This window comes from Candidatus Symbiopectobacterium endolongispinus, from assembly GCF_018777385.1.
Classification (GTDB): Bacteria; Pseudomonadota; Gammaproteobacteria; order Enterobacterales; family Enterobacteriaceae; genus Symbiopectobacterium; species Symbiopectobacterium endolongispinus.
Genome location: NZ_JAFJYB010000007.1, coordinates 115,343 through 156,620 on the forward strand (window position 1 = coordinate 115,343; position 41,278 = coordinate 156,620).

General features: G+C 53.0%; 21 protein-coding genes and 17 pseudogenes (1 of these 38 only partly in view). 16 read left to right on the plus strand and 22 right to left on the minus strand.

What is annotated here, in order from left to right:
- The 3 genes and pseudogenes from JZM30_RS21650 to bglB all read right to left on the minus strand — a co-directional run.
- Positions 1-262: the 5' portion of a hypothetical protein gene (locus JZM30_RS21650; RefSeq protein WP_252321279.1), read on the minus strand. It extends 920 nt beyond the left edge of the window; the window shows 262 of its 1,182 coding nt (coding positions 1-262); it begins with the start codon at positions 260-262; its stop codon lies beyond the left edge, outside the window.
- A gap of 101 nt (positions 263-363) precedes the next feature.
- Positions 364-828: a hypothetical protein gene (locus JZM30_RS21655; RefSeq protein ID WP_252321280.1), complete on the minus strand. Its 465-nt coding sequence runs from the start codon at positions 826-828 to the stop codon at positions 364-366.
- A gap of 180 nt (positions 829-1,008) precedes the next feature.
- Positions 1,009-2,120: pseudogene (gene bglB / locus JZM30_RS21665) on the minus strand (beta-galactosidase BglB).
- 159 nt (positions 2,121-2,279) lie between these two features.
- On the opposite strand from bglB, the gene JZM30_RS21670 reads away from it, so the two are divergent.
- Entirely contained in the window at positions 2,280-3,176 is an 897-nt protein-coding gene (locus tag JZM30_RS21670; protein ID WP_252321310.1) for a LysR family transcriptional regulator, read from the plus strand.
- A gap of 7 nt (positions 3,177-3,183) precedes the next feature.
- Here JZM30_RS21670 and JZM30_RS21675 read toward each other — a convergent pair.
- Positions 3,184-3,755 (minus strand): annotated as a pseudogene (locus tag JZM30_RS21675) (NAD(P)H-dependent oxidoreductase).
- Positions 3,756-3,993: 238 nt separating this feature from the next.
- Positions 3,994-6,379: pseudogene (locus tag JZM30_RS24900) on the minus strand (TonB-dependent receptor domain-containing protein).
- Between the two features lie 337 nt (positions 6,380-6,716).
- Between JZM30_RS24900 and parC the strand changes: the two are divergent.
- From parC to ftsP, 3 genes and pseudogenes are all read left to right on the plus strand, one after another.
- Entirely contained in the window at positions 6,717-8,975 is a 2,259-nt protein-coding gene (gene parC / locus JZM30_RS21695) for a DNA topoisomerase IV subunit A (RefSeq protein ID WP_252321284.1), read from the plus strand.
- Positions 8,976-9,123: 148 nt separating this feature from the next.
- Positions 9,124-9,861 carry a 1-acylglycerol-3-phosphate O-acyltransferase gene (locus JZM30_RS21700; protein ID WP_252321285.1) on the plus strand — a complete coding sequence of 246 codons (738 nt, stop codon included), beginning with the start codon at positions 9,124-9,126 and terminating at the stop codon, positions 9,859-9,861.
- Positions 9,862-9,924: 63 nt separating this feature from the next.
- Positions 9,925-11,331, plus strand: a pseudogene (ftsP, locus tag JZM30_RS21705) (cell division protein FtsP).
- Positions 11,332-11,536: 205 nt separating this feature from the next.
- On the opposite strand, the pseudogene JZM30_RS21710 reads toward ftsP, so the two are convergent.
- Together JZM30_RS21710 and JZM30_RS21715 are read right to left on the minus strand one after the other, a co-directional pair.
- Positions 11,537-12,334: pseudogene (locus tag JZM30_RS21710) on the minus strand (alpha/beta hydrolase fold domain-containing protein); the annotation flags it as partial.
- On the minus strand, positions 12,253-12,819 hold the full coding sequence (locus tag JZM30_RS21715; protein WP_252321286.1) for a phenolic acid decarboxylase: 567 nt from the start codon (positions 12,817-12,819) through the stop codon (positions 12,253-12,255). The pseudogene JZM30_RS21710 and the gene JZM30_RS21715, both read right to left, overlap by 82 nt.
- Before the next feature lie 101 nt (positions 12,820-12,920).
- Here JZM30_RS21715 and JZM30_RS21720 point away from each other — a divergent pair.
- Positions 12,921-13,803: pseudogene (locus JZM30_RS21720) on the plus strand (LysR family transcriptional regulator).
- A gap of 13 nt (positions 13,804-13,816) precedes the next feature.
- On the opposite strand, the pseudogene JZM30_RS24905 reads toward JZM30_RS21720, so the two are convergent.
- Positions 13,817-14,759, minus strand: a pseudogene (locus JZM30_RS24905) (PfkB family carbohydrate kinase).
- Entirely contained in the window at positions 14,759-16,159 is a 1,401-nt protein-coding gene (locus JZM30_RS21730) for a purine-cytosine permease family protein (protein ID WP_252321287.1), read from the minus strand. The pseudogene JZM30_RS24905 and the gene JZM30_RS21730 overlap by 1 nt, the downstream one beginning before the upstream one ends.
- Positions 16,160-16,984: 825 nt before the next feature.
- Between JZM30_RS21730 and JZM30_RS21735 the strand changes: the two genes are divergently transcribed.
- Positions 16,985-17,722 (plus strand): GntR family transcriptional regulator, encoded by a 738-nt coding sequence (locus JZM30_RS21735; protein WP_252321288.1) that lies wholly within the window; start codon positions 16,985-16,987, stop codon positions 17,720-17,722.
- A gap of 410 nt (positions 17,723-18,132) precedes the next feature.
- Here the strand turns inward: JZM30_RS21735 and JZM30_RS21740 are convergent.
- The 6 genes and pseudogenes from JZM30_RS21740 to JZM30_RS21765 all read right to left on the minus strand — a co-directional run bounded on the left by JZM30_RS21740 (position 18,133) and on the right by JZM30_RS21765 (position 24,318).
- Positions 18,133-18,829 (minus strand): annotated as a pseudogene (locus tag JZM30_RS21740) (aldo/keto reductase).
- A 254-nt stretch (positions 18,830-19,083) separates the two neighbouring features.
- Complete coding sequence (locus JZM30_RS21745) at positions 19,084-19,728, minus strand: DedA family protein (protein WP_252321289.1); 645 nt, start codon at positions 19,726-19,728, stop codon at positions 19,084-19,086.
- 241 nt (positions 19,729-19,969) lie between these two features.
- The gene (gene metC, locus JZM30_RS21750) at positions 19,970-21,163 is read right to left on the minus strand and encodes a cystathionine beta-lyase (RefSeq protein ID WP_252321290.1); all 1,194 of its coding nucleotides are present in this window, start codon (positions 21,161-21,163) and stop codon (positions 19,970-19,972) included.
- Positions 21,164-21,355: 192 nt separating this feature from the next.
- Positions 21,356-22,640: pseudogene (locus JZM30_RS21755) on the minus strand (TRAP transporter large permease).
- 15 nt (positions 22,641-22,655) lie between these two features.
- Positions 22,656-23,162, minus strand: coding sequence for a TRAP transporter small permease (locus JZM30_RS21760; protein ID WP_252321291.1), 507 nt, complete (start codon positions 23,160-23,162; stop codon positions 22,656-22,658).
- A gap of 178 nt (positions 23,163-23,340) precedes the next feature.
- A pseudogene (locus tag JZM30_RS21765) lies at positions 23,341-24,318 on the minus strand (TRAP transporter substrate-binding protein).
- Positions 24,319-25,198: 880 nt separating this feature from the next.
- Here JZM30_RS21765 and exbB point away from each other — a divergent pair.
- The 4 genes and pseudogenes from exbB to JZM30_RS21785 all read left to right on the plus strand — a co-directional run bounded on the left by exbB (position 25,199) and on the right by JZM30_RS21785 (position 27,948).
- Positions 25,199-25,925: pseudogene (gene exbB / locus JZM30_RS21770) on the plus strand (tol-pal system-associated acyl-CoA thioesterase).
- A gap of 3 nt (positions 25,926-25,928) precedes the next feature.
- A complete protein-coding gene (exbD, locus tag JZM30_RS21775) occupies positions 25,929-26,351 on the plus strand; it encodes a TonB system transport protein ExbD (RefSeq protein WP_252321292.1) in 423 nt (140 codons plus the stop codon).
- A gap of 465 nt (positions 26,352-26,816) precedes the next feature.
- Entirely contained in the window at positions 26,817-27,254 is a 438-nt protein-coding gene (locus tag JZM30_RS21780) for a YhbP family protein (protein WP_252321293.1), read from the plus strand.
- Between the two features lie 28 nt (positions 27,255-27,282).
- On the plus strand, positions 27,283-27,948 hold the full coding sequence (locus JZM30_RS21785) for an NAD(P)H-binding protein (RefSeq protein ID WP_252321294.1): 666 nt from the start codon (positions 27,283-27,285) through the stop codon (positions 27,946-27,948).
- Between the two features lie 11 nt (positions 27,949-27,959).
- Here the strand turns inward: JZM30_RS21785 and nrdG are convergent, their stop codons facing one another.
- The 5 genes and pseudogenes from nrdG to pyrB all read right to left on the minus strand — a co-directional run bounded on the left by nrdG (position 27,960) and on the right by pyrB (position 33,082).
- Entirely contained in the window at positions 27,960-28,424 is a 465-nt protein-coding gene (nrdG, locus tag JZM30_RS21790) for an anaerobic ribonucleoside-triphosphate reductase-activating protein (RefSeq protein WP_252321295.1), read from the minus strand.
- 134 nt (positions 28,425-28,558) lie between these two features.
- A pseudogene (gene nrdD, locus JZM30_RS21795) lies at positions 28,559-30,685 on the minus strand (anaerobic ribonucleoside-triphosphate reductase).
- A 450-nt stretch (positions 30,686-31,135) separates the two neighbouring features.
- On the minus strand, positions 31,136-31,522 hold the full coding sequence (gene ridA / locus JZM30_RS21800; protein WP_252321296.1) for a 2-iminobutanoate/2-iminopropanoate deaminase: 387 nt from the start codon (positions 31,520-31,522) through the stop codon (positions 31,136-31,138).
- Positions 31,523-31,665: 143 nt separating this feature from the next.
- Positions 31,666-32,132 (minus strand): annotated as a pseudogene (gene pyrI, locus JZM30_RS21805) (aspartate carbamoyltransferase regulatory subunit).
- Between the two features lie 14 nt (positions 32,133-32,146).
- The gene (pyrB, locus tag JZM30_RS21810; RefSeq protein WP_252321297.1) at positions 32,147-33,082 is read right to left on the minus strand and encodes an aspartate carbamoyltransferase; all 936 of its coding nucleotides are present in this window, start codon (positions 33,080-33,082) and stop codon (positions 32,147-32,149) included.
- A gap of 457 nt (positions 33,083-33,539) precedes the next feature.
- Here pyrB and JZM30_RS21815 point away from each other — a divergent pair.
- A pseudogene (locus JZM30_RS21815) lies at positions 33,540-34,008 on the plus strand (NanQ anomerase/TabA/YiaL family protein).
- 261 nt (positions 34,009-34,269) lie between these two features.
- Positions 34,270-35,258, plus strand: a pseudogene (locus JZM30_RS24910) (LacI family DNA-binding transcriptional regulator).
- A gap of 28 nt (positions 35,259-35,286) precedes the next feature.
- On the opposite strand, the gene argF reads toward JZM30_RS24910, so the two are convergent.
- Positions 35,287-36,294 carry an ornithine carbamoyltransferase gene (argF, locus tag JZM30_RS21825; protein WP_252321298.1) on the minus strand — a complete coding sequence of 336 codons (1,008 nt, stop codon included), beginning with the start codon at positions 36,292-36,294 and terminating at the stop codon, positions 35,287-35,289.
- A 163-nt stretch (positions 36,295-36,457) separates the two neighbouring features.
- On the opposite strand from argF, the gene rraB reads away from it, so the two are divergent.
- The gene (gene rraB / locus JZM30_RS21830; RefSeq protein WP_252321299.1) at positions 36,458-36,865 is read left to right on the plus strand and encodes a ribonuclease E inhibitor RraB; all 408 of its coding nucleotides are present in this window, start codon (positions 36,458-36,460) and stop codon (positions 36,863-36,865) included.
- Positions 36,866-36,913: 48 nt separating this feature from the next.
- Here rraB and JZM30_RS21835 read toward each other — a convergent pair.
- A pseudogene (locus JZM30_RS21835) lies at positions 36,914-37,416 on the minus strand (GNAT family N-acetyltransferase).
- 378 nt (positions 37,417-37,794) lie between these two features.
- Here JZM30_RS21835 and JZM30_RS21840 point away from each other — a divergent pair.
- The 3 genes and pseudogenes from JZM30_RS21840 to JZM30_RS21850 form a co-directional block, all read left to right on the plus strand.
- The gene (locus tag JZM30_RS21840; RefSeq protein ID WP_252321300.1) at positions 37,795-38,847 is read left to right on the plus strand and encodes an alpha/beta fold hydrolase; all 1,053 of its coding nucleotides are present in this window, start codon (positions 37,795-37,797) and stop codon (positions 38,845-38,847) included.
- Positions 38,848-38,982: 135 nt separating this feature from the next.
- Positions 38,983-40,553 (plus strand): annotated as a pseudogene (locus JZM30_RS21845) (methyl-accepting chemotaxis protein).
- 453 nt (positions 40,554-41,006) lie between these two features.
- Positions 41,007-41,278: DUF898 family protein (locus JZM30_RS21850; protein WP_252321301.1), on the plus strand; the 272-nt coding region annotated here is incomplete at its 3' end.

The window sequence follows — 41,278 nt, forward strand, 5'->3', positions numbered from 1 at the left end:
AATCCGCTGGGAGCTGCGCCGTATTGGCAATACGCACTATCTGTTGGCCCGGACGCAATTCGGTTTCCAACTCAATAGGGCTATCCAGCGAAATAAAATCGCCCAGTACGCGGCAGGCGATGGTTAGCGGCCGGGTCGCAGGCGCGGGGAAGCAGAGGTTGATATCCCCATGGTTGTAGGCGGAGTATTCGAAGGACACCCCTTCCAACAGCGCTTCCATTTCCGCCACGCACGATGCGCAAACCGGTGAGACCATCGTCATATTTACCGGTATGCCCGCCACGTAATCGAGTTGGAAGAAAAAGCGAATATCCCGCTCTGCCAGATCGTTAAATCAGATCCGAACATCGTTTAGCCCCGATGTTAAAGAAACGGAGACCTCAATGGTGTTTTCCAGATTGCGCAGGCGACATCTTCGCCATTCACCTGCACGATGCCGCCGCCGCAGGTGGTGAAACGCAGAGTCACCTCACCGTCGGTTTCGGTTTCCAACCAGGTTTGCGCCCAGGCACCGATGCGGGTGGGGCGGAACCAGAAACCAGAAAGGTCTACGTGGTCAGAACCAAACGGGAACCACCATCGCGTCAGTTCGAACGCGCCGAACGGCTGTGGTTTCTTCTCCAGATAGCGTTGCTGGAAGTCTACCCGGCAAGGGTAGGTATGCGGGATGAAGTTTTTCTTTTTACTCAGGAAGAAAAACGGGTCCATGTCACCCTGCATAGGGACATCGGGTACGTCATAACGCTGGCTGACAATATCGGAATAGTGCCAGTAACGAATCGCGTCACCCTGTTGCAAAGCGCGGCGATAAATAGTGTCAGTGTTCATTGATTATTCCCCGGATCACAATGCGTTGTATACCCGTCATACTTCAAGTTGCAGGTGTGTTGACTGCGTTCACTCACCCCAGTCACTTACCGGAGTAAGCTCCTGGGGATTCGTTCGCTTGCGCTGTTCAAAACGTTAACGTTTTGTCCTGCTACTCGAATTAGTTAGGGTGTAGATCATTTATTCCGCAATACGGATGCCTTCACTCAAACACAATATGGCAAGCGACTGCCCGTAGGCGGTGGGTTGCAGCGGAATCTCTTTATAAAAATCAAGCGTGCGCCCCATGCGAGTACCGTACGAGACATTCTGTACCGTGCCTTGCGCATCGATATTCTGGCGTACTGCCTGTAACGTTTTTTTCCCGCCGCCAGCCAGCGTTCATCACCCAAGCCCAGGCGTGCGCTTTTCAGTAAGCCGTAGCCGAAGTCGGCGGTAGCGGAAATCTCTTCGTAACTATCAGGGTGGTCCAACAGGGTATGCCAGGCACCGCTTTCGGCTTGCAGATCGGTCAGGGTGTTCACCTGTGCGTTGAGGCACCCCAACAGATAGAGACGCACACCGTTGTCGATAGGGGCAATCTCTAGTAGGTCGAGGATACCGACGGTGATCCACGCGTTGCCACGTGCCCAGCGGGCTTGCGCAAAACTCCAGCCGTGATACCACAGGCCGGTTTTCGGGTCGTTGAGGTAGCGTGCATGCAGCAAGAACTGACGTACCGCTTCGTAGACCAGTTCCTGGCGGCCTGACACCGTACCGTAATGCGCAAGGAACAGCACCACCATAAACAGCGTGTCGTCCCATATCTCCATCTGGTTCACGCCGTCAGACACCACATGCTGGAATCCTTGTTCCGGCGTGCGTGGCAGTTTGGTCATCACATCATTCGCCCAACTGTCCAGCACACGCGCGTAATCATCATTACGGGTATGTTGCCACAGCAGCGATAGCGGCAGCATTGGCGCGGTGGTATTAACGTTGAGCGGCGGTAAACCCTGTGCGATCTGCCTGTCAAACCAGGTGATAAGGGTGGCAAGCAGATCGTCTCGACGGGTGAATTCCCACAGGCAGAACAGCCCGTACAGGCTCACGCCCTGTGGCCATTCCCAACTGTTGAAAGAGATATAATCCCCCGGCGTACCATCCAGGTTGGGCTCATGAAAACGGCCTTCATCTTTCAGACCGAGAGTGCCTGTTATCAGGGCATCTAACTGTGCGTTCAGTGTGGTGTTGCTGCTCATTGCGTCGGTTTTCCCTTGGTAAAAGAGTGCGTCTTGCAAATGGTGTAGCATTTGCGCAAAACAATGCGCAATACGAAAATTTTTTGCGTTAATGTTTTGTGATTTTGATTAACTTTTTGGCTGGGGACGTGCCGACCAGGGTTTTTTTATTTATTAAAATAACCGGTTATGATGACGTTATCTGAGGCAGAGAAACGGCAGCGAGAAGCGATGAAAGTCACGCTGGAAGAGTTGCAAGCGTTTGTAGTAGTTATCGACAGCGGGTCGATTACGGCAGCGGCAGAGCAGTTGGGGCAGACCGCCTCCGGTATCAGCCGTGCGCTGCGTCGGCTGGAAACCAAGCTGGATACCACGCTGTTGCACCGCACCACACGCCGTATGGCATTATCACAGGAAGGCGAGCTGTTTTTGGCGCAGGCGCGTGAAGTGATCGCGTTGGTCGAACTGGCGGAAGAGTCGATGGCTATCGGGCGTGAGCAGCCTTGCGGCACGTTGCGTGTTAATGTGCGTTCCCGTTTATGCAACATGCTATTGTACCCCCCTATCCCTGAATTTCGCCGCATTTACCCGCATATTCAGCTACAACTGAATACCGATGACGTCTTTATTGATTTATTGGAGCAGCATACTGACATTGCGATCCGCATTGGCACCCTGCGGGATTCCAGTATCCATGCCCGTTTGCTGGGCAGCACGCGCGCGCGGATCTTGGCCAGCCCCGATTATTTGCAACTCCACGGCGTGCCGCAGACCGTAGAAGCGTTGGATAATCACGTATTATTCGGTTTCACCCATGTGGATGCGCTCAATGTCTGGCCGGTACGTAAAGCCAACGGTGAGTTGTACCGCATCAAACCGGCGCTGGTGGCCTCGAGCGGTGAAACGCTGCGCCAACTGGCGCTGCGCGGGGAGGGGATCGTCCGCTTGTCTGATTTTATGACACAGGACGATCAGAAAAGCGGACGATTAGTGCCGGTGTTGGCGCAACAGACGATTGAAACGCGCATGCCGGTGAACGCGGTTTACTACCGCAACACCAAGCTGACGGCGCGTATCAGCTGTTTTCTCTATTTTCTCAGCGAGAAGATGGCGCGCCAGTTACTTTAGGTGGTGTTCAGGCGAATACGCGGGTCAAATGTTCGCGGTATTCAGCCAGATAGCGATCCACCTCTGGTTGCTTGATCACATCATTGCAGATAAAAGTCGGCAGCGGCGACAGGCCAATAAACTGGTTGGCTTTGTGGAACGGCAGGTAAACGCCATCAACACCGACACCGTGAAAGAACTGGTCGGGATTGGTAAAGGCTTCCAACGGCGCGTTCCAGGTCAGGGACAGCATATAATTCCGCCCTTGCAGCAGACCGCCGGAGCCGTATTTTTGCTGGCGTCTGAGCGGGTGCGGCCATCGCTGGCATACAGCGAGCCGTGACCGTGAGTAAACACTTCATCGACGTATTTCTTCAGGATCCACGGCACGTCCATCCACCATCCCGGCATGACGGTTTCTGCCCACAAAAAGCGCTGTACCTCTTCGTCCAGATTGTAGCCCTGATCGACGTTGGCCACCTGTACGCTATGGCCCTGTTCGCTGAGCAAGGTGGCGGCAAAATCCGCGAACGTGTTGTTCAATTGGCCATTGGAGTGACCAAAGGATTTGCTGGCGTTGATCAGCAGAATGTTTTGCATGGTGACGATGATCCTGATTGCTTAATGAAAGTAAGGCAGTGTAGTGCGCAGGCTTAGGATGAAAAACGGGGGGTAATGGCACAACACTATTGACTGGTAGTCAATAAATCAGGGGTTTTATGCGCCGATGGTCGGGCAACCAATAAGTAAAAAAGGCAGGGAAACCAATGTATCGGCTTTCTTGCCCTGGCGAGGACGCGTTTTGCGTTTACTTCACTTCACGCAATAAATGCGCTGATTAGAAAGCGACACTCATGCCCAATTGGAAGGTGCGTCCCGGAGCAATGGACAACTGTTGATCGTAATAGTGTGCGTTATTGGGATCGGTATTGGTCGGTACCTCAATGTTGCGGCTGTTCTGGTAATCCCAATATTTACGGTCGGTCAGGTTGTAGATACCGCCGTTGACGCGCACGTTTTTGGTAATGCGATAGTATGCGGTCAAATCCACCAAACCATAGCCCGGCACGCGCATAAAGGTGACGTTGTCTGTGCCCAGTACGTTGCCGTCACCGATGCGTTTACGGCCAGCGGCGTAATCAGCGGTCTTCCCTTTGGTAAAGGTGGTGATCAGCGCACCGCCATAGGTGTTGCTCGGATCGTCATAAGCCAGTCCAACCACGGCTTTTTGTGGCGTGACGGTATCGAGATTGACGTAGCGGTCACCGGAGGCGCTGGATTTTGCGGCACCCCTGGGTATAGCCGTAAGCCAGACGGGCGCTAAACCCTTTGGCCTGTTCAAACCAGGTGCCCAGTTCGAAACGTGCACTCAGCTCGCCACCGTAGATATAGGCTTTATCGCGGTTTTCGGTGAGATAGAGGGTACTGATGGTGTTTGGCAGATTGGCAAACAGATCGGGGTTTGACCCGCGACGATAGTAACCGTTGGCGATAAAGTTTTTATAATCGTTATAGAACGCGGCAGCGCTGATCGTTACCCCGTCTACAATACGGCCCTTCAGCCCTAGCTCATAGTTATCGCTGGTTTCGGTTTTCAGATTAGGATCGCCGATGGTGGCATAAGGGCTGGAGCCGCCGAAGTAACCCAGTGCCCATGAACCATAAAGCTGCCCGGCATTGGGGAACTGCGCACCGCGTTTGTACTGTACATAGGCCAGCAGATCGGGTTTCAGATTGTACTGGAAGGCCAGTGCAGGCAGGATCTGTCCATCGGCGTTGGTGCCGTACATTTTGGCGGTGTCACTGGCCGTGACGTTACCGTTGGTGTTGGTAAACAGGTTATAGGTGTTTTCCGGCTTAGCGTGCTGCCAGGCGAAACGCACTGCAGGGATAATGGAAAAATCACGACCCGCCAAGTCCCAGGTCATCTTATCCTGCACAAAAGCACCAGCATTGATGATCTTGCTGTCGGCTTGATGGCGACCCAGGTTTACTGAGCCAGCCAGTATATTTTTGGCGACCAGTGGGTGTTCAGACTCTGATTGGCGCAGGTTAACCCCGTAACTGAAGCGGGGGTTGCGCCATTCTTTGGTCGCTTTGCTTTCGAGCCCAACGGTGTTGGTATCGTAGCCGCTCCATACCTGAGACGGTAGTGCGGCATTGCTGATGGTGTAATCGTGGGCTTCGGTTTTGCTAAAGAACAGTTTGCTGTTAAGGCTGTCAAACAGCAGACCGTCAGTTGGCGTATACAGATCGGCAACGCTCACGCCCCAACGGCGCGTTTTGCTGTCCTGGAATGAGGTGCTGCCATCGCGGGTGGAACTGCCAGAGGCACCCACATTCCAGGTGGGAAAGTTGCTGTGGTTAAACTTCTCTTAATAGTCCACGGTGCCGGTTAGCTGGCGCAGGTCAGTCGCCTGCCAGATGTTGGAGACCAGTACAGCGTTGGAGTGCCAGTTGGCCGGATTGCTGTCGATGGTGGCATCACGGTGGTTTTCGGTTTCATTACCGTCGCGGCGGCTGTAGACCACCACGCCGCGCAGGGTGTCGTCACCGCCAGCGGCGGTAATCCCGTTGTGGAAACTGCGATCGGCGGAGTCATATCCGGCCTGATAGCCAAAATAGCTGTGTTTATCGCCGCTAAGGAAGTTGTCCGGCGATTTAGGCATAAATGAAGCAGAGCCGCCTAACGCGTTATTGCTGTTATACACGTCGGTAGCACCGGAGGCGATATCTACTGAGCCGTACAGGTAGGGATCGAGGTAATCACCGCGGCCAATGCCGGTGCTGCCTGCCTGAACGCGACCGCTCGGCGTGGAAGTACCGCGCTCGGTCCCTGCGGGAAGCTCAACGCCGTCGATATCGATAGAGACGCGGTTGTTTTCCAGCCCGCGAATGTTGTAGCCGCTGTAGCCACCGCGGTCGTAGCTGCTTTTGCCTGCGGTAGCCCCGGCGCTGACGCCCGGTGCGCTCACCAGTGGCTGATAGCGCATGATATTGCCGAAGGTATTACCACCTTCTTTCAAGAGGTCGTTGGCTGTCAGGGTGGTTTTCGTGCCTGCTTCTCGCTCAATGCGGGGAGAAAGTACCGTCATGGTGTCCTGGGACTCTTTCTGGGCAGTATCCGATTTGCCCTGCGCGCTTTGCGCCGCATTGGCACCAAATGCCAAGCCGGACAGGACGCCGGTCAGCAAAATGTTATTCATATTCTTATGATTTAACATGATAGAGCTCTTGGGTTCGCGATGGTTTGGGTTCGTAAAAATGGCGGTGCCGATATTGTCATCGGTGCGGTAGTATGCTGTTCATAGCTAAATAATAATCATTAGCAGATAGCAAATATAATCATTATCACCACGATTGCGGCATTAAGATTTCTTAATGAAGGAACTCAACGGCGATTGATGAAGTGTTAAGGGAGGAAGACACCTGAGGTTTGTGACAGTGGCTGGCAAGATGCTGTACTATCTGCGCATACATTACCGCGCGCGTTGCGGGAATTAAGCCTTTTTAGATGACCTGTTTTAGCATGATCATTGAGTCACCGCGTAAGGATTGTCGATGAGTGAGATAACTCATGACGGCGCAGAACGTCTTGCGCTGCATACGTTTACAGAAAATGCGTACCTGAACTACTCCATGTACGTCATCATGGACAGGGCGCTGCCTTTTATTGGTGACGGCCTTAAGCCGGTGCAACGCCGCATCGTGTATGCGATGTCGGAACTGGGATTGAGCGCCAGCGCCAAGTTTAAAAAATCCGCCCGTACCGTGGGGGACGTGCTCGGGAAATACCATCCGCACGGTGACAGCGCCTGCTATGAAGCAATGGTGCTGATGGCGCAGCCTTTCTCTTACCGCTATCCGCTGGTGGACGGCCAAGGGAACTGGGGGGCTCCGGACGATCCGAAATCCTTTGCGGCGATGCGTTATACCGAATCGCGCCTTTCCAAATACGCCGAAGTGCTGCTGGGCGAGTTGGGGCAAGGCACCGTCGAGTACCAGCCCAACTTTGACGGCACCTTGCAGGAGCCGAAAATGTTGCCTGCGCGTTTGCCCAACATTTTACTTAACGGCACCACTGGCATCGCGGTCGGGATGGCGACGGATATCCCACCGCATAACGTGCGTGAAGTGGCGGCTGCCGCCGTTGCGCTGCTGGAAAAACCGGAATCATCGCTCGACGATCTGTTGCAGTTCGTTCAGGGGCCGGATTTCCCTACTGAAGCTGAAATCATCACGCCGCGTGATGAGCTGCGGCGCGTCTATGAGCAGGGGCGTGGTTCCGTGCGGATGCGTGCTCTGTGGAAGAAAGAAGACGGCGAAGTGGTGATCACCGCGTTGCCGCATCAGGTCTCGGGGGCGAAAGTGTTAGAGCAGATCGCCAGCCAAATGCGGGCGAAAAAGCTGCCGATGATCGATGATTTACGCGATGAATCGGATCATGAAAATCCGACGCGTCTAGTGCTGGTGCCGCGATCTAACTGGATCGACCTCGATCAGGTAATGAATCACCTGTTTGCCACCACCGATCTGGAAAAAAGCTACCGCATCAACATGAACATGATCGGTCTGGATAACCGTCCCGCTGTGAAAGGGCTGGTGGAGATCCTGAGCGAATGGCTGGTGTTCCGCCGTGATACGGTGCGCCGCCGCCTGAACTACCGTCTGGAAAAAGTGCTCAAGCGTTTGCACATTCTGGAAGGTTTGTTGATTGCGTTCCTGAACATTGATGACGTTATCCATATCATCCGCACCGAGGATGAGTCCAAAGCGGAACTGATGCGCCGCTATGGCCTGAGTGATACCCAGGCTGAAGCCATTCTGGAATTAAAATTGCGGCATTTGGCGCGCCTGGAAGAGATGAAAATCCGTGGCGAGCAACACGATTTGGAAAAAGAGCGCGATCAGCTTCAGGCGCTGCTGGCATCAGAACGCAAGCTTAACAATCTGCTGAAAAAAGAGATTCAGTCGGATGCTGAATTGTATGGCGACGATCGCCGTTCGCCGCTGCATGAGCGTGCGGAAGCCAAGGCCATGAGTGAGCACGATTTCGTACCGTCTGAACCGGTCACAATCGTATTGTCAGAAATGGGCTGGGTGCGTAGCGCGAAAGGGAATGATATAGATCCTTCCGGGTTGAGCTTTAAAGCGGGCGATAGCTTCCGCGCCGCCGCGCGCGGCAAGAGTAACCAGCCGGTGGTGTTTATCGACTCAACGGGACGTAGCTATGCGCTCGATCCGATCACGTTTCCGTCGGCGCGCGGTCAGGGTGAACCGCTGACGGGCAAACTGACGCCGCCGCCGGGTGCCAGTATTGAGCATGTGCTGATGGCCGCGGATGAACAACGCCTGTTGATGGCATCCGATGCTGGCTACGGGTTTGTTTGTACGTTCAAAGATCTGGTGGCGCGCAACCGTGCCGGTAAGGCTATGATCACGCTGCCGGACAACGCCAAAGCGCTGGCACCGATCGTGATAGAGCGCGAAGACGACCTGCTGATGGCGGTCACTGCCGCGGGTCGCGTGTTGGTGTTCCCGGTGTCCGATCTGCCCCAGTTGTCGAAAGGCAAAGGCAACAAGATCATCTCCATCTCCTCGGCGGACTTCGCGGAAGGCAAGGATCGCTTGGCTCTCCTGTTGGTGGTGTGGCCGCAAGCGACGGTGAAACTGTATTCCGGTAAGCGCAAAATTGTGGTGCGTGCAAGCGAACATCACGGTGAGCGGGGCCGTAAAGGCACCTTGCTGCGTGGGATGCAAGACATTGACCGCATTGAGGTTGATGCGCCTCCAGCGCCAAAGGATGACAGCGAGGAGTAATGCGTTGCCTGATATCACCCGATGGCGGTATCAGGCATCTCCCCCTTTGTTACCTGGCCGATGGCGCGGGTACCACGGCAAAGGATTACCCGTTTGTTTTATGCCGAAGTCGCTATACTAGCGGCGGCGGTTGGCTTATGAGGTCGTTATGTTATTCATTATCCGTTTTGTGGTAGTGGTGATTTTTTCCATTCTGATTTGCCTGTTCGGTACAATTTATTGCCTGTTTAGCCCGAAGAATCCGCGCCACGTGGCGACCTTTGGCCATGCGTTTGGGCGGCTCTCTACCCTGTTTGGTCTAAAAGTAGAAGTCAGAGTGCCTGAGGATGCGGGAAACTATGGCAACTGCATTTACATTGCCAACCATCAGAACAACTACGATATGGTGACGGCGGCAAATGCGGTGCAGCCTGGCACGGTTACGGTCGGTAAAAAAAGCCTGGTGTGGATCCCGTTCTTTGGTCCGCTCTACTGGCTGGCAGGTAACTTGCTGATTGACAGAAAAAACCGCGCCAAGGCGCACGGCACTATTGTGCAAGTCGTTCAACACATCAAAGAGCACAATATTTCTGTCTGGATGTTTCCAGAAGGCACGCGCAGCCGTGGTCGTGGGCTAATGCCGTTCAAGACCGGAGTGTTCCATGCCGCGATTAGTGCAGGCGTACCGATTGTGCCGATTTGTGTGACCGATACGCACAATAAAGTCAAACTGAACCGGTGGAATAACGGTCATGTTATCGTTGAAATGCTGCCACCGATTGATGCCTCTGCATACGGTAAAGAGCAGGTGCAAGAGCTGGCCGCGCATTGTCATGATGTGATGGCAGCGCGTTTGGTTGAACTGAATGCTGAAGTGGCTGAGCGGGAGAAAGCGGCGAAGCGTTAATGTTTTTTACGCCCTCTGCGTTGGCGGGCGTACACGGTTGGTTAGCAAGATTACGGAGTTTTTATGTCACTTAGCCGCCGTCAGTTTATTCAGGCATCGGGGCTTATGGTGTGTGCAAGCGGACTACCTGCGACGGCGCAGGCAAAGGGTAAGCAAAATGCGCTACCCATCCCGCCGCTGTTGGAGTCTCGCCGCGGGCAGCCGCTTTTTTTGACCATGCAACGCGCGCACTGGGCGTTTTCCGGTGACCGTAAAACCTCGGTGTGGGGCGTTAACGGACGCTACCTCGGCCCGACGGTAAAAGTGTTCAGCGGCGATGATGTCAAACTGATCTACGGCAACCGCCTGAATGAGCCGGTCTCCATGACCGTCAGCGGCTTGTAGGTGCCAGGCCAGTTGATGGGCGGCGCTGGGCGAATGATCTCTCCGGGGACCGACTGGGCTCCCGTGCTGCCGATTCGGCAGGCAGCGGCTACCTGCTGGTATCACGCCAATACGCCAAATCGTATAGCACCGCACGTTTATCAGGGACTGGCCGGACTCTGGCTGGCAGAAGACAGCACCAGCAAGAGCCTGCCTATTCCGAATCACTACGGCGTGGATGATTTTCCTCTGATTATTCAGGATAAACGCCTGGATAACTTTGGCGTTCCGGTCTACAACCCGCCCAGCAGCGGAGGCTTCGTCGGTGATACGTTGCTGGTAAACGGTGTGCAAGAACCGTTTGTCGAAGTCTCACGCGGTTGGGTGCGCCTGCGTTTGCTGAATGCGTCGAATGCGCGCCGTTACGTGATGCGACTGAGCGACGGCCGTCCGATGTACCTTATCGCCAGCGATTTGGGTTTTTTACCGCTGCTGATGGCGCTGAATCAGGTTTCCCTTGCGCCGGGTTAACGCCGTGAAATTCTGATTGATATGTCCCAGGGCGGTGAAGTGACCTTGACGGCAGGCGATGCGGCAACGTTGATGGAACGACTGCGTGGCTTGTTTGAGCCCTCCAGCATCCTGGTGTCAACGCAGATACTGACGTTAAAACCTACCGGTTTGCTGCCACTGGTGACGAACAATCTTCCCGCCCGTTTGCTGACGGATATTGTGCTGCCTGCCAATATCAGTCGGACGCTGGAGTTCCGTCTGGGTGATAGCCTGCCGGGAATTAACGGTGCGATGTGGGATATGACGCGCACGGATGTACAGACGCAGGAAGGACGCTGTGAACGCTGGATCGTTCACGCCGATTCACCACAGCCGTTCCACATTCAGGGCGCGATGTTTCTGGTGCGTAGCATCAACGGCGCGGCTCCTGCTGCCGATCAAAGTGGCTGGAAAGACACGGTGTGGGTGGACGGCGATGCTGAACTGTTGGTTTATTTCACCCAATCGTCATCGGCATCATTCCCGTTCCTCTACTACAGCCACACGCTGGAGATGGCGGATCGTGGTTCCACCGGACAGTTGGTGGTGCAGTAAAATGGCACTATAATGGGGCGTAGACCCCTGAGGTTGCTGACAAACAGCCCAATGTCCACCGTCATTCCCGCCCAACACTGTCATTCCCACGCAGACGAAACACGTTTCTTCTCACAGAGATCCCCGGCTTTCGCCGAGGATGACGAGGGGGAAAGTGACTTTGCCAGTCGTCTAAGGGGGCGCGCTGGTCCCCCTTTGTTTTGTATTACAGATTGGCGTTTGGGTTACTTGGCGTTGCCACGCCAGGTGTGGCAGCAGAAACCTTCAGCGTCTGTTTGAACCACTCCACCACACGATGAATCAGCGGCTCTTGATACCACGGCAAATCGCCGTGATTCGCCCCTTCCAGCAACACATACTCTGCTGGATTTCCGCCCTCTTTTAATGCCTTAAACAACTGAGCACTTTGTACCGGGGAAACCAGCGTATCCGCGCTGCCGTGCATGATCAGGAACGGCGGTTTTTTGCCGCTAATGTGCCCCATTGGGCTAGCGTTAAGGGCTTTTTTCTCATCCTTGCCGATAGCAGCACCGGGGAAATCGCGGAAGGCTGCACCGTTAACTAACAGTGCTTCGGTTGAAGCCGGTGAGCGGCGTACATCCTGAATATTCTTTGGGAAGCCAGCGCCGATGTTGAGCAGATTGGAGAGCCCATAGAGGGTTACCACGGCCCGTACATCCGAGGATTGGTTGAGATAATCCCCTTTATCGAAGATGTTTTCACCGTTGGTTACACCCAGCATTTGTGCCAGATATCCACCCGCAGAATCGCCCAATACGCCGATGCGTTGCGGGTCGATGCCATATTCTGCGGCGTGTTCGCGCAGGTAGCGCACAGCGGCTTTACCGTCTTGTACTGGCGCTGGGAAGGTGTCTGGCACCGTGCGATATTCTGCGGCAGCGACAACAAAACCAGCCTGCGCTAGTGCCATGCGCATTTCGATAAATTTCTCATGATCGGCAGAGGTAAAACCGCCGCCGGGAAAATAGACAATAGCCGGTTTGGGTGCGGCAGTTCGCTGGCCGGGCAAGCGATCACGCTTTCGTTATCGGGGCCGCAATCACGCACAAAAGTAATAGTGGCAAACTCATCGATCACTTCCGTTGGGTAGGCCGGGCCCGCAGCGCGGTAGGCTTCCATGGTTGGGATATGATCGTTTTGGAAGCACACGGTTTTTTGCGGATCGTTGATAACCCAACGCGGGAAGAAGATGGTGCCGTGGAACAGGCGATCGCCCAGATTCACGATCAGGCTGACATCGGTGCCCGTCGGTTCCGTACACGAAATTTTATAAACGCTGTGGGCAACGCGAACGATGTGGGCAAACTGATCCTTGACCCAACGGTTAGCGACGATGCCGCTGTGAATGCGGTAATCCAGCGAGTGATCGTTCTTCACGTAAATCTCATAGTTCCAGCCATTATCGTAGGTATAAACCAGATGTTTGCCGACAAAATCGCTGAGATCGTGCTTATCAAATGTACTCATGGTCCTGCTCCTTTTGTTCTTGATGTCAGGATCATATTGCGTCACTCTGTGAATTAATAACGCTGATTTTTCATCTAATTCACCCAAAATGTAGATTGATTATGCACAAGACAACGCTAGAACAATGGTTCTTGCTGGATAAGGTGATTGAGCTGGGCAGCTTTGCGCGTGCGGCGCGGGCAACGCACCGCAGCCAGTCTTCGGTAAGCTACAATCTGGCGCTGCTTCAGTAGCGCCTTGGTGTGGCATTGCTGGAGGCTAAAGGGCGCAAAGCGGAGATAACCCCTGCCGGCGCGCTGCTGCTGGCGCAGGTTAGGCCGCTACTGAATGCCTTTCATTATGTGGAAACGTAGGCGGTCACGCTTAAAAAGGGGGGCGCACGCGTCTCGACCTGGTGGTCGATAACGTATTTCCCCGTGAGACGTTGTTTGCCATCTTACGTGAATTTCAGCAATTGCACCCCGATACCCATCTCCACTTGACAGAGATACTGGAGAACCAATCCTGGGACGTGGATGCCGATGTGGCCGTACTGACGCGGCGTGAAGATATGATGGGACGGGGCGAATGGCTGATGAACATCGATTTTGTTGCCGTGGCACACTGTGATCACCCATTGCATCAACTCCCTGCGCCGTTACGTGAAGAAACGCTGTTGCGCTATCCGCTGGTACGAATCGCTTCCCGGGAAAACAGCATGCCATTGGCGGTAACGGCGGCCACTGAATATTGGACGTTCTCCACCGTAGAATCGGCGATTGAAGCAGTAATGCATCAGGTTGGTTATGGTTGGTTGCCAGAAGAGTGGATTACGGCACCGCTGGCGTCGGGAATGTTAAAAACGCTGGCATTAGGGCACGGCACGCGCCGCTGCACCTGATTGTCCGGCGGGCGCTGGCACCGCTGGATGAACAGGTGAAAACGTTGCTGACACTGTTTCGACGCGCCAGCCGCAGTACGCCCCAAATGGGACGTACCGAATAAGCGTGCCTGTGGCTTAACGCATGGGGAAGGCGGGTAGCGGGGCGGCGTCGGGGAAATGCTCGTCTAGCGTTTTCCAATCGGGAGGCTGTGACGAGCCTTGAACGGAAACCATACAAGCGGCAACGCGATTGGCCAAATCGACCGCCTGCGTCCAGCCCGCAGAAAGGCCTGCCAGCAACCCGCTACAGTGCGCATCACCTGCGCCAATGCTGTCTACCACCGTGACTGGATACGGTGCCACTGCTTGCGGCTCGGCGTCCGGCGGGCAAATCCATGCCCCGTCCTTATCCAGTCGACAAATCAGCGTAAGCCCACTGCGCGCGGCGTAGTGCTGTGCCAGCGCGATAATATCACCTTCGCCCAGCAGGTGACGCGCCTCGCCTCGGTTTAGCGTCAATAGCGTACGACTGCCAAACAACGCAGTGATAAAGCCGGGCGGAATGCCCGATAGACGAGGGCCGAAATCGATCAGTTTTTGCTGGGGCTGCGCCAGTACCCAGGCGCGCAATGCGGCACCGCCAGTACCAAACAACTAGCCATTCACATAAATCAGCGTATCAGCGGTTGGTTGCAGACGTTGCAACATCGCTGCGGTTATATGGGCCTCACAGCCAGTGATACTGATAAACGTGCGCTCACCGCCCGGCTCCGCCAGCGCCAGACACCAGCCGTTGTCCATATCGGGGTGGCGCATCAGTACAGGCAGATGCAGCGCTTTCATGGCGCTTTCTACCGCGTTGCCCCAGGTACCGTTGCCCACCGGCATACCGTTGAGCACCGGAACGCCAAGGCGGGTGAGCGCGCGCGACGTTAAAGGCACAGCCGCCGATTTGCAGTCCGTTGTCTTTGGCTTCCACGTCTTCGCCCCTGAGCGGCATACGTGGAACGACCAGCAGCATATCGCCACAAGCACCGCCGATCACCAGCACGTGTCGAAGCGTTTTTTCTTCATGCATTAGTGATTCTCCTTAGGCTGTAGCATGACGTAGAGGCCATAGGTTACGCCGCTGACGCCTAAGGAGAGGAACAGCCCAAGGCTGGAGTTTTCGAAGATACCGGTTGCCCACGGGCCATCGATAAAGCCGGTCTTGGTCAACATCAGCCCGGCAAATGCGCCCAACAGCCAGCACAGTAATGGCACCCAGCGCACGCCGTTATTCTTGCCGTTGACGGCAAACAGCGCGTCGTTATCGTAGCCACTGCGTTGGCGCGGACAGATATAGTCCAGAATAAACACCGCAGACCACGGGCCGAGAAACAGGCCGCAGAAGATCAGAAAGGCGATAAACGGCGAAAGGAAATCCTGCGATACAAACAGAACGTAGACAGCAACGCCCACCACCAGCACGGCATCCAGAGAAACCGCCACCGACCGGCGCAGTTTTACGCCGATAGCCAACAGGTTGAGACTGGCGGAATAGAGGCTGAGTACCGCGATAGTGACGATACCCGCTGTGGCCGTCAGCAGATAGGGCACTGACATCCACGTTGGCAATACGGTTCCGATAAGGGCGATGGGGTTAGCCGAACTGGTTAACTCCGGTAGCTGGGCAGAAAGTAAAATGCCCGCCAGCATCAGCAGGACGAGCGGTAACGCCGAGCCGCCGACCACGGCAAAAAAGACGCTGCCGCGCGTTGTGGTGGGGCTTTGATAGCGGCTGTAATCCGCCCCGGCGATAGCCCAAACCACTCCGGTGCCTGCCGCAATCACGGACACGGCAGGGAGAAAACCGGTTAACCAGTTGCCAGACGGCAGCGCCAGTACCACATTCCACGGGGTGTTAAACAAGATATAGGCCACAACGATAAGCGTCATGGTACCGAATATTTTGGTGATCCAGCTTTGCATCAGGATCAGGGTATTTTGCCCAAGAATGCTCACCACAATGGTCAGGCCGCCAAACAGGATCAGGCTGATGGCCGTCAGCGTGGTGCTGCTGGCAAAACCAACGGCTTCAAACAGGGCTACCAGCGTCAGTGTGCCGGTGGTCAGGTTAACGGCTTCCCAACCCATAAGGGTAAACCAGCCAAAAGCGGTAGGGGCGATATTGCCTTTTAGGCCAAACACCGCACGCGACAGGGTCAACGTAGCCGTGCGGCCCGTTTGCCCGGCAAATGAGGTATATCCCACCAGTGCGAAGCTGGCAACGCCTACAATGGCGGCGAGCAGCGACTGAATAAACGATAATCCGAATGAGACGATGATGGCACCATAAACGATGCCAAGAATACCAATATTCGCAGCGCACCAAATCCAGAACAGTTCTAATGGTTTTCCTGTGCGTTCCGCAGCAGGAACAATATCAATTCCCGTATTTTCAACTTGCCAAGTCTTATTCTGCCGTGTTTCACCCATGACGGCGGCTCCTTGTTGGCCTTAATGAAGCGGGTGGCGGAAAGGGCAGGCATGCAGTGACTATTGATAACGGCAGCCATGCCGAAGAGAGAGTCCGATGTTAAAACATAGCAGCGGAACGGCAGGACAGACAGTAATTTAATGCGTTTGTTGAATTGCGGTGTGAGGAGTGCGCGTGGCGCTGGTGAGCCATAGATGGCAGAGTGGAAAAATAAAGGAGCAGCCAAAATAGAATGACTGCTCCTGTTCTCAGTTCATGCGTGGGTGAAACGTGTGATACCGAGTGACAAAATAAAACGACTGTTAAAGGTGTTGTTATGTGCCTAAGTGTCTGGTACCAAGTACTGCTTATTGCTGTTTGCTGTGTGTTATCTTTATGCCATTTCATGTTAATGGACTGTCTTTCCGGTTGTATTCTTAGCTATTGCACGACATTTTCACTACGTATTTTTCCGGGTGTTGCTAAGAGTCCTTTCGTATGCCATTGAGACAACCGCTGGCATACCTGCTCAGTTTACATTTTCTGCTCTGAGCGCTGTTCTCATCGCACGATCTACTTAAATAACAAGGACATTATTGTGATCTGTGTCGTGAGACGCTGTTTTGTGGTCAACTAAATGACCCCCTGGTGTTGGCACGTCTGTATTTAATTTATACAATTCACAGTACAAAAGCAAGTCCAATTAAATGCCATTGAGATACCAATACCAATACCAATACCAATACCAGTCCTGAGTCTTGTTTCGTGGTAATGTGCTCTTGCCATGTCGACACCTGTCGGGGGGATGCTTCCCGTGGCGTAAAAAAACACTATAAGGCCGTACTATGCAGGAGCTATTTCGTTGGGTCATGCAAACACTTGAGAAACCCTCTACAGCGCCGCGCTATATGCAATTGGCGATGGTTTTGGAGCAGGGTATTAACCAGAACAAAGCGCTGGCGGGGCAGTTTTTTCCTGCTGAACGTGCGATCGCGCAGCAGTTGGACATTTCTCGCGTTACGGTCTCTCGCGCATTGTCGCTGTTGGAAGAAAAAGGATTGATTGTGCGCCAGCAGGGCGTCGGGACGCGCATCAGCCAGCATCTTGACTATTCACTGGATGATGAGGAAGCCGGGTTCACCAAGCTGGTGTTGCAAGCCGGAGGTATTGCCGGTAATCGCTGGCTGGATCGCACCACCACGCTGTTGCCGGATGACGTCGCCAGCAGCGTTCCTGCTTTGAAAGGTGAGCGCGTGACCAAACTGCGGCGTGTACGATTGATCAACGGTGAACCCGTGTCGCTGGAAACGACATGGATCCCGTTGGCGTTGTTGCCTGCGCCGGAGATTCTGGAACACTCGCTCTATCAATACTGGGCGGAGCGTGGAATTCTACCGGCGAAAAAGAAGGTGCGCATCAAGGCGATTGCCTGTCAGGCTGAAACAGCGCGTTTGTTAAACATTCAGCCAGGCATGCCGCTGCTGTTTTATCGCCAGCATACCTATAATGCGCAAAATGGCTTGCTCGAATATTGTGAAATTTATTGTCGCAGTGATATTTACGAAATACAGATATCGGACTGAATCCGTGTTTCAGCCAGCCTCAGTGCCATTGAGGCTGGCTGTCTCGTCAGATTACTGACAACCGCCTCGGGCCTGGCAGCGTACCCACTCCGCTGTACCTACATCCGGACCTGTTGCCGGGTCGTCGAAATACATCCGATCGTGGCCTATGTGCGCGTTAACGCCCGCGGTAAGGCTCAATATGCTCGCCAGAAGCAGATATTTGATTGCATTTTTCATCGGTAACATCTCCATTATTCATAGGGTTTGGGTATTACTCGAACGCCTGAACTGCGCCATGAAGCATGTAATAGGGTCTTTACCCGATAAATGGATGCGGGAAGCTCGTTTGGTGTCTGTTAATGTTGGAGGGAATTCTGATTGTTATTTGATGGCGATCTTAAGAGGGGGCGAGTGCAGCGGAAACCACGTTAGTCTTTGGTCGGAAAATTGGTGCGTGGGACATCCGGGTCTGGTCCCAGCCGTTTGCCTGCATCCAGCTTGGCGATCTCGCCCAGTTCGTCTTTGTCGAGACGGAAATCGAACACATCGAAATTTTCTCGGATGCGCGCGGGGGTAACGGATTTCGGGATCACCACCAGACCAGAATCCAGGTGCCGGCGGATCACAATCTGCACAGGCGTTTTGCCGTATTTCAGTGCGAGCTGACGGATCAGCGGTTGCTCGAATACCCCTTCTCCCCCTTGTGCCAGCGGACTCCAGGACTCGGTTTGAATCTGATGCGTAGCATTCCAGGCGTTGTAAATGGTGTGAATGAAAATTGCTCACGCCAATGCTTTTAACCAGCCCCTGCTCCTGCAAACGCAGCAGGCCGCGCCAGGCATCAACATAGGTATCCTGATCCGGCACCGGCCAGTGGATCAGATAGAGATCGACAAAATCCAGCCGCAGCTTTTGCAGGCTCTCTTCCAGTGCCTTTTGCGGATCGGACTGATCGGTATTCCACAGTTTAGTGGTGATAAACAGCTGATCGCGGGGCAGCGTACTGGCCTGTAGCGCCTCGGTCACCGCAGCCACCATTTGATCGTGTGTCGCTTGCCACACGCCCAGGCCGAGCTGCGGCATGATGTTGCCGTCGGCCAGTTTGATCATGGGTTGCGTTGTCATGTCATTCTCCTTTATTCGAGAATCATCCCTGCCGAGGTCGGCAAGGGCTCGGTTGGATTTCAGCCACCGGATACGGTGATGAATGGTATCCCTTCAACCCTGTTCGTAATGGACAGGACATGTCGGTTAAGTCTAGCCGAAAATAGCAGCAAAGCGGTGAGGAGATATAACGGTACCTGCTTTTCTTGCGCGTAACATCAAGAAAATCAGAGGGTAGCTGGTACCGTTGAAGAAGAGCCTGGAGAGGTCCTGCGTTAGGCGGCGGAGCGCCTTCTGTGCCACAACATTACCAGCATGCCAACCAATCCACTGATCAGTAACACAATGGGGAGGATGATCAGCGCGGTCATCACCTGGTCTTCATAGCGCTTGACCAGTGGCACATGGCTAATGGCATAGCCCAGTGTGACGATACCAAACACCCACATAAAGCCGCTGAGCCAGTTAAACAACTGAAAACGCAGGCTGTTGAGGACAGAAATTCCCGCCATGGTCGGCAACAGGGTGCGGATAAAAGCCAGAAAACGGCCAATCAGCAACGCCACCAGACCGTGACGATGGAACATATGATAGGCGCGTTGATGATAGTGTGCGGGTAGTTGCAGCAGCCACCCTTTCACGATGCGCGTATCTCCCAACCAGCGACCTTGCAGGTAGCTGAGCCAGCAGCCGAGACAGGCCGCGATGGTAAGCAGGAACATGGTGGGCACGAAGCTCATCACGCCTTTGGCGATCATGGCCCCGGTCAGCAGCAACAGGCTGTCTCCCGGCAGCAAGCCATTTTCCAGAAATAATGTCGTGAAAAGAATGCCGTAGATAACCCAGATAACATTGGGGTCGGCCAACGCACTGAAATCTTGCTGCCACAGCGCCTGAATGATGTCGTGAACCACACTCATATTACTTCCTGCCAGGTGTAGGGGCCCAAAGTACAACCCTGCTCGCACAAACGCCGAACGGATCAATCTGTGTCGCTAAGCAATAGCGTAGGGCCAAGATCTTAGTGTCGCCAATACGAACGCCTTTCGGCGACAGACGTAAGCTCTGTTATTCGTGTAAAGCGGTTTTTTTGTCTTGCTTATTCCGTTCATCATACACGCTTTACACACACCACCGCAGCCATATCAAGGGATATCGCCGTCACACTTTGTGAGTTCTGTTGAATCCGGCTGTCAAATCATCGATCAGATCATCACAGTCTTCAAGCCCGATATGTAACCGAATAAGTGTGCCGGTGAAGTCAACGCCGCCAGCGGGACGAATCGAAGCCAGATCCTCCGGCTGATTAGCCAAGATCAGGGATTCGAAACCACCCCAAGAATAGGCCATGCTGAAATGCACAAAATTATCCAGATAGTCGGACAGTTGCTCCTTGCTCAGCTTTTGCTTCAGCACAAACGAGAACAATCCGTTACATCCGGTGAAATCACGGGCATAAAACGCATGTCCTTTACAGCTCGGCAGTGCCGGATGGTTGACGACCGCCACTTCTGGCCGTTCAGCGAGCCAATGGGCGATGCGCAGGCTGCTCTCCTGATGCTGCTTGAGGCGAACCCCAAGGGGGCGCAGGCCGCGACTGGCGACGTAAGCGGTATCGGCATCGACCATTTGTCCCATCAGATAGGAGTGCTCACGCAACTGATCCCAGCAGCGTGCGTTGGCAACAGCGGTACCCAGCATGGCATCTGAGTGGCCAACAATATATTTGGTACCGGACTGCACGGAGATATCAATCCCAAACTCGAGTGCTTTAAACAGAATGCCCGCCGCCCAGGTGTTATCCATGATGATCACGATGTCGGTATTAACACGACGCACTGCGCTGACGATGGCTGGCACATCGTGCACTTCCATGGTGATTGAACCGGGAGATTCGAGAAACACCACTTTGGTGTTTTCCTGAATCAGGTCAGCAATACCGGCACCGATAAGTGGATCAAAGTAGCTGGTGGCAACATTGAATTTGCTCAGCACGTTATCGCAGAATGCCTGGGTCGGTTCGTAGACGGAACCGGTCACCAGCACATGATCCCCGCCAGAAACAAAAGAGAGGATCGCATTGGATATCGCCGCTGCGCCGCACGGATAGAGCGCACAGCCCGCGCCACCTTCCAGCTCCGTCATCGCTTCCTGCAATGAGAAGTGTGTCAGGGTGCCGCGACGTCCGTAAAACAGGCCACCTTTGGCCCGGTTGAGGGTTGCCTGTTTCTTGTCGGCAACCGTCTCAAAAATCAGCGATGAGGCGCGTTGGATAACGCTGTTGACCGATCCCTGAGAGTATCTTTTGCTGCGTCCTGCTGAGACTAGCGCCGTTGCTGTTTTCTTGCTGCTCATATCTGTTTCACCAAAGAGAATGGAAGCGGTTACGTTAGCATGGTGTGAAGAAGAGAGGGATGGCGTTTTTTTCATCTGGGAGAAAAATGGTCAGAGTCACTGTTTTTGAAGAGGTAGAAATGATGTCATGCTGGAGAAAGTAGGGAAGTGCCAGCCCATCGTGCACTAAGGGCTGGCAGAATTGAGGCGGCGTTACCCGGTATGGACGCCGAAAAATTTAGGCAGCCACAGGGAAATGGCGGGAATGTAGGTCACCAGCATCAAGACGAAGAACAGGCCGCAGTAGAATGGTACCATCGCCTTTACCACCTGCTCTATTTTCTGTTTGCTCACGGCACTGGCGACAAACAGCACGGAGCCAACCGGCGGTGTGATCAAACCAATGCCCAGGTTAACCAGCATGATCATGCCGAAATGCACAGGACTGACCCCGAGTGAAATGGCGACAGGTAACAGTACCGGCGTCAGGATCAGCGAGGCCATATCCATCAGCGTGCCGACCAACAACAGCATTATGTTGATCCACATCAGAATGACGTACTTGTTATCCGAGATAGACGTGAAGAAGTCGGTAATGCGACTCGGTAACTGCATGTAGGTCATGATGGCACCGAAAGCCGCAGCAAAACCGATCAGGATCATCACGATGGTGACTTTTTACTGTGCGGTACATCAGCTTCGGCAGCTCTGCCCAGGTGTAGTCTTTGTAGATAAACATGGTGACAAAGAACGACCACACGCAGGCGATAGCCGCAGATTCGGTGGCCGTTAAGATCCCAGACAGAATCCCCCCCATGATGATGACCACGGTCATCAGTCCCCACAGCGTATCAACAAAGATTTTCAGCGCCTGCTTGAAAGGCACCCGCTCACCTTTGGGGTAGCCACGTTTATGGGCAAACCCGACGCACATCACCATAATGGTAAAGCTCAACAGCAGCCAGGGCATGATACCGGCGATGAACAGTGACGCGATGGATACAGTGCCGCCGGTAGCCAGCGAGTAGATGACTGAGTTATGGCTAGGAGGCGTGAGGATGGCCTGTACCGAGCCGCTGACGGTGACGGCGGCGGCAAAATCACGCGGATACCCTTTTTTCTCCATTTCGGGGATCATCACTGAGCTGATGGAGGCGGTATCCGCTACCGATGAACCGGAGATGGCGCCAAAGACGGTGGAAGCCACAATGTTCACCAACGACAGACCGCCACGAATAAAGCCAACAAAGATATAGGCGAAGTTCACTAACCGGCGGGCAATACCGCCTTCCGCCATGATGGCCCCGGCCAGAATAAAGAACGGAATGGCTAACAGAGAGAATTTGTTCACCCCATTGGTTATCTGAATCATGACCGCTTCCAGCGGAAGATCAATCCAGAATGCGCCGACAATGGCGCTGAGACCTACAGCATAGGCGACGGGTACGCCAACGGCGAGCAGCACCGGCAGCGCGGCAACTAAAATAAATGCATCCATGGTAATGCCTCCGAATTAAGCACTGCCCAGCATCACGACAGGACGCTTATCCTGCGGACCAAAGCATATTCTTTCGACAATAAGCAGCAGCGTGATCAGAGAGCCGATCGGCAGCGGCAGATAGGTCTCGCCGGCTGTCAGTACCGGAAATTCAGCCACAGGCTGTTCCCACAGTTCGATGCAAAGTTGCGTGCTGTAATAAAGGATAAATCCGCTGATCAGTAACATCAGCATGTTGGTGAGAAAGCTGCACACGCGCTTGCCGCCCTCGGGCAGACGATCGGTCACCATACTCACCGCAATGTGCGAACAGGCGCGGTAACTGACGGCGGCACCGACAAAGGTAAAGGTCACCATACAGATAATGGAGACCGGCTCCGGCCAGGAGAGCGCGGAGTTCATGACATAGCGTGCGAAAATGTCAACTGGAATGATCAGTGTCATGACCAATAACGTTAGCCCGGAAACCCACATGGCAATAAGATAGAGAATATCCATTGCAGAAATATAAATACGGCCCATTGCTTCCACCTGTACGACCCTGCGCCATTATCCTGTGCCATTATTGGGATATCGTCCGTGCCTTTAGCCCATGACAAAACTCAGACTGTGCAACGTAATAATGTCTGCCGGGGTAACTTATGCTATTAGGGATAATGGGCGAGCCAGCATGACACTGGCTCGCATTATTAACGATAGATTATTTCACCGCTTCCACTGCCTTGATCAGATCCTGGTATTTTGCACCAAACTGATCGCGTACTGGCTGTGTCGCTTTGTAATAGTAATCGGTATCAATGTCGTAGAAATTCACGCCGCCGGCCTTCATTTTATCCAGCGACTGCTGGTTATAGGCATTCCACAATTCACGCTGTTCCATTTGCGCTTCTTTGGCTAATTTAAGAATCAATTCCTGTTGATCTTTGGTGAGTTTATCCCATTTGGTTTTTGAATAGAGGAACAGTTCCGGAATAATAAAATGGCGGCTCCAGGTAAAGTTTTTGGCTACCGGCATGTAGTTATGCGCGACGAAAGTGGGCGGATTGTTTTCCGTACCATCGATAACGCCGGTTTGCATGCCGCCGAACACTTCGCTGGTTCCCATGGCGATAGAGTTGGCGCCCATGGCTTTCAGCGTGGCCAGTGCTACCGGGCTGCTCTGGACACGAATTTTCATGCCTTTGAGGTTTTCCGGTTTGGCGACAGGGGCTTTGGTTATCAGGTTACGTGTACCGGCATCCATCCAGCCAAGGAATACCAGCTTGGATTTGCTGTTATTGGTAATCTTGTCACCAATTTCCTGACCAATTTTTCCGTCCAGCACTTTGTGCATATGATCTTCATCACGGAAAATATAGGGCAGGGTAAACACTTCGATTTCTGGCAAAATGGCGGCAACGGGGGTCATGGATACACGAATAATATCGATGGCACCCAATTGCGCCTGCTCAATCATTTGCTTCTCATCGCCTAATACCCCGCCTGGAAAGGTTTTTATTTCCAGTTTTCCATCCGTGGCGGCTTTTAATTTTTCTCCCATTTTTTGTACGGCTACTACATTGGGATAGCCTTAGGGGTGAACATCGGATGCTTTGATTTGCAATGCGCTGGCTGAATAACTCATCAACAGCGTGGCGGAGCTTAGGCAGATGCCTATCAGTGTTTTGGATAGCTTCATTCGGGTCTCCAGAAGTCTCGAGGATATATTCGTGGTACGACTATTATTGTTCTATAAATAAAACCCGGTGCGTAATGTATGGAATTAAAAAATTAAGTCAAAATAATTCCCCCTCATATTCAGTGGTAAACTAACCTATTATACCACTTTGCGGAATGACTCATATCACAAAAGCGCAATATAGGTAACTGAATGAAACAATTGATGGTAATTGATTTCTCATATAAATGCCTATAGTATTGTTTTTATTGCTATTAATTATTGCTGATAAGCTTTTCCTGTAAGACAACTTATCGCCGTTTACTCAATAATGGTGTAATAACTTAAAGTCGATCACAGAACGCGACTTTTGTTGTTCCTGGGCTGGCAAATTGGCAGTTTCTGGAAGACGCCATGCTAAATCAGTGCTTTCCCTTATGGTGGGTAGGGGTTTTTTGTGCTCAAAAAAGCATAAATACTAATGAGAACTACTATCAATTCGTGCTCAGTTTGATATCATTTCTTGTCGATTCGATGCATTACTCATTGGTGTTGTACTATTCATTGGTATAGGTGGAGGCACAGCGTGAAAACGGCTGTCGGTCATATTTCTTCCCAGGCATTGCCCGCCTGGCTTACACAACGCGGCGCGTTCAGCGCATTTGCCCGTAGCATGTTGACGGCTCTGTTTTTAACGGCGGGGCTGGTCACGTCAGCAGGACTAAGTGGAAATGCGTTCGCAGCACCTGCTTCTACACCAGTTGCCAACACCGCTGCCGCCAGTGCACCAGAAGCTACTGCTGCGGCATCGACGCCTGCGGCGGCTGACCCTGCCGTCGCTGATGCTGCTGCGGTGCCTGCATCGCCGTTGGCTCTGCCGCAAGGTAGTGCAGGCAATATCATGAAAATCGATCTTTCCGTTTGGGGCATGTATCAGCATGCGGATCTGGTGGTGAAATCCGTCATGATCGGTTTGCTGCTGGCCTCCGTGATTACCTGGGTGATCTTTTTTGGTAAAAGCGTCGAACTGGTGTGGGGGGGGGGGCAAACGTTGCCTGCGTCGTGAATATGCGGCGTTGGAGCAGGCGCGCACCTTAGATGATGCGGCAGATATCGTTGAGGCCTTTAAAGCCGATAGCACAGCGGCGATATTACTGGCCGATGCGCAAAATGAATTAACCCTTTCCGCCCGTTCTGATGACAATAATGGCATCAAAGAGCGTACCGCCTTCCGTCTGGAGCGTCGTGTGGCCGCTGCCGGTCGCCAAATGGGGCGCTGTAACGGCTATCTGGCAACGGTTGGGGCGGTGGCCCCCTTCGTTGGGCTGTTCGGGACGGTCTGGGGTATCATGAACAGCTTTATCGGTATTGCTCAAACGCAAACCACCAACCTGGCCGTCGTCGCGCCGGGGATCGCCGAGGCGCTGTTGGCCACTGCGATTGGTTTGGTCGCTGCTATCCCGGCGGTGGTGATTTACAACGTGTTCGCTCGCGGAATTGGCAGCTATAAAGCGCTGATGGGTGATGTGGCGGCACAGGTGCTTTTGCTGGTGAGCCGCGATTTGGATGTGGCTGCGAGTAACGGTAACCGTTTGACTGCGGCTAATCAAAAACTGCGGGTGGGTTAAGTTATGGCGATGCATTTGCACGATGATACGAGCGGTGACAGCGAGATGCATGACATCAACGTCACGCCGTTCATTGACGTGATGCTGGTGCTGCTGATCATCTTTATGGTGGCAGCGCCGCTGGCGACTGTCGATATTCGTGTCGACTTGCCGGCGCCCACGGCGGTGCCGCAACCTCGTCCGGAAAAACCGGTGTATTTGACGGTGAAGGCGGACAAACAGCTGTATGTGGGTGATATTGCCGTGAATGAGACAGGACTCACCAACCTGCTGGATGAGCAAACGGGCGCCAACAAAGAGACCACCATTTTCTTCCAGGCAGATAAAACCGTCGATTACGAAACCATGATGCGTGTTATGGATACCTTGCGCAAGGCGTGCTATCTGAAGGTCGGATTGGTGGGTATGGAATCAGCGGGTAAATAAGTGCCTGTACCGTCCCGCGCTTCTGGCGGGACGGCCTGTCATGCTGTGCGTTCAGGTAAAACGCGTATATTGCCCCTTTGCCTACGGCGTTCCACTATAACCCCATCAACGTCAAACTCTCTCCCCAACACATCGTTTAAAGTGTGCCGTCAGCAACGCGCATCCGTCATTCGCGATTTCACACTGGCTTTTTACCCATGAAGACATGGCCTGAGCTTTCGGCAGCGGTGACGCTGCCTGTTTGCATTACAACACGGCGTAATGATTACAACAGGTTGATTTTTCACCGTCATGACGCATTATGAGAGGTTACGAGTAACTTATCGAACTACGATAAGGTTTTACCGTGCAATCACACATATAGCGCAGGGTATATAGCGGTGGAATCGGTAATGCGTAATATTCTGATTTTTGTTTTAACGCGCGCGGGTGTGTCATGCGTGTCATAGCACCAGAAGAGGCCTGATGAGCAACGGAAATGAGCTGTCTATTATTTCCCGCTATATGAAAAAGCTGCATGTGTTGACGCTATGCGTAGGGGGAAATTCGGAATTATGGTGTGCGAGTTGCTCCTATACTTATGACGAAAATGAGGTCGATTTCTATATCATGACAGAAACCTCGACGCGCCATGGTGAAATGATGCTGCGTTACCCGGCGATTGCCGGCCAACCTAAAACCATTATGCTGATCAAAGGCGTGCAGTTCAGCGGTCAGGCATTACTGCTACAAGGTGAAGAGGCGGTTTCGGCCCGCGAGCGCTACACGCAGCGTTTTCCTATCGCCCGGGGGGCGACCTCACCCGTTTGGCGCTTGCGGATCGATACCCTGAAGATGACGGACAATACGCTGGGTTTTGGTACCAAACGCCATTGGCACCGCGATGAGGAAAACGACGGATAACTGAATGCATCTGGCAACAGGAGGAGCCATGAGTCGAGTATTGCTGCTAGGCGCGACAGGATTGATTGGGCAGGAATTGCTGAAGCTGCTGCAAGCCAATAGCCGGGTAGAGGTTATCTATGCGCCTACGCGCAGGCCACTGCCCGCTCAGGATAAACTGGTCAATCCTTGTCATGAGGACGTGCGCGTTGCGCTGGCGCAATTGCATGAGCCGGTCGATATTGTGTTTTGCTGCCTGGGGACCACGCGCAAGCTGGTGGGCAGTAAGCGGGCGTTTCGCTTTGTGGATTATACGCTGGTGGTCGACAGTGCCGCGCGGGCCAAGGCGCTGGGTGCTACACACCTGCTCACGGTGAGTGCGATGAGTGCCAGTGCTACGTCACCGTTTTTCTATTCACGCATCAAAGGTGAGATGGAAGCGGCGTTGCGTCAGCAAGGCTGGCGACATTTGACACTGGTACGCCCTTCACTGCTGTTGGGCGAACGGACAACGCGACGGCCGCTGGAGCACTTTTCCGCACCACTGCTCAAGTGGATGCCTGCTAAATGGCGAGCGATTGAAGGAAAATCCGTGGCCCGTGCACTGATGAATCACGCCTTTTCACCCGAACCAAAAGCCAGTGTGACGGTGCTCGAGGCCGAGGAACTGCGCGCATGGGGCAGCCCGCCGCTTGCGCCGGAGCTACACGGTTAAGTCTGCGACTGTCATCGCAAACGATGGACAACCTGATTGCTGCTGCCGCGCCAGATTAACGCAGGATCTTTGAGATCCTGTACAAATTTACCGTCTACCAGTACGTTGATAAGTGCCACAACCTGTTGTTGTGCGGGCGTAAGCTCAGCGAGCAGGTAGCCTGTCCACATCCAGATGTCTTTTCCGGGGCATTCGGCATGAATGCGCTCCACCAAACGTAGCACATCCAGTACGTTTTGCGGATGGAGCGGATCGCCACCGGAGAGCGTCAAGCCTTGGCGCGGAATCTGCGTATCCTGCAAATCGGCAATAATCTGGTCTTCCAGCGCCTGAGTAAAAGGCTGGCCGGAATTGAGCCGCCAGGTGCTTTTATTGTAGCAACCTGGGCATTGATGCACGCAGCCGGAAACAAACAGCGTACAGCGCGTGCCGGGCCAGTTGACCACGTCAACCGGGTAATACTGATGATAATTCATGGTATGGCATTGTTTGCTGGATAATGGTTTTCTGAGTAATGGTTTACGAAGCAGAGATATCCGGCGTCCGTTGACGACGGTAAACGTGCAAAGCTGGCCGCATCCTTGCGACCATCAGGCACGGCGCGGGCTGCTTAGCCCAGTTGACCATTGCCGAGGTGCTTGATTCGGCGTTTGACCTCTTCCTGCTTCCCGCTTCCCGGCGTTAAACGGACGTGCATCCGAGCTGCCCAGATAGCCACATACCCGACGCGTCACAGATACGCGTGCGGAGTCGTGATTGCCACATTTCGGGCAGGTGAAGCCTTTGCTGGTGCACTCAAACTCACCGGTGAAGCCACACTCATAGCACTCATCGATCGGCGTATTGGTGCCGTAATAGGGCACACGGCTATAGCTGTAATCCCAGACGTCTTCCAGCGCTTTAAGGTTATGTTGCAGGTTCGGATACTCGCCGTAGCAAATGAAGCCTCCGTTTGCCAGCGGCGGGTAGGGCAGTTCAAAGTCGATTTTCTGGTAAGGATTCACCTTCTTCTCCACGTCCAAGTGGAAGCTGTTGGTGTAGTAACCCTTATCGGTCACGCCTGGTACCACGCCGAATTCAGCGGTGTCGATACGGCAAAAACGGTCACACAGGTTTTCACTTGGCGTACTGTAAAGGCTGAAACCGTAGCCGGTTTCTTCTTTCCACTGATCGGTCGCGGCTTTCAGTCGTGCGACGATGGCGACCGCCTTTTCACGCAGTTGCTCATTGTCGAACACGTGTGTCTGGTTGCCAAACAGCGCGTTAATGGTCTCATGAACCCCAATATAGCCCAATGAGATCGATGCCCGACCGTTTTTGAAGATCTCAGCGACGTTGTAGTCCGCTTTCATGCGTACACCACAGGCACCTTCCATATACAGGATTGGAGCGACACGGGCTTTGACGTTTTCCAAACGTGCGATGCGCGTCATCAACGCTTTTTTTTTGCCAGTTGCAGACGATTATCCAACAGGTTCCAGAAACGCTCTTCGTTATGTTCCGCTTCCAGCGTGATGCGCGGCAGGTTAAGGCTGATTACCCCGAGGTTGTTGCGACCATCGTGGATCTGCTTGCCCTCTTCCTCATGCACGCCAAGGAAGCTGCGGCAGCCCATAGGCGTCTTAAACGAGCCGGTAACCTTAACCACCTGATCGTAATTGAGGATATCCGGGTACATCCGCTTGCTGGCGCAATCCAGTGCCAGTTGCTTGATGTCATAGTTCGGATCGGTAGCCTTGTGATTGACACCGTCGCGGATAGCGAACACCAGTTTGGGGAACACCGCGGTTTTACGGTTTTTGCCCAGACCGGCAATGCGGTTGCGCAGGATGGATTGCTGAATCAGGCGCGATTCCCAACTGGTGCCGAGACCGAAACCAAAGGTGACAAACGGTGTCTGACCATTGGCGGTGTGCAGCGTATTTACTTCATATTCGAGCGACTGGAAGGCGTCGTAGCACTCTTTTTCGGTACGAGACAGCGCATAGGCGTCCGCATCGGGAATGTGCCACTCATCAGCGGTTTCCCGGTGCTTTTTATGGCTGGCGGTGACGAACGGTGCCAGAATTTCATCAATACGGTTAATGGTGGTGCCGCCGTAGATGTCGCTTGCCACCTGCGCGATGATTTGGGCCGTCACTGCTGTCGCGGTTGAGATGGATTTTGGCGGCTCAATCTCCGCGTTACCCATCTTGAACCCTTTGGTCAACATGCCTTCAAGGTCGATTAGCATACAGTTGAACATCGGGAAGAACGGGGAGTAGTCCAGATCGTGGTAGTGAATTTCACCGCGTTCATGAGCAAGCACCACGTCGCGCGGCAGGATATGTTGCTTGGCAACGATACCGGCCAGCAGGTCGCGCTGGGTAGGGATGTCTTTGTTGGCGTTCTCTTTGAGCAGGGCCATGTTGCTTTGTTCAACCAGACCACGAATTTCCTGATTCAAACGGCCGCGTTGTTCGCGGGCGACATCACGATCGTGACGGTACTCAATGTAGGTACGTGCAAGCTGCTTATACTGGCCAGACATCAGCAGGTTTTCAACGGCGTTCTGGATATCACGGATATCCATACGTGCTTTCCCTTGCATTTGTTGAGCGACCGCACAGGCCACGGTTGCACAGTAATCTGTATCATCAACTTCTGCTGCATGCGCAGCACGTTCGACCGCCTGCTTGATGAGCATCTCATCAAAAGGCACTTGGCAACCGTCCAGTTTAATCACTACTGGTTTCAACGTTCGTTCCTTAGAGTTGTCCACAAGCGGAATCCGCAGCGGACAAGGGCTGCGGGGGTTGTGGATGATATTGTGGATAAGTACTACATGTAGTGTCTATATTTATGATAGACACTACATGTAGTTTTAGGTGAAAAGAAATTCGCGATTTATTGATCTAGAACAAAGAATTTCGAGCAGCGTAGAAGGGTGTGCAATGGCGTTGCGCAAAATAAAAATAATGTATTGATTTGATTAGTAGTTTTTTATCTCTGCGCCATAAGGCAATTACGAACAAAAAAGCATAATAAACGTAGGGAAATAACAACAAGCAGGGCAATTATATCGCTGGGTGAAACGCGTTTCTTCTCACTGAGATTCCCGGCTTTCGCCGGGGATGACGAAGAGTAAAGTGACTTTGTCCGCAATCTCAAGGGGCAACGATGTTGCCCCGTGCTACAGCGCTCGTGCTTAGCGGCGTACCGCGATGACTTCGATTTTGATCTTCACATCTTTTGGCAGACGCGCCACTTCCACACAGGAGCGCGCCGGAAACGGTGCCTGATGCTGAGTAAAGAAGGATTCGTAAGTAGCGTTAACGGTGGCAAAGTCTTGCAGGTCTTTCACAAATACCGTGGTTTTCACGATGTCGGCGACTTTCAGGACCGCCGCTTCCACAATGGCCTGCACGTTTTCAAGAGACTGACGCGTTTGTGCGACGATGTCCTCGGCAATCAGACCGCTTTTCGGGTTTACTGGGATCTGACCGGAAGTGATGATCATGCTGCCCAGATCGACACCTTGTACATAATGGCCGATAGCGGCTGGGGCGTGTTCCGTGCTGATGCTACGTGACATGGCTTCTCCTGGATTTCGACGTGGCTATTTTCGAAGGGACAATTTCCGCCGGGCCTGCGCCGGGAGGGATACAACTTACCATTATTCGGAAAAGCGCGGCGCAGGCAATGGCATTGATGACCCTGCACACGCCGCACAGCGGATTAGCGGTCAGCCAGCACGGCCTGACGTTCAAACTCTTTCTCGAAGTATTTGCACTTGAGGTGCGCATCGCCATCGCGTTGCTTGACGCTGAACGACGAGGTGACTGGTTCACTGCGGCTGATACAGTTGCTGTTCGGGCAGGTTAGCACGCCATCAATACGTTCCGGCAGGCTGGGCACCAGCTTACGTACCACCGCGTAGTCATCAATCTGGTTAACTGTGGCCTGTGGGGCGTAGATCGCTAACTGGTTAGCCTGCTGCTCTGTCAGGAAGATGTTCTCTATCTTGATCAGATCCTTGCGTCCCAGATGATTGGAAGGCAGGTTCAGCCCGATGGTGATGCGCTGGTCGGTGGCGGTCAGCTTGAACAGCGTCAGCAGCTTGAAGCCAACCTGCGCTGGGATATGGTCGATAACGGTGCCGCGTTTGATGGCTTCACAACCTGTAATTTGTTATCCTTAGTCATGATGTTTTCCCCTCTCACAGAACCAGTTCGCGATTTAATACCAGCGCCAGCAGCGCCTGACGTGCAAAGATGCCGTTGCCTGCCTGTTGGAAGTAATAGGCGTAAGGCGTGCTGTCGACATCCATCGTTATCTCATCCACGCGCGGCAGCGGATGCAGCACTTTCAGGTTGTCGCGGGCAGCATTCAGATCGGCCGCGCGCAGCACAAACTGTGATTTAATATTGATGTACTCGGATGGGTCCAGGCGCTCTTTCTGTACGCGCGTCATGTACAGAATATCCAGCTCCGATACCACCTCTTCAATGCTGGTGTGCAGGCTGTAGGTGATGTTTTTCTCTTCCAGCATCGCCAGAATGTAATTCGGCATCGCCAGTGCGTCGGGAGCTATAAAGTAAAAGCGGTTACCGTCGAATTTAGCCAGCGCCTGCGTCAGGGAGTGCACGGTACGGCCATATTTCAGGTCACCAACCATGGCGATATTGATGTTATTCAAACGTCCCTGGGTTTCCTGAATGGTGAACAGGTCGAGCAGGGTTTGCGTCGGATGCTGGTTAGCACCGTATCCGGCATTGAGCACCGGAATGCCGCTGGAGAACTCGGTGGCAAGACGCGCGGCGCCTTCCTGCGGGTGGCGCATCACGATGGCATCCACATAGTGGCCGATAACCGAAATGGTATCTGCCAGCGTCTCGCCCTTCTTGCCGAGCGACGTGTTGTTACTGTCAGCAAAACCGACCACGGAAGCGCCCAGACGGTGCATCGCGGTTTCAAAAGAGAGCCGAGTGTGCGTCGAGACCTCAAAGAAACAGCTGGCGATCACTTTATGTTTTAACAACTCCGGCTGCGGTCTGGCCTTCAGGCTGGCGGCCACCTGCAACGCCAACTCCAAATCTTCACGGGTGAGGTCGTTAATTGAGATGATGTGTTTTTGATAAAGCGGATTGACCATGTTTGCCTTTCTCCCAACGGTTAGCCCTGAAACATTTTTCTCTCGCTCGGCCAGTCGGCAGGCGAGGTTCGCCCGGTATGACAGGCAAAAAAAAACCCTTCAACGAGGGGCTTTTTTTAAACGATCGGTGATTGCCGGAAAAGAGGCGGCACGCTGACGAAAAAAGGGGTCAGCAGCGTGATAAATACAGCATGTGGTGATGCAAGCGCACATGGTTCCTCCTGGCAAATTGTGGCGCATTGTACGCGCGCGATTTGCTATTTCAAGCGCTAATTTATGCGCAATAATCGCATTTTTAGGTATTGGCAATCGGTTGCTTAGAGAAAACCTTACGCGTTCGACCAATGAAAATAAAGGGGATAGGTAGCACTTTTGCCACTGTAGACTAGCGGGAATGCCTATGGAGGAGTATAAAGCTCGCTAAAATGACGTTTTACTTTTCACGGGAGGACTTACTATGATCACCGGGAATATCCAACAGCTTGAATTGATTCCTTATCTGCCTGCCAAACTGCGCGAAGCGATCGAGTACGTAAAAGCCAACATTACGGTCGATACTCCGCTGGGCAAGCACGATGTCGATGGCAACAACGTGTTTGTGCTGGTTTCCAATGACAGCACTGAAGCGTTTGAAAAACGTCGCGCCGAATACCATGCCAAATATCTGGATATTCAGATTGTGCTCAACGGCGTTGAAGGTATGACCTTCAGCAACCTGCCGGCAGGCACACCTGACACGGACTGGTTGGCGGATAAAAGACATCGCATTTTTGTCTGCCGGTGAGCAGGAAAAAACCTTTGTCATGCAACCGGGTGATTTTGTTGTCTTCTTCCCGGGCGAAGTGCACAAGCCGCTGTGTGCCGTGGGTGAGCCTGCGCGCGTACGCAAAGCCGTCGTGAAGATCGACGCTTCACTGGTGCTGTAATCTTGCTACCGTGCGCGACGCCGAAGACGTTCGGTGCCGCGCACGGCGCGCGCCATCGGGATAATTGATCCTCCTTCATATATTCATACATAATTACCTGTACAGATATTAATATCGTCCCGTTCAGCGATGCAGCGGTTTGTGCTTATCGCGTAATGATGGGGAGCGTGGTTGTGCTGCCTCCTCGCTGACAGTTGATGATGGCCACGCCGTGACTGCGCGCGCCCTAAGGAAGGATTAAAAATGGTTACGATATAGGATGTGGCGAAAAAGGTGGGCGTCTCTAAAGCGACGGTATCTCGCGTACTTAACGGCAAAAACGTGGTACGTGAAGATATGCGGCAGCGTGTGTTTCGCGCCATCGAGGAAACCGGATTCAGTCCAAACCTGCTTGCCCGCCAGTTAGCCACCCGCAAAACCAACTAGATTGGTTTGGTTATCACCAACTCTCTGTATCAGGGACCGTTTTTTTCGGAAATGACCTATCAGGCGGCGTCATGCAGTGAAAAGCATCAGCGCCAATTGATTCTGGCGGATGGCAAAAACAGTGCGCAGGATGAGCGCAATGCCATTGGTATGCTGCTGGCACTGCGTTGCGAATCATTATTGTGTATCCCAAATTCTTATCAGCAGAGGCGTTGGAAACGCTGATCGAGCAGCACGAGACGCCGAGCATCGTGATTAACCGTAAGCTGCCCCATCACCAGAATCACGCGGTCTATATCGAGCACTATCACAGCAGCCAACTGATAACGCAATATCTGCTCGATCAGGGGCATACGCGCATCGCTTTTATTGCCGGGCTGCCCGGTTCCCCGTCTGGTGAACAGCGGCTTGCGGGATTCCTTGATACGCTGAAAGCGGCGGGTATCGTACATGATGAGGCGCTACGTCTGGAAGGGGACTGGACGCCGGAGAGCGGCTATCACGCCGCCCAAACGCTGCTAGGGCGCAATGTGGACGTCACCTGTGTGCTGGCGGCCAATGACGATATGGCAATTGGCGCGGCGAAGGTGTTTCTTGATGCCGGAAAGCGTGTGCTGCAGGATATATCGTTGGCGGGGTTCGATGACATGCTGATTGGGCGCTACTTTTCTCCTGCCTTAACGACGGTGCATGTGCCGATTGCTGCCATGATTCAGGATGCGATTGGTCGCCTGGTGGCTGCGTCACAAGGTGATGCCATGCCGACACCGCCTTGCCATCATCAAGGACGTTTGGTTATCCGAGAGTCCGTCGCCAGGCGCTGAGCATAGCGCGCAGCGCGGCCCGCGGCCCTTATTCCTGGCCGAGCGTGGCGACCATCACCGCTTTGATGGTGTGCATGCGGTTTTCTGCCTGATCGAACACAATGCTGTGCGCTGATTCAAACACCTCGTCGGTCACTTCCATGCCGCCGTGCAAACCGTACTGCTGGGCCATCTGCTTGCCGATGGTGGTTTGATCGTCATGGAACGCTGGCAGGCAGTGCAGGAATTTCACCTGCGGGTTACCGGTGGTGGCAAGCATCGCCATATTGACCTGATAGGGTTTTAGCAGCGCAATCCGCTCCTGCCACACCTCTTTGGCCTCTCCCATGGACACCCATACATCGGTGTAGATGAAATCCGCACCGGCCACGCCTGCGGCGATGTCTTCCGTCAGCGTGATTTTTCCGCCAGTCAACTCGGCAGCTGCTCGGCATTCGGCCACCAGGTTGGCATCGGGCCAGCAGGCTTTGGGTGCGACCAGACGCAGATCCAAACCGGTCAACGCAGCGGCTTCCAGCATGGTATTACACATGTTGTTGCGCGCATCGCCTGCGTAGACCAGCGTCATGTCGCTGAAAGCGCGCTCAGGCAGATGCTCTTGCATGGTCAGTAAATCCGCCAGCAGTTGTGTTGGGTGGAATTCGTTAGTCAGCCCATTCCATACCGGTACACCGGCGTACTCCGCCAGCATTTCCACCAGTGCCTGACCGTAACCACGGTATTGGATGCCATCATAAATTCTGCCCAGTACGCGGGCGGTATCCTTCATCGACTCTTTATGGCCGATCTGGCTGCCGCTCGGGCCAAGATACGTGACGCGTGCTCCCTGATCGTATGCAGCAACTTCGAAAGAGCAACGAGTGCGGGTCGAATCTTTTTCGAAGATGAGTGCGATGTTTTTATTTTGCAGGTAGCGTTTTTCTGTGCCGTTCTTTTTGTCGGCTTTCAGTTGGGCAGATAAGGTTAACAGTGCGCCGATCTCAGCCGGGGAAAAATCCATTAATCTTAAGAAGTGGCGCTGGTGAAACGAGTTCATTGTAGTTATCTCCATGTGGCTCAACGCTGTTGGTTGAATTAAAATTCACTTTATATGTGTAATTATTCAATTTCAAGGGGCGGCGTCAAACTTTATGGTGGAGAGGGCGTCGGGGGTGCGGGAGAATACGGCAATAACGTAGAGATTAACGGGGGGCAGACTCATGGCAAACCGCGATTTACTGGACGAACAACGGGAAGAAACGCGCCTGATCATCGAAGAACTGCTGGATGATGGTAGCGATCCAGACGCACTGTATACTATCGAACACCACTTTTCGGCGGAAAACTTCGACGCGTTGGAAAAGGTCGCTGTTGATGCCTTTAAAATGGGCTACGAAGTGACGGATGCGGAAGAGCTGGAAGTGGAAGAGGGCAAACTGTTGATGTGCTGCGATGTCATCAGCGAAGTAGCACTCAATGCTGAGCTGATCGATGAGCAGGTCGAGCAGTTAATCGAACTGGCTGCACGCCACAACGTCAATTACGACGGGTGGGGCACCTACTTCGAAGATCCGGATGGTGAAGACGACGATTTTTATGATGAGGATGATGACGGCAAACGTCATTAATGCCTCAGGGCATCACGGGCATGCCGAAGTGACCTTCGGCATGCTGTTTTAGAGTTGCTTGAGCATAGTGACTTCACAGTCTCCGTGGCCGGTGTTGCCCATCGCGTGCGGAATGTGTTCAAACCCCAGTTTACGATACAGCATAATCGCCTGTGTCAACGTGCTGGTGGTTTCCAGATAGCAGCCCGGAATCCCTTCTGGCGAGCGAAATCGAGCGCTTGCAGCGCAAGTTGGCGCGCCAACCCTTTACCACGCAAGATCGGCAAAAAGTACATCTTTTGCAGTTCACACACGTCCGCTTCCCCCTCCTGTAAGGGGGCGATACCGCCGCTGCCCACCACTTCTCCGTCGTATTCAATGACCCAATAAGCGCTATTCGGCTGATTATACAACTGAAACAGGTTATCCAGGTTGGGGTCAGAAACGGTATATCCCTTATCTGCCGTCAGGCCAAATTCCGCAGACACACGGCGGATCACTGCCGCAATGGCAGCATTGTCCTGTGCGGTAATGGGGCGCATCCGCAAAGAAAGGGAAAGGGCGATAGTCATGGTGCTTACTCTTACTGATAGGGGATAATTACATTTTCTTACGCTGTAATAGCATTGAACGGGGTTTTTGTGCAATACCGGATTAACAGGAGTTGGCCATGGGCAGCCTCACCACGATGCAATCCCTTATGTTGATTTTTTGTCCGCTCATTTTTTCTTGTCTAATGGATTAGACACATTTATCGTAAGGATATGGCCGTTTCGCCCGTTATTTAATCATAACATTATGATTATTATCCGATTATATAGGATGCGCCAGAAATTTACCTCATGGCAATATATTATTGTTATTTAATGGTTAGTCTGCAATCCATATTGGGATGTGACCTGGGACACATTATTATTGAAATCCATTTACCCTTATGGATGACGAGTAGTATGGCCCATCGCATGTTGTCAGGCTGGATTAGCCTGTTTTTATCTCCCATCGCTTACGCACAACCCTTGCAGCCTCAGGAAGGCGACTGGCGGCCTGCTGAGTTTCGTTTTCATACCGGTGAAACGCGTAACGACCTCCGCCTGCACTATTACACGTTGGGTGACCGCAGTAAGCCTGCGGTGCTGTTGCTGCACGGTACCAACCAGCCGGTGAGCGCACTGCTGGCGGATGGATTTGGCGGCGAGCTGTTTGGGCCGGGCCAACCGCTGGATGTGACGAAACACTTTATTATCATTCCCGAAAGTATCGGATCGGGAAAATCCTACAAACCTTCTGACGGTTTGCGCACGCAATTCCCGCAATATAACTACGATGATATGGTGCTGGCACAATATCGACTGGTGACGGAAGCTTTGGGTATCAAACATTTGCGTCTGGTTATGGGTTACTCCATGGGAGGGATACACACCTGGCTGTGGGGGCAAAAATACCCTGACATGATGGATGCGCTGGTGCCGATGGCATCACAACCCAATGCGCTGTCAGGTCGTAACTGGATGCTGCGCCGCATGTTGATCGAATTAATCAAACGCGATCCGGCCTGGAAAAACGGTGATTATCAGACTCAGCCACCGGCATTGCAGACCGCCAATATCATGTTCAGTATCGCCACAACGGGCGGTACCCTCGCTTACCAGAGTAAAGCACCACCGCGTGAGCTGGCGGATAAGATGGTGGATGCGCGATTGGCGGCTCCTGTGACCAGTGATGCCAATGACTTCATCTATATCTGGAATTCCTCTGCGGATTACAACGCGATGAGCGGTTTGGAACGCATCAAGGCACCGATGCTGGTCATCAACTCTGCGGATGATGAACGTAATCCGGTGGAAATTGGCTCGCTGGAACCGGCGTTGAAGAAGGTCAAACAGGCATCACTGTTCTTGATTCCGGCTAGTGCGGAAACCAGTGGCCACGGAACCATGATGTCCGCCCGTTTCTATCGCACTGCGCTGGGTGAATTCCTGGCGAAAGCCCCTTCCCATAAATAACTGCGGTTTTTCTTCCGAGCAGGTGCCTCCACGATGAAGCGCCTGCCAGGCTTGCTCTTGATGACCAATCACTAGGGACGATGTATGTTTCGTAAGATAAAGATCCGCACGACGCTCAGCATCATGGTCTTATAGTTGACAGCGCTGTTGCTGTTTGTCGGAATGCTGGGGCTGTTTGCTGCCCAATCAGGGAATCACTCCTTCGCTAGAGTGGATAAAGAGATTTTGCCCGGCCTGGTCGCATTGAATGAAAGTTCGGAATTACTGCTGCGCGCGCGTCTCGATCTGCGCTTGTATGAATCGCTGATGAGCAACGGCTCGCAGGATGCGGCAACGGTGGCATTAAAACGCGCCAAAGGGAAAATCGACGGTGCCAGTGAAAAATGGCAGGAGTATTTGACCTATCCGCAGGCGGAGCAAGAGAAAGCGATTTCCGCCGAGATGGCCAGCAAGCGTGAAACCTTGATGACCACCTTTATCACCCCGGCGCTTGCCGCGCTGGAAGCGGGAAATTTGAATGAATATCGCCAGCGCGCAGGTAAATCCATCGCGCTCTATGCCGATTTTGATGCTGCTTCCAAGAAACTGGTGCAGTTTAAGCGTCAGAACATCGACGATGCCTACATCGCCTCCAACGCCGGCATTAACCGCATGGAGATTATACTGACGGTGGCGATTGCGCTGGCGCTGGTATTGGCGCTGCTCTCCTGGTTGGTGATGACGCATCTGGTCGTTAAGCCATTGAATCAGGCCATTGGCGTATTCGATCGCATCGCACAAGGCGATCTGCGCGCTCGTTTTGAAATGCAGGGTAAAAATGAGATCGCGCAGCTGTTTAGTGCCGCGCAGCGTATGCGTGACGGTTTGGAGAATATGGTGCGCGTGGTGCGTAACGGTACTGACGCGATCGGGATTGGCGTGGGCGAAATTGCGTCCGGCAATATCGATCTCTCAAGTCGCACAGAGCAGCAGGCTGCATCGCTGGATGAAACGGCATCGAACAGGAGCAGATCCTCTCGACGGTCAGCAATAACGAAGATAACACGCGCAAGGCTAACGATTTGGCGCAAAAGGCCTCGGCCTCGGCTTCGGCGGCGCGTGGCGGCGGTGTGATTTCCGAAGTAGTGGATACCATGCGTACCATTCAGCGCAGTTCCGCCAAGATCTCGGATATTGTTGGGGTTATCGATGGCATTGCATTCCAAACCAACCTACTGGCGCTCAATGCCGCAGTAGAAGCCGCACGCGCCGGAGAGCAGGGCAAATGGTTCGCGGTGGTGGCTACCGAAGTGCGTACACTGGCACAGCGCAGCGCCACGGCAGCCAAGGAAGTTGGCTCAATGATTGATAACTCGCTGACCAGTATTCAGCAAGGCGCTGGCCTGGTGGAAGTGGCTGGAAAAACCATGAATGAAGTGCTGGATGACGTCAGGAAAGTGGCGGATATCATGGATGAAATCATGATGGCATCCGGTGAGCAGAGCCGTGTGATTTCGCAAATCAATATCGCCATTAATCAAATGGATGGTGTGACACAGCAGAACGCCGGGCTGGTGGCCGAAGTAGCAACTGCGGCAGGATCGTTGCAGGAGCAGGTTTCTCACTTGCAGCATGCTATCGCCAGTTTTCAACCGGATGATGGGCATGTATCCGAGAATGGGCTGCTCCTTGCGGTATCGCCTGTGGCAATGGTGGGCGTGCGTTAATCGGTAAACCTAACAGGCTCCTTATTGGCGGAGCCTGTTTTTAATCAATATAAAATAATTTACCCTGCTAACTAAATAACCCTATCAGACGTATGCATTTTCCCGCGCGATAATATTGTCTCTTTTCCGGATTTATCAGATTTATCGCAGTGCATAATACATCTTTATATCGATGTATTTATCAAATGTAAAAAAGTTTATTTTTTCTATTTTGCATGTTCAAATCAGATGTTTTTATTATATCGCACCAATAAATTTGACTTATTTTCAGTTTTTGGATTGTTCTATACCATAAATAATTCGAGTTGCGGGACAAAACGTTAACGTTTTGAGCAGCGCAAGTGAGTGAATCACGATGAGCTTACACAAGTAAGTGATTCGCGTGAGCGAACGCAGCCAACACACCTGCAACTTGAAGTATGACGGGCATACTTCTTTTAGGATGAAAGTATTATGAGTGACAATATCTCGCAAGGGAACGGCAAGCATGCCGTGGTTTTTCATGGAAAATCGGGAGAATATTTTTTAATCTGGCTGGTCAATGCGCTATTAACCACCATCACCTTGGGTATTTATTCTGCCTGGGCTACGGTGCGCACCTGTCGTTATTTTTATGGCAATACCGAGATTAATGGCGATCGTTTTGATTATCACGCCGAGCCCATCCAGATCCTGAAAGGGCGCATTATCGTGATTGGTGCGCTGGTACTGCTGTATATTTTGCT

Bases quoted from the DNA above. Each gene is read 5' to 3' on its own strand.
- JZM30_RS21730 (WP_252321287.1), bottom strand. From the start codon at position 16,159: ATGGGTGAAACACGGCAGAATAAGACTTGGCAAGTTGAAAATACGGGA.
- JZM30_RS21840 (WP_252321300.1), top strand. From the start codon at position 37,795: ATGGCCCATCGCATGTTGTCAGGCTGGATTAGCCTGTTTTTATCTCCC.
- parC (WP_252321284.1), top strand. From the start codon at position 6,717: ATGAGTGAGATAACTCATGACGGCGCAGAACGTCTTGCGCTGCATACG.
- nrdG (WP_252321295.1), bottom strand. From the start codon at position 28,424: ATGAATTATCATCAGTATTACCCGGTTGACGTGGTCAACTGGCCCGGC.
- pyrB (WP_252321297.1), bottom strand. From the start codon at position 33,082: ATGGTCAATCCGCTTTATCAAAAACACATCATCTCAATTAACGACCTC.
- JZM30_RS21655 (WP_252321280.1), bottom strand. From the start codon at position 828: ATGAACACTGACACTATTTATCGCCGCGCTTTGCAACAGGGTGACGCG.
- JZM30_RS21670 (WP_252321310.1), top strand. From the start codon at position 2,280: ATGAAAGTCACGCTGGAAGAGTTGCAAGCGTTTGTAGTAGTTATCGAC.
- exbD (WP_252321292.1), top strand. From the start codon at position 25,929: ATGGCGATGCATTTGCACGATGATACGAGCGGTGACAGCGAGATGCAT.
- JZM30_RS21745 (WP_252321289.1), bottom strand. From the start codon at position 19,728: ATGAGTGTGGTTCACGACATCATTCAGGCGCTGTGGCAGCAAGATTTC.
- argF (WP_252321298.1), bottom strand. From the start codon at position 36,294: ATGAACTCGTTTCACCAGCGCCACTTCTTAAGATTAATGGATTTTTCC.
- JZM30_RS21700 (WP_252321285.1), top strand. From the start codon at position 9,124: ATGTTATTCATTATCCGTTTTGTGGTAGTGGTGATTTTTTCCATTCTG.
- JZM30_RS21785 (WP_252321294.1), top strand. From the start codon at position 27,283: ATGAGTCGAGTATTGCTGCTAGGCGCGACAGGATTGATTGGGCAGGAA.
- rraB (WP_252321299.1), top strand. From the start codon at position 36,458: ATGGCAAACCGCGATTTACTGGACGAACAACGGGAAGAAACGCGCCTG.
- ridA (WP_252321296.1), bottom strand. From the start codon at position 31,522: ATGTCACGTAGCATCAGCACGGAACACGCCCCAGCCGCTATCGGCCAT.
- metC (WP_252321290.1), bottom strand. From the start codon at position 21,163: ATGAGCAGCAAGAAAACAGCAACGGCGCTAGTCTCAGCAGGACGCAGC.
- JZM30_RS21760 (WP_252321291.1), bottom strand. From the start codon at position 23,162: ATGGGCCGTATTTATATTTCTGCAATGGATATTCTCTATCTTATTGCC.
- JZM30_RS21715 (WP_252321286.1), bottom strand. From the start codon at position 12,819: ATGAGTACATTTGATAAGCACGATCTCAGCGATTTTGTCGGCAAACAT.
- JZM30_RS21780 (WP_252321293.1), top strand. From the start codon at position 26,817: ATGAGCAACGGAAATGAGCTGTCTATTATTTCCCGCTATATGAAAAAG.
- JZM30_RS21735 (WP_252321288.1), top strand. From the start codon at position 16,985: ATGCAGGAGCTATTTCGTTGGGTCATGCAAACACTTGAGAAACCCTCT.